The sequence below is a fragment of the Deinococcus humi genome (assembly GCF_014201875.1).
Lineage (GTDB): Bacteria > Deinococcota > Deinococci > Deinococcales > Deinococcaceae > Deinococcus > Deinococcus humi.
On sequence record NZ_JACHFL010000012.1, the window covers coordinates 1 to 56,957 of the forward strand.

The 56,957-nt window shown below is 65.7% G+C and carries 52 protein-coding genes (1 of these 52 running past the window's edge); 23 read left to right on the forward strand and 29 right to left on the reverse strand.

Annotation, left to right across the window (positions count from 1 at the left end; genetic code table 11):
- Positions 1-1,337 (reverse strand): NPCBM/NEW2 domain-containing protein (locus HNQ08_RS27535; RefSeq protein ID WP_244977226.1); only part of this gene is annotated, 1,337 nt, incomplete at its 3' end.
- A gap of 944 nt (positions 1,338-2,281) precedes the next feature.
- Here HNQ08_RS27535 and HNQ08_RS18210 point away from each other — a divergent pair.
- The 4 genes from HNQ08_RS18210 (at position 2,282) to HNQ08_RS18225 (ending at position 8,439) form a co-directional block, all read left to right on the forward strand.
- A complete protein-coding gene (locus HNQ08_RS18210) occupies positions 2,282-4,558 on the forward strand; it encodes a PQQ-dependent sugar dehydrogenase (RefSeq protein ID WP_184135344.1) in 2,277 nt (758 codons plus the stop codon).
- Positions 4,559-4,710: 152 nt separating this feature from the next.
- Positions 4,711-5,760 (forward strand): WD40 repeat domain-containing protein, encoded by a 1,050-nt coding sequence (locus HNQ08_RS18215; RefSeq protein WP_184135347.1) that lies wholly within the window; start codon positions 4,711-4,713, stop codon positions 5,758-5,760.
- 155 nt (positions 5,761-5,915) lie between these two features.
- Complete coding sequence (locus HNQ08_RS18220; protein ID WP_184135350.1) at positions 5,916-7,190, forward strand: NHL repeat-containing protein; 1,275 nt, start codon at positions 5,916-5,918, stop codon at positions 7,188-7,190.
- 211 nt (positions 7,191-7,401) lie between these two features.
- A complete protein-coding gene (locus HNQ08_RS18225) occupies positions 7,402-8,439 on the forward strand; it encodes a hypothetical protein (RefSeq protein ID WP_184135353.1) in 1,038 nt (345 codons plus the stop codon).
- A 67-nt stretch (positions 8,440-8,506) separates the two neighbouring features.
- Here HNQ08_RS18225 and HNQ08_RS18230 read toward each other — a convergent pair whose 3' ends face one another.
- Together HNQ08_RS18230 and HNQ08_RS18235 are read right to left on the reverse strand one after the other, a co-directional pair.
- Positions 8,507-10,111, reverse strand: a complete 1,605-nt coding sequence (locus HNQ08_RS18230; protein ID WP_184135356.1) for a gamma-glutamyltransferase family protein — start codon at positions 10,109-10,111, stop codon at positions 8,507-8,509.
- A gap of 42 nt (positions 10,112-10,153) precedes the next feature.
- Positions 10,154-11,095 carry a LysR family transcriptional regulator gene (locus tag HNQ08_RS18235; protein WP_184135359.1) on the reverse strand — a complete coding sequence of 314 codons (942 nt, stop codon included), beginning with the start codon at positions 11,093-11,095 and terminating at the stop codon, positions 10,154-10,156.
- 136 nt (positions 11,096-11,231) lie between these two features.
- On the opposite strand from HNQ08_RS18235, the gene HNQ08_RS18240 reads away from it, so the two are divergent.
- Positions 11,232-11,534: a hypothetical protein gene (locus tag HNQ08_RS18240; protein ID WP_184135361.1), complete on the forward strand. Its 303-nt coding sequence runs from the start codon at positions 11,232-11,234 to the stop codon at positions 11,532-11,534.
- Between the two features lie 102 nt (positions 11,535-11,636).
- Here HNQ08_RS18240 and HNQ08_RS18245 read toward each other — a convergent pair whose 3' ends face one another.
- Positions 11,637-12,545, reverse strand: coding sequence for a transglutaminase-like domain-containing protein (locus tag HNQ08_RS18245; protein WP_184135363.1), 909 nt, complete (start codon positions 12,543-12,545; stop codon positions 11,637-11,639).
- 96 nt (positions 12,546-12,641) lie between these two features.
- Here HNQ08_RS18245 and HNQ08_RS18250 point away from each other — a divergent pair, with 96 nt between their 5' ends.
- On the forward strand, positions 12,642-14,678 hold the full coding sequence (locus HNQ08_RS18250) for a thioredoxin domain-containing protein (protein ID WP_184135366.1): 2,037 nt from the start codon (positions 12,642-12,644) through the stop codon (positions 14,676-14,678).
- A 136-nt stretch (positions 14,679-14,814) separates the two neighbouring features.
- Here HNQ08_RS18250 and HNQ08_RS18255 read toward each other — a convergent pair whose 3' ends face one another.
- The 4 genes from HNQ08_RS18255 to HNQ08_RS18270 form a co-directional block, all read right to left on the reverse strand.
- On the reverse strand, positions 14,815-15,840 hold the full coding sequence (locus tag HNQ08_RS18255; RefSeq protein WP_229790109.1) for a PIG-L deacetylase family protein: 1,026 nt from the start codon (positions 15,838-15,840) through the stop codon (positions 14,815-14,817).
- Positions 15,841-15,849: 9 nt separating this feature from the next.
- On the reverse strand, positions 15,850-16,533 hold the full coding sequence (rpiA, locus tag HNQ08_RS18260) for a ribose 5-phosphate isomerase A (RefSeq protein ID WP_184135369.1): 684 nt from the start codon (positions 16,531-16,533) through the stop codon (positions 15,850-15,852).
- Complete coding sequence (prxQ, locus tag HNQ08_RS18265; protein ID WP_184135372.1) at positions 16,526-17,017, reverse strand: thioredoxin-dependent peroxiredoxin PrxQ; 492 nt, start codon at positions 17,015-17,017, stop codon at positions 16,526-16,528. The genes rpiA and prxQ overlap by 8 nt, the downstream gene beginning before the upstream one ends.
- Positions 17,018-17,118: 101 nt before the next feature.
- Positions 17,119-17,310: a hypothetical protein gene (locus tag HNQ08_RS18270; protein WP_184135374.1), complete on the reverse strand. Its 192-nt coding sequence runs from the start codon at positions 17,308-17,310 to the stop codon at positions 17,119-17,121.
- Between the two features lie 87 nt (positions 17,311-17,397).
- On the opposite strand from HNQ08_RS18270, the gene pulA reads away from it, so the two are divergent.
- The 7 genes from pulA (at position 17,398) to HNQ08_RS18305 (ending at position 28,590) form a co-directional block, all read left to right on the forward strand.
- Entirely contained in the window at positions 17,398-20,766 is a 3,369-nt protein-coding gene (pulA, locus tag HNQ08_RS18275) for a pullulanase-type alpha-1,6-glucosidase (protein ID WP_184135377.1), read from the forward strand.
- A gap of 698 nt (positions 20,767-21,464) precedes the next feature.
- A complete protein-coding gene (locus HNQ08_RS18280) occupies positions 21,465-22,385 on the forward strand; it encodes a glycine betaine ABC transporter substrate-binding protein (protein WP_184135380.1) in 921 nt (306 codons plus the stop codon).
- Between the two features lie 186 nt (positions 22,386-22,571).
- Positions 22,572-23,753, forward strand: coding sequence for an ABC transporter permease (locus HNQ08_RS18285; protein ID WP_229790110.1), 1,182 nt, complete (start codon positions 22,572-22,574; stop codon positions 23,751-23,753).
- 151 nt (positions 23,754-23,904) lie between these two features.
- The gene (locus tag HNQ08_RS18290) at positions 23,905-24,849 is read left to right on the forward strand and encodes an ABC transporter ATP-binding protein (RefSeq protein ID WP_184135382.1); all 945 of its coding nucleotides are present in this window, start codon (positions 23,905-23,907) and stop codon (positions 24,847-24,849) included.
- Positions 24,850-24,859: 10 nt separating this feature from the next.
- Entirely contained in the window at positions 24,860-25,612 is a 753-nt protein-coding gene (locus HNQ08_RS18295) for an ABC transporter permease (RefSeq protein WP_425321359.1), read from the forward strand.
- A 57-nt stretch (positions 25,613-25,669) separates the two neighbouring features.
- On the forward strand, positions 25,670-26,758 hold the full coding sequence (locus tag HNQ08_RS18300) for a DNA double-strand break repair nuclease NurA (RefSeq protein ID WP_184135385.1): 1,089 nt from the start codon (positions 25,670-25,672) through the stop codon (positions 26,756-26,758).
- Positions 26,755-28,590 (forward strand): ATP-binding protein, encoded by a 1,836-nt coding sequence (locus tag HNQ08_RS18305; RefSeq protein WP_184135387.1) that lies wholly within the window; start codon positions 26,755-26,757, stop codon positions 28,588-28,590. Before HNQ08_RS18300 ends, HNQ08_RS18305 begins: the two co-directional genes overlap by 4 nt.
- Positions 28,591-28,695: 105 nt before the next feature.
- Here HNQ08_RS18305 and HNQ08_RS18310 read toward each other — a convergent pair whose 3' ends face one another.
- The 5 genes from HNQ08_RS18310 to HNQ08_RS18330 form a co-directional block, all read right to left on the reverse strand.
- Positions 28,696-29,385 (reverse strand): anti-sigma factor, encoded by a 690-nt coding sequence (locus tag HNQ08_RS18310; RefSeq protein ID WP_184135390.1) that lies wholly within the window; start codon positions 29,383-29,385, stop codon positions 28,696-28,698.
- Positions 29,386-29,488: 103 nt separating this feature from the next.
- The gene (locus tag HNQ08_RS18315; RefSeq protein WP_229790111.1) at positions 29,489-30,034 is read right to left on the reverse strand and encodes an RNA polymerase sigma factor; all 546 of its coding nucleotides are present in this window, start codon (positions 30,032-30,034) and stop codon (positions 29,489-29,491) included.
- Positions 30,035-30,118: 84 nt separating this feature from the next.
- Positions 30,119-30,382: a Sec-independent protein translocase subunit TatA/TatB gene (locus HNQ08_RS18320; RefSeq protein WP_184135393.1), complete on the reverse strand. Its 264-nt coding sequence runs from the start codon at positions 30,380-30,382 to the stop codon at positions 30,119-30,121.
- A 98-nt stretch (positions 30,383-30,480) separates the two neighbouring features.
- The gene (locus HNQ08_RS18325) at positions 30,481-31,221 is read right to left on the reverse strand and encodes a ferritin-like domain-containing protein (protein ID WP_184135395.1); all 741 of its coding nucleotides are present in this window, start codon (positions 31,219-31,221) and stop codon (positions 30,481-30,483) included.
- A 59-nt stretch (positions 31,222-31,280) separates the two neighbouring features.
- On the reverse strand, positions 31,281-32,186 hold the full coding sequence (locus HNQ08_RS18330; RefSeq protein ID WP_229790112.1) for a ferritin-like domain-containing protein: 906 nt from the start codon (positions 32,184-32,186) through the stop codon (positions 31,281-31,283).
- Between the two features lie 104 nt (positions 32,187-32,290).
- On the opposite strand from HNQ08_RS18330, the gene HNQ08_RS18335 reads away from it, so the two are divergent.
- Positions 32,291-33,262, forward strand: coding sequence for an RluA family pseudouridine synthase (locus HNQ08_RS18335; protein WP_229790113.1), 972 nt, complete (start codon positions 32,291-32,293; stop codon positions 33,260-33,262).
- 1 nt (position 33,263) lies between these two features.
- Here HNQ08_RS18335 and HNQ08_RS18340 read toward each other — a convergent pair whose 3' ends face one another.
- A complete protein-coding gene (locus HNQ08_RS18340) occupies positions 33,264-33,773 on the reverse strand; it encodes a DUF305 domain-containing protein (protein ID WP_221284290.1) in 510 nt (169 codons plus the stop codon).
- Positions 33,774-33,856: 83 nt separating this feature from the next.
- Complete coding sequence (locus tag HNQ08_RS18345) at positions 33,857-34,294, reverse strand: four-helix bundle copper-binding protein (RefSeq protein ID WP_184135398.1); 438 nt, start codon at positions 34,292-34,294, stop codon at positions 33,857-33,859.
- A gap of 201 nt (positions 34,295-34,495) precedes the next feature.
- Between HNQ08_RS18345 and msrB the strand changes: the two genes are divergently transcribed.
- Positions 34,496-34,960, forward strand: coding sequence for a peptide-methionine (R)-S-oxide reductase MsrB (msrB, locus tag HNQ08_RS18350; protein ID WP_184135401.1), 465 nt, complete (start codon positions 34,496-34,498; stop codon positions 34,958-34,960).
- Positions 34,961-35,027: 67 nt separating this feature from the next.
- Here the strand turns inward: msrB and HNQ08_RS18355 are convergent, their stop codons facing one another.
- From HNQ08_RS18355 to HNQ08_RS18400, 10 genes are all read right to left on the reverse strand, one after another.
- Positions 35,028-35,810, reverse strand: a complete 783-nt coding sequence (locus HNQ08_RS18355) for a CAP domain-containing protein (RefSeq protein WP_184135403.1) — start codon at positions 35,808-35,810, stop codon at positions 35,028-35,030.
- Positions 35,811-36,009: 199 nt separating this feature from the next.
- Positions 36,010-36,834 (reverse strand): CAP domain-containing protein, encoded by an 825-nt coding sequence (locus HNQ08_RS18360; RefSeq protein ID WP_184135406.1) that lies wholly within the window; start codon positions 36,832-36,834, stop codon positions 36,010-36,012.
- Between the two features lie 185 nt (positions 36,835-37,019).
- Positions 37,020-37,691, reverse strand: coding sequence for a hypothetical protein (locus HNQ08_RS18365; protein WP_229790114.1), 672 nt, complete (start codon positions 37,689-37,691; stop codon positions 37,020-37,022).
- A 12-nt stretch (positions 37,692-37,703) separates the two neighbouring features.
- On the reverse strand, positions 37,704-37,907 hold the full coding sequence (locus tag HNQ08_RS18370; RefSeq protein ID WP_184135408.1) for a tautomerase family protein: 204 nt from the start codon (positions 37,905-37,907) through the stop codon (positions 37,704-37,706).
- Positions 37,908-37,982: 75 nt separating this feature from the next.
- Complete coding sequence (locus HNQ08_RS18375; RefSeq protein ID WP_184135411.1) at positions 37,983-39,443, reverse strand: magnesium chelatase ATPase subunit I; 1,461 nt, start codon at positions 39,441-39,443, stop codon at positions 37,983-37,985.
- Between the two features lie 91 nt (positions 39,444-39,534).
- Positions 39,535-40,029 (reverse strand): hypothetical protein, encoded by a 495-nt coding sequence (locus HNQ08_RS18380; RefSeq protein ID WP_184135413.1) that lies wholly within the window; start codon positions 40,027-40,029, stop codon positions 39,535-39,537.
- A gap of 411 nt (positions 40,030-40,440) precedes the next feature.
- Positions 40,441-43,293 carry an aminomethyl-transferring glycine dehydrogenase gene (gene gcvP, locus HNQ08_RS18385; protein WP_184135415.1) on the reverse strand — a complete coding sequence of 951 codons (2,853 nt, stop codon included), beginning with the start codon at positions 43,291-43,293 and terminating at the stop codon, positions 40,441-40,443.
- 205 nt (positions 43,294-43,498) lie between these two features.
- Positions 43,499-43,864, reverse strand: a complete 366-nt coding sequence (gene gcvH, locus HNQ08_RS18390; protein ID WP_184135418.1) for a glycine cleavage system protein GcvH — start codon at positions 43,862-43,864, stop codon at positions 43,499-43,501.
- Between the two features lie 60 nt (positions 43,865-43,924).
- Positions 43,925-45,013, reverse strand: a complete 1,089-nt coding sequence (gcvT, locus tag HNQ08_RS18395) for a glycine cleavage system aminomethyltransferase GcvT (RefSeq protein WP_184135421.1) — start codon at positions 45,011-45,013, stop codon at positions 43,925-43,927.
- 90 nt (positions 45,014-45,103) lie between these two features.
- Positions 45,104-45,787 (reverse strand): PIG-L deacetylase family protein, encoded by a 684-nt coding sequence (locus HNQ08_RS18400; RefSeq protein ID WP_184135424.1) that lies wholly within the window; start codon positions 45,785-45,787, stop codon positions 45,104-45,106.
- A 50-nt stretch (positions 45,788-45,837) separates the two neighbouring features.
- Between HNQ08_RS18400 and HNQ08_RS18405 the strand changes: the two genes are divergently transcribed.
- From HNQ08_RS18405 to HNQ08_RS18425, 5 genes are all read left to right on the forward strand, one after another.
- Positions 45,838-46,827, forward strand: coding sequence for a GNAT family N-acetyltransferase (locus HNQ08_RS18405; protein ID WP_184135426.1), 990 nt, complete (start codon positions 45,838-45,840; stop codon positions 46,825-46,827).
- Positions 46,824-47,801: a GNAT family N-acetyltransferase gene (locus HNQ08_RS18410; RefSeq protein ID WP_184135428.1), complete on the forward strand. Its 978-nt coding sequence runs from the start codon at positions 46,824-46,826 to the stop codon at positions 47,799-47,801. Before HNQ08_RS18405 ends, HNQ08_RS18410 begins: the two co-directional genes overlap by 4 nt.
- Positions 47,798-48,769 (forward strand): GNAT family N-acetyltransferase, encoded by a 972-nt coding sequence (locus tag HNQ08_RS18415; protein WP_184135430.1) that lies wholly within the window; start codon positions 47,798-47,800, stop codon positions 48,767-48,769. Before HNQ08_RS18410 ends, HNQ08_RS18415 begins: the two co-directional genes overlap by 4 nt.
- Positions 48,770-48,844: 75 nt before the next feature.
- Positions 48,845-49,522 carry an arginase gene (locus HNQ08_RS18420; protein ID WP_184135433.1) on the forward strand — a complete coding sequence of 226 codons (678 nt, stop codon included), beginning with the start codon at positions 48,845-48,847 and terminating at the stop codon, positions 49,520-49,522.
- A 62-nt stretch (positions 49,523-49,584) separates the two neighbouring features.
- Positions 49,585-50,499: a carbohydrate kinase family protein gene (locus tag HNQ08_RS18425; protein ID WP_184135435.1), complete on the forward strand. Its 915-nt coding sequence runs from the start codon at positions 49,585-49,587 to the stop codon at positions 50,497-50,499.
- Positions 50,500-50,521: 22 nt separating this feature from the next.
- Here the strand turns inward: HNQ08_RS18425 and HNQ08_RS18430 are convergent, their stop codons facing one another.
- Entirely contained in the window at positions 50,522-51,331 is an 810-nt protein-coding gene (locus HNQ08_RS18430; RefSeq protein WP_184135437.1) for a GNAT family N-acetyltransferase, read from the reverse strand.
- A 78-nt stretch (positions 51,332-51,409) separates the two neighbouring features.
- Between HNQ08_RS18430 and HNQ08_RS18435 the strand changes: the two genes are divergently transcribed.
- Positions 51,410-52,132 (forward strand): manganese ABC transporter ATP-binding protein MntA, encoded by a 723-nt coding sequence (locus tag HNQ08_RS18435; RefSeq protein ID WP_184135439.1) that lies wholly within the window; start codon positions 51,410-51,412, stop codon positions 52,130-52,132.
- A gap of 98 nt (positions 52,133-52,230) precedes the next feature.
- Positions 52,231-53,040, forward strand: a complete 810-nt coding sequence (locus HNQ08_RS18440) for a manganese ABC transporter permease MntB (RefSeq protein WP_184135442.1) — start codon at positions 52,231-52,233, stop codon at positions 53,038-53,040.
- A gap of 16 nt (positions 53,041-53,056) precedes the next feature.
- Here HNQ08_RS18440 and HNQ08_RS18445 read toward each other — a convergent pair whose 3' ends face one another.
- On the reverse strand, positions 53,057-53,977 hold the full coding sequence (locus HNQ08_RS18445; protein ID WP_184135444.1) for a DUF2268 domain-containing putative Zn-dependent protease: 921 nt from the start codon (positions 53,975-53,977) through the stop codon (positions 53,057-53,059).
- A 255-nt stretch (positions 53,978-54,232) separates the two neighbouring features.
- On the opposite strand from HNQ08_RS18445, the gene HNQ08_RS18450 reads away from it, so the two are divergent.
- Positions 54,233-55,825 carry an ABC-F family ATP-binding cassette domain-containing protein gene (locus HNQ08_RS18450; RefSeq protein ID WP_229790128.1) on the forward strand — a complete coding sequence of 531 codons (1,593 nt, stop codon included), beginning with the start codon at positions 54,233-54,235 and terminating at the stop codon, positions 55,823-55,825.
- A 21-nt stretch (positions 55,826-55,846) separates the two neighbouring features.
- On the opposite strand, the gene HNQ08_RS18455 is transcribed toward HNQ08_RS18450, so the two are convergent.
- Complete coding sequence (locus HNQ08_RS18455; RefSeq protein WP_184135449.1) at positions 55,847-56,368, reverse strand: hypothetical protein; 522 nt, start codon at positions 56,366-56,368, stop codon at positions 55,847-55,849.
- Positions 56,369-56,425: 57 nt separating this feature from the next.
- Positions 56,426-56,957, reverse strand: partial view of a signal peptidase I gene (gene lepB / locus HNQ08_RS18460; RefSeq protein ID WP_229790115.1) — the 3' portion only. Its footprint extends 59 nt past the window's final position; only the last 532 of its 591 coding nucleotides appear in the window; the start codon falls outside the window, past its right edge — the gene reads right to left on this strand; its stop codon occupies positions 56,426-56,428.

Sequence of the window (56,957 nt, forward strand, 5' to 3'; positions counted from 1 at the left end):
ACGATCAGGTTGGCGGAGGTCCAGGAGGCGTCGATCAGGTGGCCGCGTCCACGCAGGGTGCAGTTTTCGAGGATGACGGGCTCGGCGGTCTTGATTTTGACGGCGGCGACGGTGGGATCGTTGCTCAGGTATTCGCCGGTGTAGGTGCCGCCTTTGGTGATGACCAGCGGTCCACTGACGATCGCAGGCGTGGGGGCTGGTACAGGGGTAGGGGTGGGTGCAGGAATCACAGGCGTGGGAACCGGAGCGGGGACAGGCGCAGGCACAGGGGTGGGCACCACTGGGACGGGTGCAGGAACTACAGGAGTAGGAACTGGAGTGGGGGTAGGGACAGGTTCGGGGACGGGTGCAGGGACCACGGGGGTAGGGACTGGAGTGGGAGTAGGAACAGGTTCGGGGACGGGTGCAGGGACCACGGGGGTAGGGACTGGAGTGGGGGTGGGGACAGGTTCGGGGACGGGTGCAGGAACCACAGGGGTAGGAACCGGAGCGGGGGTGGGGACAGGTTCGGGGACGGGCGCAGGAACCACAGGGGTAGGAACCGGAGCGGGGGTGGGGACAGGTTCGGGGACGGGTGCAGGAACCACAGGGGTAGGAACCGGAGCGGGGGTGGGGGCAGGAGTGGCGGGATTGGCAGCCACATTGCAGTCCACCAAAGTGGTCCCTCCCCAATCGGCGTGGTCCTGATTGTTCTTGTCGCCCGCGTCAGTGACGACCAGCTTGAGTTCCTTGCGGCCCGCAACGCTGATGTCAATGGTCTTGGTTGCGTCTGCGCCCGTCATCTTGCCGCTGTCGAACAACTTGGTACCGTCTGCATAGACCTGAAACACCACACTGCCCTTGTTGGCCACCTCGTCGTCAATACCCACATCGCTGATGAATCTGCTGCATTTGCCGCCGATGGCGAAGGTCATCGTGGAGTTGGCGTGTACCCCGAATCCGCTGGTGTATTTCTGGCCGTTGATGCTCATCGGGCGGCCGTCTTTCGCACTGGTTTCACCGACACTGGTGTTCCGCTCAATGGGTCCCCAGCCGTTGGTCGCCGAGGTCCATGGCGAGTTGCTCAACATGTTGTTGCCCGCCGTCAGCGACTCCTGAGTCAGTCTGGTGTCCGTACCATCGTCTGTCCACAAGTGCTCCGTACCATCGTACGGGTCGTCCTGTTCAACGGTCTTCTCAATCACAGGTGGCGTGGTCTTGGCGATGACCTGCTCCTCAGGCGTACTGGGTCCCGAGCAGGCCGCCAAGATCAGGGGCGCGCACCACACCAGCCAGCGCAGGGGACGGGGGGCTTTGGTGATTGAGGGCTGGGGAGCAGTGGAGGGAGTGAAGGACATTTTGTTTCTCCTGAGGAAGCGCGTTGCTCGCCGCTAATGAGACTCTTCAATGGCAGGTGTGGTACGGGGCCAGACGATCTATAAAAAATGGCGGGGAAGTCGCCAGAGGGGTAAAGCTCTTCTCTGTTGACATCACGCTACAGATTTAACCGAAACTTCATCTATGAAATATCCATAAATGCAAACTTCGATTTGCCGGTTTTCTAACAGAATTTTGGTTTTTTACTTCGAAAAACAGGTGTATAGGGGGAGGGTATTGTCCTTTATCCTTTCGGCAGTGCGATGTTTGTCAGAAATATCGTTCTGAAGGAGCTGCAAGTCGATAGACGAAGCAATAGCCTTTAATTACTCGCGAGTAAGGATTATGTAAGAGCAATACAACAGTTTTTCTTGTAAGATTATCGAAATCTCAAATATTATAAAAATGAAAGACCCTTACAGCAATTACCACCGTACTATAATGTGCAGTTTTATATACTCTAAAATATTGAGCCTATGAATATATCGACTCTTATTCAGAACAAGGCAGAGTGTAATTCAATAATCTGGCAATTGAGATCGATCTGGAATTTGGCGTGGTTGCTATATTTTACTCATGTTACTCTAATATCTTATTATTCTCACGCTCTGTTAAAAAGGCTTACGGGAATCACCGTCATCTGATGGCATAGATTTCGGCGCTGGTTGTTCTGCCCGTAATCAAGAATTTGAAAAAGATTGAGAACTCTCAATTATGGTCAGGGCAATTTGCGATGGTTTAACGTCTGGCGCATTATCCTCGGCCAGATCGCCCCCGCTGTTCTGGTGGCCGTGTGTTCTTGAAACGATGTCGCGCGTGGCACTTCTTAAAGGCCCTTGAGCAGCATCTTGTTCAGCACCGTCCTGCTTCTGTCTGGTTCAGCCTTCTGATAAAGCCATCCCCGAATGAAAGGAAGCCGTCTGTGATGCCAAAATCCAAAGCTGTCTCCACCCTGCTGTCCCCGTCTCGCCTGCCTGTACTGGGTCTTGTCCTGACCGGCTTGCTGGCCGCCTGTAATTCCGATAAGCCACCCATCACCGAGCCTGAGCCCGAGCCTTCCGGTACCATTCTGAAATTCAATTTCCAGCCTGCCGGTTCGACCACGCCCGAGGGCTACACTGCCGAAACTGGTGCGCGGTATGACGATGGGCGCGGGTATGGCTGGGTTACCCAGGACAGCCTGAACTCGGCGAGCCACGTTCCTCTGGATGTCAGCGTCAATGCCCGTGACCGCAAGCTGAACACTGTGGACCCGCGTCTGAACACTTTCATTCACATGCAGTACAACGCCAACTCCAGCGAGCCGGCTGTGCGGACGGCTGCTGCCTGGGAGTACAAGATTGACAACGGCACCTATACCGTCACCGTCAGCACAGGCGACGCCAGTCCTAGTCTGGACAGCAAGCATGGCCTGAACATTGAAGGACAAGAAGCCATTGTGCCTTACGTTCCGGCGGCCAACAACAAATTCAGAACGGTGACCCAGCGTGTTACGGTCAGCGATGGCCGCCTGACTATCGACGCCATTGGCGGGACCAACACCAAGATCAATTACGTGATCATCGCGCCCGGTAACCGACCAAGCGTGCGCGAAACCGATCCGGAGAACGGTGAGACCAATGTGGCCCCTACCGGGGCCGTAACTGCCGACCTCAACTTGCCCTCCCAGGCTATTGACTCAGGTACGTTGACGCAGGCCGTTTCCCTGACAGGTCCAGACGGCAACAAGATTCCGGCGATTGTCAACACTTCGGGTGGCGGTGACGTAGTGGTGCTCAAGCCCAATGCGCCGCTTGAGCCCTTTACAAAGTACACCTTTGAAATTTCCCCAGCCCTCAAGGATGGGGCAGGCAATAACTTTCTGCCATACAGCACCAGCTTCGTGACTGGTGCAGCTGTGGGGGACCCTGGCTTGGCGGCTTTCGAGCAGGTGAAGCAAGCCAATGTTCCTTCCAAAGCCTATACCTCTGTGGAGATCGGCCCGGACGGCAAGCTGTACGCCTCAACCCTGACCGGTGAAATCCTGCGCTTTGACATCCAGAACGACGGCACCCTGACCAACGTAAAGGTCATCGACTCGTTGATCAAAGCCGAAGGTGGCCCCCGGACCATCATCGGGTTGAAGTTCGATCCGTCCAGCACGGCGAGCAATCTGGTGCTGTGGATTACCAACAACGTCGTATACACGGGTCAGGCCGCTCCAGAGTGGACCGGCAAGATCACGCAGCTCAGCGGCGCGAATCTGGAAAAGGTGCAGGATTATGTGGTGGGCCTGCCGAGGTCGGTGCGCGACCACATGACCAACTCGATCTCCTTCAACCCTAAAGAGAAAGGCACGTTGTACGTGCTGCAAGGCAGTGACACCTCCACGGGTGCGCCCGATACCCAGTGGGGCCTGCGCGAGGAGAAATTGTTGACCGGCTCGCTGCTACGTGTGGACCTGAACAAGATTCAGGCCGGATCGCCTGTGAATGTCAAGACGGCCGAGGGGGGCAACTACAACCCCTATGCTCCTGATGCGCCGGTCACGCTGTATGCCACCGGCATCCGCAATGCCTTTGACATGGTGTGGCATACCAACGGCCACCTGTACGTTCCCGCCAACGGCGGCGCGGCGGGCGGCAACACGCCCAGCGTTCCTAGCCCGCTGCCCGCCACCTGTGCCAATCGCCCTGATGGAAGCTACAAGGGTCCAGTCGTTAACGGCAAGAACGGAATGAAAGTGCAGAACGATTTCTTGTTCAAAGTCGAGAAGAACAAGTATTACGGTCACCCCAACCCGACGCGCTGTGAATGGGTGCTCAACGGCGGGAACCCCACGGCAGCGAAGGACCCCGCGGAGGTCATCGATTACCCGGTGGGCACCCAGCCTGACCCCAACTGGGGTGGCGTAGCCTACGACTTCGGCGAGCATGCTTCGCCCAACGGCGTGATTGAGGAATACACCATGCCCGGTAACTCATTGCTCAAGAACCGCCTGATGGTGGTGCGCTATAGCAAGGGCAAAGACATCATCATCCTCAAACCCGGCGTGGATGGAAACATCGTGGCCAGTGAAACGCTGGAAAACGTGCCGGGACTGACCAACTTCAACCCTAGCCCGCTGGACCTGACTGAAGACCGCAGCAACGGTAACCTGTATGTGGCCCAGCTCGACGAGACCACAGGCGCGGGAACCATTCTGCTGGTCAGGCCCAAGTAAGCGGATTCAGACAGAGTTCAGCTCAGATCTCCCTTTCCACAACGCCTCGCAAGGCGGCGCGTGGAGGTCCGGTTCCGTCCGGCCTCCCGCGCTTTTTTGATGCCTCTGAACTTCGCCCGTTACCACTTCCTTTCCTGCCCTGGAGGTCCGACATGCCCCACCTCTCCCTGTTGACCCTGGCCCTGCTATGGGGCCAGAGCCTGCCCATGCCTTTTACGGCCAGTCAGCCGTCCATCCAGGTGACCGCCTTGCAGGCTCAAGCTGGGGCCACTGTGCCCGAATTACGCCCCAGTCGCACTCTGCGGGTCAGTAGCACCTATGTGGGAGCACTGGCCTTCAGCCCAGACGGCAAGTGGCTGTTGACCGGCAGCGGCGAGGGGACCATCCAGTGGTGGGCGGTAGGTGACAGGGCTGTGCGCGGCCCCAGCCTGCGCCAGCCAGGATCGGTCACGGCGCTGGCCTTCAGTCCGGACGGACGCCGTCTGGCGGCCATCAGCGGAGACGGACGTGTGCGGCTCTGGGACGGGCAGAGCCGCGCACTGCTGCTCACGCTGGACCCACAGACCTATTACGTCACAGCGCTGGCCTTCAGTCCCGATTCGACCATGCTGGCGACGGCGGGCGGCGACAACACACAGCAGCCGGGATCGGGGAACAGCGTCAAACTGTGGGACCTGGGGAATGGGCGCGTGCAGGGCAGCCTGCGAGGGCACGCCGATGTGGTGACTTCGCTGGCCTTCACCCCGGATGGCCGGACCCTGGCCAGTGGCAGCCGCGACCGCACCGTGCGGCTGTGGGACGTGGCTGGGCGTCTCCCACTGCGGACGCTGGCCGGCCATGACGACTATGTCAGTTCGGTGGCCTTCAGCCCGGACGGCAGGACGCTGATCAGCGGCAGCTGGGACAGTACAGCGCGGCTATGGACCGTGGAGAACGGAAGGGTGCAGCGCGAGTTGCGTGCCCCTGGCGGTCCTGTGGAGACTGTGGCCTTCTCTTCGGACGGCCAGCGGCTGCTGACAGGCATGCAGGATGGTCGCTCGCGCCTGTGGGACGCGCGCAACGGTGCACTGCTTTCCACCTTGGTCGGGCATGGCGACGCCGTGAATGAGGTGGCCTTCAGTGCGAATGGCAGGATGGCCGCCGCTGCCGGAAGCCGGGATGGCCAGGTGCTGCTGTGGGCGTTGCCAACGATTCCCCGCTGAGCAGGCCGTGTCCCTGATTCGTTAACGTTGCTGTATCGCCCTTCTCGTCACCATCTCCTGACAAGGTCCGATCTTAAGGGCGCGGTGGGACTGGGAGACAAGCCACCCCCGCAATGGCCCAGGCCACCGCAAGTCAGACGATGAGGTTCTCACCAGTGAAGAAACGACATGCCGCCGCCAAACTGACTCTGCTCTGTGCCTTGCTGGCACTGTGTGGCTGCTCATCGCTCCCCCCCGGCGGGGCATTGGCCCTGGCCGAGAAATCCGGCCAGAGTGAGCAGGCTCCCCTGGCCCAACAGTCCATTCGTCCGGCGTTCAGCGCGCGGGATACGGCGGCGCAGGCCGATGGCCGCATCGTGGTCTTTGGCCTCAGCGGCGCGCATTACGTCTTCGCGCGGTACCTGGACAGCGGACAGCCCGATCCCAGCTTCGGCACGGCAGGAGAGGTCCGCGTGCCTCGCACGGCGCCGGGCACCCCTTCTGAGGTTCTGCGCCTGACCGTGCAGGCCGATGGAAAATTGCTGGCGCTGGGCGGCCGGACGCTGCTGCGCCTGCTGCCGGACGGTCAGCCTGACCCGGCTTTCGGTCAGTCGGGGCAGGTCACCGCCGGATTGCCCGCCATGCCTCAGGCGCTGGCCTCACTGCCCGACGGACGTGTGCTGGTGGCGGGGGGCAATCGCGAACTGTCGGCTGCTCCAGCCTCCCCAGCCTCGGCCCTGGTGCTGACGCGGCTGCTGCCGGGCGGTGAGCCAGACCCCAGCTTCGGCACGGGGGGGCAGGCGGTCACGGCGGTCGACGATTCCGCCTCGGCCCACACCCTATGGCCGCTGGCCGACGGTGGTGCGCTGGTTGGCGGTACGGCCCTGTCGCTGGATGGAGGCACGTACAGCCGCTGGGTGGTGGCGCGGTACACCGCTGGCGGCACGCTGGACCCCGCCTTCGGGGAGCGGGGGGTGGCGACGGTGCGCTCAGACCGCTTCGCCGCCACCCGGCCCAGCGCCCTGGCGGTGGACGCCTCGGGCCGGGTGCTCGTAGCTGGTTACCTGAGCAGCGGGGTCTGTACCCTGGCACGGCTGCTGCCCTCCGGGGACCACGATCCGGACTGGGCCTACGAGAACGTCAGTGACCTGCGTGTCCTGCCGGACGGCAATGCTCCTGGGAGCGGCGGTGCGGCAGACAACGCTCCAGGGGTTTCGCTGGCCCTGCTGTCTGATGGTGTGGCCTTGGGAGGATGCGGGCAGTTTGCCGCCGACGCCTCCGGGCAGGAGCAGGCCCGTCCGATTCTGGCCCGACTGGATATGGACGGCGGTGTGAACCTGACGTTCGGCAGTGAGGGCTTTCAGGACGTGCCCGACAGCGCCCAGATCGAGACCACCCCCCAGGGAAAATTGCTGGTGGGCCTCGATTCGGTGACCCAGCTTGAGCCCTGAAGGGTCCCCCGTCATGAACGGTCAGGGTCTCCCTAGGCCTATTGAACACCTTCTCGCAATCCGCCATCCAGGCGGTGGGTCACTGTGCCCCCGCCCCATACATCGCCAGATCCACCGAATCCGCCGCTCCCGTCCACAAGCCCGGCGGTCAGCGAGACGTGCTCTCCCGGTTGGTGATCTCGACACAGCAAAATCGACTCAGGAGTGAGCCATGACTGTATTTTCCCTGCACATCCCCCAAGACCAGCGCCGCCTGCGCCGTAGCCGCTGGGCGCTGACTGCCCTGCTGGTGATGACCACCGGTTGCGCGCAGCCCCAAGGCGGCCTGATCCAGCCTGATCCTGAGCCTGCCATTCAATTAAGTGCCCAGCCAGGCACTCTGGTGTTCAGCGGCACGAGAGCCGGCACCGGAGCCGGGGCCAGCACCGTACAGACGGTCACGCTTCAGAACAGCACTGACGCCCCGGTTCTGCTCACCGGAGTTACCTTCAGCGCGGGGACGGCCTTCGGTCTGGTGTCGCCGCCTACCTTTCCGCTGACGCTGGATGCCGGGGCCAGCTTGAACCTCAGCGTGAAGTTGCTGCCGGGCAACCCGACGGGGGTGCTGCGCGCCACGTTGCGTGCCGTGGGCGAGGGCGCCGTGGGGGAAGTGGAATTGGCCGGCCTGCGCGCTGCTGGACTGGAGGGCGACAACGAACCGCCACTGGCGCAAATCGTGGACGCCCTGGATTACAAGACCAATGTAGGTGGCACTGGCCTGATCCTGGGGACGGGCGCTGGCCCCATTGGCGACGAGGTGATGGCTCCGCTGTTCGAGCGCGCCTCGTCGGCCCCCGTGACCCTGCGCCCGGTGGCCCGCTATTCCCCCGACGGTCTCTCGGCCTACGGCACCTTCGTGCTGGCCGGCGACGCGGCGCGCTTGCAGGTTCTGGGCACCATGGCCCTAGGCAGCCACCAGGCTCTCAATCCGCCGCTTGTCGCGGGCAGCCAGACTACCTTCGACCCGGGCAGCCAGCCGTTCGGGATCTATCTGGCGGCCAACGGCAAATATCCCACGCAGGACACCTATACCCTGGACCGTCTGAATACCGGCTCCACCCGCCACGCCGTCCGCACCTATCCGCTGAAGGACCGCGCCGGCAAGGTTGTCCCGAACAGCTACCTGCTGGCCTTCGAGCCGTCGGCGAACGGCGATTATCAGGACGCCGTGTTCGTGCTGGAAAACGTTCGTCCAGTGGCCGCGAAATAGTCGGTAAGGGCAGAAGAGAGGGGCCAGAGCGTTCGCCGCGACTGGCCCCTCTCTCTTGTTCTGCGTCTTACCAGGCGGCGATATGGCCGTCGGTGCGGCTTTCGGTGCCGCCTTCCAGCACGCCCGTCTCGGGATTGCGCCAGATGATCTGGCCGCGTCCGAAGGCGCTGGGTTCCAGTTGCACGCTGACGCGGTGGCCGCGGCGCGCCAGTTCGCGGGCCAGCGTCGCGCCCAGACCAGCCTCTACCTCCACCCCCAGCCCGGCCAGCCACTGCCAGCGAGGAGCATCCAGTGCCTGTTGCGGATTCATGCCGTAGCGCACGGTGTTCAGGACCACCTGCAGGTGGCCCTGCGGCTGCATGAAGCCGCCCATGACGCCGAAGGGGCCGACAGGAGTGCCGTCGTTCCGCGTCAGGAAGCCGGGAATGATGGTGTGGTATGGGCGTTTTCCGGGCGCCAGGACATTGGGATGGCCGGGCTCCAGGTTGAAGTTGTGGCCCCGGTTGTGCAGGCCGATGCCCGTGCCCGGCACCACCACGCCGCTGCCAAAACCCATGTAGTTGCTCTGGATCAGGCTGACCATGTTGCCCTCGTCATCGGCCGTCGCCAGGTACACTGTGCCCCCGCTGCTGGGCGGGGCGGTGGCCGGGTCATGCGCCTTGTCCGAGAGCCGCTCCCGGTGGGCATGCGTGTTCGCCTGCGAGAGCAGATGCTCCACGTCCACCGGGCTGTGGCGCATGTCCGCGACGAACTGATGCGCGTCGTGAAAGCCGCGCTTCATGGCCTCGATCTGGAGGTGCAGGCCGTCCGGGTCATCGCGCCGGTCGGGCAGCCCTTGCCCTTCCAGAATGTTCAGCGCGATCAGCGCGGCGATGCCCTGGCCGTTCGGCGGAATCTCGTGGACACGGTGGCCGCCATATTCGGCGGAAATCGGCGTCACCCATTCGCTCTGGTGCGCTGCCAGATCCTCGGCCCGCAGCAGGCCGCCGGTGGCCCGAGCATGGGCGTCGATCTGGGCGGCCAGCTCACCCGTGTAGAACGATTCGCTGTAGCTGGAGGCAATGGCTTCCAGCGTGCGGGCGTGGCCCTCGCTGCGCCACAGCGCGCCGGGCTCGGGCGCAAAGCCGTCCGGGGCGAAGGTGCGGAACCACTCCTCCATGATGTCCATCTTCAGGCCCTGAAAGATCTGGATGGTCCGTGACCAGCCCGCCGACGCCACGGGCGACAGCGGAAAACCGTCACGGGCGTAGCGGATGGCGGGGGCTAGCACCTGCGCGAAGTCCAGTCGTCCGTGCGCGCGGTGCAGGTCGGCCCAGCCGCGTACAGCGCCGGGCACGGTTACGGGCGTCCAGCCATGTCGGGGCATCTCGCCGCCGTGCCGTTCCTGCAAGGCGTTCAGCGTCAGGGCGGCGGGCGCCGCGCCGCTGGCATTCAGACCGTGCAGCTTGCCCCCCGCCCACACCAGCGCGAACAGATCGCCCCCAATGCCGTTGGCGGTGGGCTCCACCACCGTCAGCGCGGCGGCGGTGGCAATCGCGGCGTCCACGGCATTGCCGCCCGCCTGCAGGACGCCCAGTCCCGCCTGGGCGGCCAGCGGCTGTCCTGTGGCGACCATGCCCCGCGAGGCGTAGACGGGACGGCGCACCACCGGATATTCAGTTTGATAGGCCATAGGCCACAAGGTTAGCAAGGGGAGGACGTGTTCCTGCAACGGTCAGTCTGGCAGTGCCGAACGGTCTGAGAGGCCCCACGGCCAGGCCCCCAGCGAGTCCACCAGCGCCGCCGTGAAGGCCCGGATGGGGGGGAGGCCCGCGCGGTGAGGCAGGGCGGCGACGGCCAGCGGGCGGGTCAGTGGCTGGGGCAGCGGCAGTGTGACCAGCCCGTCCGGTACCGGCAGCAAGGCCAAGCGGGGCATCAGCGTGATGCCCAGGCCGTGCCTCACCATCCCCAGCGTCACGCTGTCCTGATCGAAGGTGGTGGCACTGGAGGCATCGATACCCAGCCGACCCAGGTACGTCTCGATGCGCTGAAAACAGGCGTCGCCCCGAGGAGACAGCAACAGGGTCGAATCCGCCAGCTCCTGCACCGTGACCGGCTGTGTGCCGCGCGACTGCGGGGCAATGAACAGATACTCGTCTCGCAGCAGCGGTGTCAGGCGCAGATCCGCCGCCGAGGTGCCCTCAATCAGCGCCAGGTCGGCCTGTCCGCTGCGGACCAACTGCTCCCCGGCTCCGGCGCGGTCCCCGTCCAACAACCGCACGACGACGCCTGGATGCTGCCGCCCGAAGGCCACCAGCACAGGGGGCAGCAGGTGCGTGGCCGCCGAGCGGAACGACGACACCCGCAGCACGCCCGACAGCGCGCCGTCGTCCTGTGCCGCCAGCAGCACGTCCCCAGCGGCCTGGACAGCGGCGCGGGCGTGGGCCACCGCGCGCAACCCGGCGGGCGTGGCCACCGTGCCCCTAGCGCTGCGGCGCAGCAATGGGCGCCCGGTCAGGTCTTCCAATTTGCCTACCGCCTCGCTCAATGAGGACTGCGAAACATTCAGTTCAGCCGCCGCCTCACCGAACCCACCCGCGTCCACCACGGCGATCAAGGCCCGCAACTGCGCCAGCGTCGGCTGGGTGTGGGCGGTCAGGGACTTGGAGGAGGCCATGTGGCATTGTAGAACTTTGCCCCAGGTTCAGCCTCTTCCTGTGATCGGGAAAACCGATGGTTGTGACGTGCCGTGTGGCCCGCAGCCGATGTCCAGAATGACGCCTGAAGCGCAAGCTGGGTCCAGGAGGTTTCCCATGACCCTGAAGACTCGCTCCGAACCCGCCTTCATCCCACTTTCGCTGCACGTGCCCCAGGGTGTGTCCCCCGCCGATGGGCGATTCGGCGCTCTCGTGCTGGAGGCGGTGATGCCGGCGGGTGAACAGAATCCCCCCAACATGCCGGACTGGGACCTGCTGCTGTGGCCGGTGGCCCGGCTGGGCGACGTGACGCTGGAAGCCCGGCCCCTGCGGCCGGACCTCGGCCCAGACGATCTGCGCGCCGCCCTGCGGGACGAAGGTTGGACGCCGCTGGGACCGGTACGGGCGCGGCGGGACTGAGCCCTCTGCCCGCCGCTCGGCTGGAAGCCACGCCCGGCAGCGGCGTCCCGGCGAAACAGCAAGGACCCCCCTCCAATGGGGGGTGAGTCAGCCCGCTCCGGCCTAGAAGATCCGGGGCTTCGGCTCGATGTCCAATGTGTTCTCGAGGTCCGTCTCGTCGGCCCAGACCTTCATGTGGGTCAGCCGCGCGCTGCCGAACGTGGTGCTGAAGGCCACGTCGCTGGCGTCGCGCCCCTGCGCGATCAGCACCCGGCCCACGCGCGGCTTGTTGTGGCGGGCGTCGAAGGTGCGCCATTGGCCGTCCAGAAATGCCTCGAACCACGCGTGGAAATCCATGGGCACCGGGTCCGGCACAATGTCGATGTCGGGCATGTAGCCGCAGACGTAGCGGGCGGGGATGTTCAGTGCCCGGCAGAAGGCGATGCCCATGTGCGCGAAGTCCCGGCACACGGCGCGGCGGCTGTCCAGCGCCTGCTTGGCCGACGTGGAGCTGTTGGAGCCGTAACCGTAGGTGCACTCGTCGAACAGGAAATCGTTGATGGCCTGGACCTGCGCCCAGCCTCCTGAGATGTGCCCGAAACGGTCCCATGCCTCAGCGCTGATCAGATCGCTGTCCACGTAACGGCTGGGCAGCAGGTACTGGATGGTCTCGTCCGGCAGGTGTTCCACCATGGTCTTTTTCAGATGGGACAGCACCGGATCGGGGTTGCGGGTGACCTCTGCAATCAGGTCATGCCCGATGGTGAAACTGCCCGGTTGCGCCACCGTGCGCCAGACCACGTTGCCGTGCCCGTCGGTGTAGGTGTGGATGTTCTCGGCGGCGCCCAGCGCCCGCGCGTCGATGATGCGCTGGCGGGTGCCGGTGGGCTGAAGGCGGTCTCCCGGCTGAACCACGAACAGCATCGGGGTGGGGTAAGGCACTTCGAAAGTTAATGAGAAGCCGGCCCGCACCCGCACTGGACGTTCGATGGGGGAATCCTCTGCTCTGGAAGCGCTGCCTTGCTGGGTCATTCACCGTAGTTTGAGGCTTTTGGCGCGACTGATTGTGTGAAGTCTACTCAGTACGGTGCAAATCCCGCTGTTAGGGGGGGGCGTTACGCTGGGGCCATGAACCGCCTTGCCACCGAAACCAGCCCGTATCTGCGCCAGCACGCCGACAATCCGGTCGACTGGCAGCCCTGGGGAGAGGCCGCCTTCGCCGAGGCGCGGGACCGGGGGGTGCCGCTGCTGCTGTCGGTGGGTTATTCCACCTGTCACTGGTGCCACGTGATGGCCCACGAGAGTTTCGAGGACGCCGCCACTGCCGAGTACATGAACCGGCATTTTGTCAACGTGAAGGTGGACCGCGAGGAGCGCCCCGATGTGGACGCCGTGTACATGGCCGCCACCCAGGCCATGACCGGGCAGGGCGGCTGGCCCATGACCGTGTTCCTGACCCCCGATGCCCAGCCGTTCTACGCCGGGACGTACTTTCCGCCGCGCGACGGCCAGGGCATGCCCAGCTTCATGCGCGTGATGACCAGCGTGGTCACGGCCTGGACGGGCGACCGCGAGAAGATCGTTGCCAATGCCCAGGCCCTCAGCGACCATGTTCGTGAGGCCAGCCAACCGCGCCCGGGGGAGGGGGCCTTGCCGGAAGACTTTCTGGAGCGCGGCGTTGCCAACCTGAGCCGCGTGTACGACGCCGCGCAGGGTGGGTTTGGCAGCGAACCCAAGTTCCCCGCGCCCACCACCCTCGATTTCCTACTCACGCGTCCGGAGGGCCGCAGCATGGCCCTGCACACGCTGCGCCAGATGGGCCACGGCGGCGTCTACGATCAACTGGGCGGCGGCTTTCACCGCTACAGCGTGGACGCCGCGTGGCGCGTGCCGCATTTCGAGAAGATGCTGTACGACAACGCCCAGCTGGTTCGCACCTTGCTGCGCGCCTATCAGCTGAGCGGCGACAGCGAATTTGCACGGCTGGCCCGCGAGACCCTGACCTATCTGGAGCGCGAAATGCTGCACCCGGATGGCGGCTTTTACAGCGCCCAGGACGCCGACACGAACGGGGTGGAGGGGCTGACCTTCACCTGGGCCCCCGATGAGGTCCGCGCGGTGCTGGGCGAGGGCGAGGACGCCGCGCTGCTGATGGCCCATCTGGGCATCACCGACCAGGGGAACTTCCTCGATCCCCACCGGCCCGAATACGGGCGGCGATCAGTGCCGTTCCAGGCGACGTCGGTGGCAGAGCTGGCCGCCCTGCAAGGTGACAGCGAGGAGCGCATCGGGATGCGCCTGGAGGGCTTGAAGAACCGCCTGCACGCTGCCCGCCAGAACCGCGATCAGCCCGGCACCGACGACAAGATCCTGACTTCATGGAATGGGCTGGCGCTGGCGGCCTTCGCGGACGCGGCCCGCATCCTGCGCGAGCCCCAGTATCTGGACATTGCCCGCCGCAACGCCGACTTCATCCGCGCCGAACTGCGGCGGTCGGACGGCACGCTCCACCATGTCTGGGGCGCGGGTGGGGCGAAGGTGGAAGGGCTGCTCGAGGACCACGCCCTGTATGGCCTGGGGCTGGTGGCGTTGTTCCAGGCGGGCGGCGATCTGGCCCATCTGGAATGGGCGCGCGAACTGTGGACCACCGTGGAGCGCGACTTCTGGAACGAAGAGGCCGGAGTGTTTATGGCTTCTGGCGGGCGGGCCGAAACATTGCTGACCCGTCAGGCTCCCGGCTTCGACAGCGCCGTGCTGAGCGACAACGCAGCGGCAGCATTGCTGGCCCTGTGGATGGACCGGTACTACGCGCAGCCTGAAGCCGAGGCCCTGGCCCGCCGCACGGTCCAGAGTTTCAGCGCCGACATGCTGGCCGCCAGTGGCGGTTTCGGCGGCCTGTGGCAAGCGGCGGCATTTCTGGCCGCGCCGCATTCCGAAGTCGCCATCATCGGCACCCCGGACGAGCGCGGGGAACTGGAGGCAGTGGCGGCGGGTGTCCTGCTGCCCTTCACGGCACTGGCCTTCACGCAGGCAGGCGGCGAATTGTCGGTCCTGCAAGACCGTCCGGGCGGCGGACTGGCCTATGTGTGCCGCAACCGGAGCTGTGATCTGCCCACGCGGGACGCCACGCAGTTCTGGCGGCAACTGAAACAACTGGCGAACTGACCCGGCCTCCGACTCCGCTGGCAAGGTGCGACGAGCAGCGGGCCATTTGGCGGAGGGCGCTGGAGAAGGATGCAGTCCTGGTTTGGAGCTGTGCAGATCTGAACCCGGACGAGCGCCGTTTCTTCTCCGGCCTAGCTCAGAAGCCCCTGTCCTCCTGCTCGCTCCTGGTGCCGTCGGCAGGGTTACCGGTTTCCTGCACGGTGATCAGCTCGTTCTCGCGCACGAAGGCTTCCATAAAGCGGCGCATCACCATCATCTGGCTGCGGTGGGCTTTGAGGGCCGCCAGTTTCCTCTCCTCGTCATGCAGGTCCAGATCGGCCCGCTGCCAGTTCAGGTGGACACCGCGCGGCGGAATCAGCAGCGGAAAACCCTCATGCAGTCCCTTGGGGACCGGCCATTCCACGCCGCCGTGCACGATCCAATAGCGTGCGCGCGCGGTCCAGCCGCGTTCTTTCAGCAGTTTCTGCGTGAACAGGCTGGTGGCGACGTGGTCTGGATGGGCGTCACTGGTGGAGGGCAGCAGCACCAGGGCGGGCTGAACGCGGTCCAGGACCCGGCCCAGGTCCGCCTCCAGATCGTTCGCCGTGTACGCCGCGCCGGGCGACTGCGCGCGGGCATACGGCACCTGGGTTGCGCCGGTGTGGGGTGAGCGCACCACCGCCGCGCCCCCGGCCCGCCATAGCTTCAGCGTGGCCCCATCCGGGTAGCCCAGGAAAGTCAAGTGCGTGGCTGGCACACCCAGCGCGGCGGCGGCGGCGCTGGCCTCGCCCATGCGCCGCTGTCCCAGGTGTTCGGTGGCCCCCAGGCGCGGGCGCAGTGTGCGGCCCAGTAGAGCGCTGTCCAACTCGAAACCGTCGCCGCTGGTGACCCACACGATATCCACCCGCGCCCCCGCCCGCACCGCCCCGGCGATCAGGCCGCCGCAGCACAGGCTCTCGTCGTCCGGATGCGGGCTGATCACCAACACACTTTGCCCGGCGCGGATGGCGGGCAGTTGTGGCAGGGCCTGGACAGTGGCAACGGCACGCGGGTAGAGCAATGTCAGGGCCGAGCCTGCATTGATGGCGTAGGCCAGCGCCAGCGCGACCAGCAGCGCGGCGCCCAGCGCCCAGTCCCGCCGCCGGCTGCCGAACCGCGTCCCCCTGAGCCTTCGCCTTCGCACGGTTCCAGCTTAGCGGGTCAGTTCCTGCACCCCGTCCGGCGAGGCCACGAACGCCCGCTCGGCCATGCCCAGAAACAGCCCGGTTTCCACGACGCCCAGTGTGCCCTTCAGCTCGCGTTCCAGCGCAGCAATGTCGCTGCCGGGACGCAACTGCGCGTCGTAGATGTAGTTGCCGTTGTCGGTCACGTAGGGCTGTGCGCCGGGCTGCCGCAGCCGTCCGCCCGGCACGATCTGCCGCAGCCGCTCGATGGTGCTCAGGAACCCGAAGCGCGCGATCTCTATGGGCAACGGGGCCTTCTCGCCGATCTGCCCCACGATCTTGCTGTGGTCCGCGATGATGATCAGCCGACGCGCCTGCACCTCGGTCAGCTTCTCGCGCAGCAGCGCGCCGCCCAGGCCCTTGATCAGGTCGAGGTTGGGGGCGATCTCGTCTGCACCGTCGATGGCGATGTCCAGCGGGCGGGGGTCCAGAGGCTCCACCGTCAGGCCCACCTCACGGGCCAGGGCGTCGCTGGCCTCGCTGGTGGCGACGCCCACGATGCCGCTCAGTTCGCCGCTCCGCACCCTGCGCCCAATTTCCTCGATGGCGTATTTGGCAGTGCTGCCCGTGCCCAGCCCCACCCGCATCCCGCTTTCGATGAGGGCGGCGGCGCGCAGGGCCGCCTCCTTCTTCAGGGGTTCCAGGTCAAGCACGCTTAGCCTGATCCTTTTCTATCGCTGCCGCCACCGCGTCCGCGTGACCCTCCACCGATACGGCCAGCCAGCTCTTGACCAGTTTGCCGTCTGGGCCGATCAGAAAGGTCTGACGCTTGATGCCCTCGGTGACCTTGCCGTACATGTTCTTGGGGCCGTACGAGCCGATTGCTTTCAGGAAAGCGGCGTCCGGGTCACTCAGCAGCGGAAAGGGCAGGCTGTACTTCTCGGCAAACTGGGCGTGGCTGCTCGCGTCGTCGGCACTGATGCCCACGACCGCCGCGCCGAGCGCCTTCAGCGGCGCGCTATCGCGAAAGTCACAGGCCTCCTTGGTGCAGCCAGGCGTGTCGTCTTTGGGGTACACGTACAGCACCAGGTACTTGCCCGCGTAATCGTTCAGGCTGTGTGCCCTGCCGGAGGCGTCTTGCAGGGTAAAGGCCGGAAACGTTTCGCCGGTCTGGGGGACGGGAGTGGGATCTGTCATGCGCCCAGGGTAACGCGGCTCAAGGCTACGGCGAAACTGAGACACGAAAAAGCCCCTCCGCCGGGGAGGGGACTGAAGGGTCGGCTTTGTGCTGATGTTCGTTAGATCGATACCCGGCCCGGCAGCTGCGTCGTGTCTTCCGGTTCCTCGAAACCGATGTCGGGATTGCCGGGGCCATCCTGAACCACGGCCGGGTCCTTGTCGTAACGGTCGGGAATCTTCCGCAGGCTCTCGGCGTCGCTGTGGTGTTCGGGCTTCTCGTCGAAGTGCTCATCGCTGGTGTGTCCGGTCATGTTTTCAGGCTAGGTGGCGAGCGGCGGGGGTGGGTGTGTGAGAGGCCAAGAAGTGTTGACCCTGAGCGGTTTACACTGGTTTCCAACATGAAACCACTGGCGACGCTTCTGACGCTCGCGCTGGCTGCTTCGGCCTCTGCGCAGACCTTTCCTTCCGTTTCCGTCCCGCTGGCCGCGCTGACCCAGACCGCGCCGGTGGCCCAGGCGGCTCCCCAGGCCGCTCAGCCCATTCCCAGCAATGTCCTGCGCGTGCGCTACCTGCGCCCGGACGGCAAGTATGACGGCTGGGGCCTGCACATCTGGGAGGACGCCGCCAAACCCACCGAGTGGGCCGCGCCGCTCCAGCAGACGGGCGTGGACGCGGGCGGCGCGTACTGGGACGTGCCCCTGAAGGACGGCGCGGCCAAGGTGGGCTTCATCGTCCACAAGGGGGATGAGAAAGACCCCGGCGCGGACATGTTTGCCGATCCCACCAAAGGCCGTGAGGTGCTGGTTCGCAGCGGCCAGGCCGAGTTCGCCTACGTCGCGCAGGAGCCCCCCGTCCCTGCCAACACCGCCCGCATCAACTATTACCGCCCGGACGGCAAGTATGAGGGCTGGGGTCTGCATGTCTGGGAGGACACCACCAAACCCACCGAATGGACCGCGCCGCTGAACCAGACGGGCAAGAACGACTTCGGCGTCTACTGGGACGTGCCGTTAAAAACAGACTGGAAGAAGCTGAATTTCATCATTCACAAGGGCGACGAGAAGGACCCCGGTCCGGACATGACGTTGGCTGCCGAGAAGGGCAATCAGGCGTGGGTCGTCAGCGGAAATACGGCCGTCAATACGGCGAAACCCGATACCAGCGTGCGGCAGGTGGGGGACTTGATGAAACAACAGGCGATCATGCTGGGGCGTGACACGGTGGCGGTCAAGCCGGGAGTCGTGCAGCCGGGCGCGCTCCTGACGCTGCACAGCGCGCCGGATGCCTCGTTGAAGCTGACCCCGGCAGGGGTGGACGGTGGGACCACCCTCACACTGGAACCGGTAGAGGGCGGCCTGACCCCTGCCATGAAGGCCAGGGTGCCGTATCTGGCGAACTACACGCTGCTGCGCGTGCGCGAGGAAGACCGGGGCAAGATTGACGCGGCGCTCAGAGGCCAGCTGGCGGTGTCCTCGGTCATGCCGGACGGCACGGTGCTGGACGCGACGGGGATGCAGACGGCGTGGGCGCTGGATGATCTGTACGCCTACAGCGGACCGCTGGGCGTGACGTGGGCGGCGGGTCAGCCCACCGTGCGCGTCTGGGCACCGACGGCGCAGGACGTGAAACTGCACGTCAGCGATGCGGACGGCAGGAACGAGAAGACGGTCGCCATGACCCGGGATGCCGGTGGCGTGTGGACGGCGGTGGGTGATACGGCCTGGAAGGGCCGCGCCTATCTGTTTGAGACCAGGGTGTTCTCGCCCGCCACCGGCAAGATCGAGACCAATCTCGTCACCGATCCCTACTCTGTAGGACTAACGCTGAACAGCACGAGGAGCCTCCTGATTGATCTGAACGATGCGGCGCAGAAGCCCGCCGGGTGGGAGGCCCTCAAGAAGCCTGCGCTGCGCTCGGTGGAGGACCTGAGCTTCTACGAACTGCATCTGCGGGATTTCAGCGCCGCCGATTCCAGCGTCCCAGCAGCCCAGCGCGGCACCTATCTGGCCTTTACCCAGAGCGGAAGCAACGGCATGAAGCACCTCAAGGCGCTGGCCGACGCGGGCCTGAAAGCCATTCACCTGCTGCCCACCTTCGACATCGCCACCATCAACGAGGACAAGGCGGCCTGGAAGTCGGTGGGCAGTGACCTGAGCAAACTCCCGCCCAACAGCGAGGAGCAGCAGAAGGCGGTCGGCGCCGTCAAGGACGCCGATCCCTACAACTGGGGGTATGACCCGTACCACTACATGGTGCCGGAGGGCAGCTACGCCGTGAAGGCCGACGAGCGCACGAAGGAGTACCGCCAGATGGTCATGGCCATCAATGCCGCGGGCCTGCGGGTGGTTCAGGACGTGGTGTTCAACCACACCAACGCGGCGGGGCAGGCCGAGCGCAGCGTGCTGGATAAAATTGTTCCCGGCTATTACCACCGCCTGAATGTGGATGGTGCCGTGGAGAACTCGACGTGCTGCTCGAACACCGCCACCGAGCACACCATGATGCGGCGCCTGATGATCGACACGCTGGTGCTGATGGCGCGGCAGTACAAGGTGGACGGCTTCCGCTTTGACCTGATGGGCCACCACATGGTGGAGGACATGAAGGCGGCGCGAGCTGCCCTGGATGCCCTGACCGTCCAGAAAGACGGTGTCGACGGCAAAAAGATCTACCTCTACGGTGAAGGCTGGGACTTCGGCGAGGTGCAGGGGGGCAAGCGCGGCGTGAATGCCACGCAACTCAACCTGTACGGCTCCGGGATAGGAACCTTCAATGACCGCATCCGCGACGCGGTGCGCGGCGGCAACCCTTTCGGGGGCTTGCAGGAACAGGGCTTTGCTACCGGACTGGTCGGGTTGCCCAACGGCCAGAAGGGCAACACCGACACCGCCAAACTGTTGCAGCTCTCTGACCTGCTGCGGGTGGGCTTGGCTGGCAATCTGCGCGACTACACCTTCACCAACGCGGCGGGGCAGAGTGTGACGGGCGCCGGCATCAAGTACGGCGACGCGCCCGCCGGGTACGCGGCCAGCCCACGCGAAACCATCAACTACGCCAGCGCGCACGACAACCAGACCCTCTTTGACGCCGTGTTGCTCAAAGCCCCGCAGAACGCGACCTCGGCCCAGCGCACCCGGATGCAGAACCTCGCCAACAGCCTGATTCTGCTGGGGCAGGGGCTGCCGTTCAGCACGTCGGGCGATGATCTGCTGCGCTCCAAGAGCTTCGATACCGACAGCTACAACAGCGGCGACTGGTTCAACGTGATCGACTGGACGGGCCAGACCAACGGTTTTGGCCGGGGCCTGCCGCTGGCGGAAAAGAACGCGGACAACTGGAACCTGTACCGCCCCCTGCTGGGCAATCCGGCGCTGAAACCCAGCCCGGCCGACATTCAACGGGCCTTCGACTCCTACCGCGAGTTCCTGCGCGTGCGCTATTCCTCTGACCTGTTCCGGCTGGAGACGGCGGCGAAGGTGCAGCAGAATCTGACCTTCCTGAACACTGGCCCCAAGCAGATCCCTGGCGTGATTGCCATGAAACTCAGCGGTGCGGTGGGTGCGAACAACCCCTACAAAAATATTGTGGTGGTCTTTAACGGCAGCGGCAAGAACGTGACTGTGAAGGACGCCCGACTGGCGGGCCTGAACCTCAGCCTGCACCCCGTGCTGGCGGCCAGCACCGATCCCGTGGTCAAGACCAGTAACTATGTGGGCAATGGTGTGACCGTACCCGGCCTGACGACGGCGGTGTTCGTCGGCAAATGAGCGCCAAACGCTGAATTCTAGACCGCTGCTCGTGCTGGCAACAGGCGTGACGGGCAGCGGCAAGACGCCATCGACCCGCCTTATAGCAAGGGAATGGGGTTTTCTCTGCTGACACGCGATGATCTCAAAGAGCGGTTGTGGGACGCCTGAAGGCAAGAGCCAGACTGCCCAGCGGAAGTCCAGCGACCCACTTTGCTGTCTATGTGGCCGCCGCTCGGGTCTTTCACGGTGAGATGGCGCGGGGCATCAGCCCCAAGCGCCTTCGCCTCTGGGCTGAAGCTGAGCGCCCTGCGACTCACCGCGATGCATAGATTCTGTGCGAACTGCAGGACAACCCCAGCTGTTGAAAACACTCCGAGCGATGCGTGCTGCCGGATCTGCCTAAACTGAACGTGAAGATTAAGAGCGCGTATCAACCTGACCCAAAAAGCACGTTGCAGCTTGTTTGCGCTTGGACACTCCATAGCCTCGGAGCTTGCGCCTGCCGCGTCTATGACAGGCGTCCTTCAATTTTATGAAGGTTGGCTCAGGAAAGGCAAAATCTCCCATCAGCCCCCACTGATCAATCTGAGAGATATGAGAATCGGATGCACAAAGTGACGCTGCCGTCTAGCATTAGCCTTTCTTTTAGGGCGAGGGCACCAAAATACACTCGGTGACACTCCTACATTCTATTGGTCTCCCGCTGGAGGTTTTGCATGAAAGTATCAACTCTGACCCGTTCAACATTTGCTCTCCTTGCCGCATCGCTGCTGGCTGCCGCCTCTGCCAAGCCCATTGTGGTGGGCAGCAAACTCGATCCCGAAGCGCAGATTCTGGGACAGATGATTCTGTTGACCCTCAAGAACGCGGGTCTGGAGACCACCGACAAGACCAATCTGGGTGACACCGGCGTGAACCGCAAGGCGATCCTGGCCGGAGAAATCGACGTGTACCCCGAGTACACCGGTAACGCGGTCTACCTGTTCCCGGCAGCCAAGATCACGCCCAAGCAGGCGGGCAATCCCGGAACCATCTACGGTCTGGCACGGCAACTGGACAGCAAGAACGGCATCACGTGGCTCAAGCCCGCCAACGTGAACAACACCTGGGTGATCTCGGTGCCGCAGAAGCTGGCGACGGCCCAGAAACTCAAGAGCGTGGCCGATCTGGCCAAGTACATTGGCGCCGGCGGCAAGTTCAAGATCGCGGGCAGTCCCGAGTACTTCAGCCGCCCCGACACCTTCCCTGCCTTTGAGGCCGCCTACGGCTTCAAGCTCAAGCCCGATCAGAAGCTGGTGCTGGCCGGCGCAACGCCTCCGCAGGCGCAGCAGGCTGCCTCCAACGGCACCAATGGTGTCAATGCGGCAATGGCTTACGGCACCGACGGCACCCTCGCGGCCCTGAGCATGGTGGCACTGACCGATCCCAAGGGCGCGCAGTTCGTGTACCAGCCTGCGCCGATCATCCGCACCAGCACGCTGAAGGAAAATCCGCAGATCGAGGCGGCCCTCAACAAGGTGTTTGCCAGCCTGAACGCCAGCACCCTGCAGGGGCTGAACGCCAAGGTGGCGCTGGAAGGTCGCACCCCGCAGGCGGTGGCTCAGGAATACCTGAAGTCCAAGAACCTGATCAAATAAACCCAACCGGTTCTCGGGGCAGTGGGAAGGCCGGTCAATGCCGCCACCCGCTGCCTCTTCCCGTTTCGGTACGATGTTGAACAAAAATAAAGTGAATTGGACGGTGAGGGGCCTCTCCCTCCTGAATGATGAGCCTGGTTTTCCCTTTCGCCCCTGGAGAAGATTGCCCTTGACCCTTCCGAATTCATGACCGTTGCTCCCGTAGTGCCCGAGGTCAAGCCGCGCCGTCTGTCTGCCTCGCCGGACGTGCAGCTGATCTTCTGGCTGGCCGGCGCGTTGATGCTGGCGGCCTGTGTCCTGCCGTGGGCACTGTTGCGGCCTAACCGACTGGCATCGGGCGTGTATATGAACTTGCCTGCCGTGTGGGTGGGGGTATGCGCGGTCCTGGCGCTGGCCCTTCCCCTGTCGGCCCGCTTCCTGGTGCGGATGGCGCCGTTGCTGAGCGGTCTGGCACTGGCCCTGGGCTTCTACCTGCTGGGGGCCCGCATGAGCGCCGCCATGCTGGACCAATCTGACATCGCGCGGGCCAGCGCCAGCAGCGGGGTGTGGGTGTGGTTGCTGGGAGCGGGGACCGCGGTGTACGGCGCGGGCCAGATCAGGGTGCCGGGGCGCTTGTGGGCCTGGCTGTCCTGGCTGTGGCTGCCCGTGCTGATCGTGCTGGCGTTGACCGGGCAGCTGGCCGCATGGTCCGTGTTGCGCGAACTGGATGCCCAGCAGGCCCGCTTCCTGCAGGAGGTGGGGCAACACCTGAAGCTGGTGCTGACCGGGCTCGGCCTGGCCGTGCTGATCGGCGCTCCGCTGGCGGTGTGGGCCTCGCGTCGGCCCCGCGCGGCAGACGCCGTGCTGGGTTTTGCCAACGGCGTCCAGACCATTCCCAGTCTGGCGCTGCTGGGCCTGCTGATTGCGCCGCTGGGGGCGTTGGCCACCGCGCTGCCGTTTCTGCGGCAAGTCGGTGTCAGCGGGATCGGCACGGCTCCGGCGCTGACCGCCCTGACGCTGTACGCGCTGCTGCCCGTCCTGAGAAACGGGCTGGTGGCCCTGCGCGGCGTGTCGCCCGGAGCGCTGGACGCCGCACGCGGCATGGGCATGACTGACAATCAGCGCTTCTGGCGGGTGCAGTTGCCGCTGGCGCTGCCGGTGTGGCTCTCGGGCATCCGGCAGGCCGCGGTGCTGCTCGTGGGCGTCGCCAGCATCGCGCAGCTGATCGGTGCGGGCGGGCTGGGCTATTTCATCTTCAGCGGCCTGCAGACGGCGGCCAGCGATCTGATCCTGCTGGGCGCGATTCCCGCCGCGCTGCTGGCCATTGGGGTGGACGCCCTGCTGCGCGGCCTGGAAGTGCTGCTGGCGCGGCAGTGGGGGAGAGGGTGAAAGACTTTCTATTTCCCTTGCCGGGTCTGGGCCCCGCGAAGCCGCGGATTGAGGAGACCGCCAGACAGGCGACAGAAACAAATGAGGCGTCGGGGCTTGTTCCCTTCCACCGTGACCCCGCAACCATGAATCCCCGCCTCCGGAGTCAACCATGATTGAACTTCAACACCTTGAGAAGAAGTACGTCAACGAGGCCTCCGGCGAGACGTTCTACGCCGTCAAGGACCTCAGCCTCACCTTTCCTGACGGCAAGATCACCGCGCTGCTGGGGCCTTCAGGCTGCGGCAAGACCACCACCCTGCGGATGATCAACCGCCTGACCGAGCCGACCGGGGGCAAGATTCTGCTGGACGGCCAGGACATCATGGCCCAGCGCCCCGAAGACCTGCGGCGGCAGATCGGCTACGTGATCCAGCAGATCGGGCTGTTTCCGCACCTGAGCGTGCTGCAGAACGTCGCCACCGTGCCCGATCTACTGGGCCGTCCCAGGGCGCAGACGCGCGAGCGGGCGCGTGCGCTGCTGGAACTGGTCGGTCTGGAGCCGGGGCAATTTGCCGACAAACACCCGCACGAGCTGTCCGGCGGGCAGGCGCAGCGGGTGGGGGTGGCCAGGGCGCTGGCCGCCGATCCTCCGGTGCTGCTGATGGACGAACCCTTCGGTGCCCTGGATCCTCTGGCCCGCGACAAGTTGCAGGAGGCGTTCCTGGACATCCAGCGCCGCTTGCAGAAAACCATCGTGCTGGTGACGCACGACATTGATGAGGCGTTGCGCCTGGGGGACCGTGTGGCGCTGTTGTCGGCCGGAGAACTGGCGCAGTTTGGCACGCCCAACGCGCTGGTGCGCCACCCCGAGAGCGAATTCGTGCGGCAGTTTCTGGGCGAGGACGCGCTGCTGCGCCAGCTGGCAGGCTTGACCGCCTCTCAACTGGCCCGGCCCGGCGACGCCACCGGCCTGCCGCAGATCAGCGGATCACTGAATGTCCGCAGTGCCCTGAGCGTCATGCTGGGCCAGCGCTCTGACGCCCTGGCGGTGCTGGACGAGGGCGGGCAGGTGCAGGGCGTATTGACGTGGCAGGCGCTGGAAGAGGCGGGATGAGGGTGTCCCGGTGACGGTGGCCCGCGCCGCCAGGACGCGCCGGGGCGGCTCCGCACGGCTGCTGGCCTTGGTGTGGCCCGCACTCCTGCTGATCTGCCTGATTCCGGGGGTGCTGTCCAGTCTGTTCGCGCCGCTCTCGGCAGGGATTCCGCCGGACACCGGGGGACGGCCCCTGTGGCGGCTAACCCTGATTCATCTGGAACTGGTTCTGGGCGCGGAACTGATCGTGCTGCTGATCGGCGTGCCGCTGGCCGTGTTCGTGACCCGTCCGGGCCGCGCCGCCCTGATGCGCCTGACCGAGACGGTCACCGGATTGGGGCAGACGGTGCCCACCATCGCCATTCTGGCTCTGGCCGTGCCCACCCTGGGGCTGGGCCTGCCGCCCACCGTCCTGGGGCTGGTCCTGTACGGGCTGGTGCCGGTGGTGTCCAATGGGATTGCGGGGCTGCTGGCGGTGGACGCGGGGGTGCTGGACGCGGCGCGCGGCGTGGGCATGACGCCCCGGCAGCGCCTGCTGCGGGTGGAACTGCCCCTCAGCCTCCCGGTGCTGATGGCTGGAATCCGCACCAGCACGGTCTACAACGTCGGCACGGCGACGATTGGCGCGGCGCTGGGCGCGAGCGGCTTGGGCAGCCTGATCATCAACGGGTTGTCGCAGCAGAACACAGGGCTGGTGTTGATCGGCGCGGTGCTGGCCGGCTTGCTGGCCCTGAGCCTGGACGCATTGCTGGAACTGCTGTCGCCGTCGCCGGGCGAGCGGTAGCCGACCTTGGGGCAGGTTGACCGGTCAGCCGCCCCGCCCCGCCCTAGAATGCCCAGCATGCGGATTCGTCTCGACCCCTGGCCGGTGGATACCCAGGATGGCCAACTGACCCTCAAGCCCTTTGCCGGGCTGGTCTTCAATGCGGAAACAGAGGTGTGGGCCGCCATCGCGCCACGTGACCTGCCGGCGCGGCTCCGGCGGGTGCTGGTCGTGGACGGCAAACCGCGCATGGAGGCCCGTCTGCTGCTCGACGACGAGGTGGGCGGTCTGAGCCTGGCGGGCTTCGGCGCTTTTGTGGCGGGCGCGGTGGACCTGTGCCCGCACGGCACGCGGCAGGCCGAACTGCTGGAGGTGGCCGCCCAGCGCGTTCTGGCCCACAGCAGCGAGAGCGGCGCGGCGGTGAAAGCAGAGCGGCTCAGCCCGCGCAATCCGCACACCGGACGGCTGGAGTACACGCCGCATGTCTTTTCGGGCAGCGGGCTGGAGGGGGCGAAAAGCAAGGTCCAGCGCCTGATGCTCGATGCCGAGGCCGAACTCAGCCACCGGCTGGCCTCCGCCCTGCCATTGGACACATCAGACCCCAACGCCCTGCCCGACACGCTGGTCCTGCAAGACGGTCCGGTGCGCATCGGTGGCGCGGGCCGCGCGGTGCTGGGCTACGTGAAGACGCTGCACACGGATTACCTGGGTGCGGACCGGATTGGCCTGCTGGGCACGCTGAAACCAGGCGAGCGGACCCCGGTCCTGCGCTTCCGGGTGGGCGATCAGGGGGGCGGTCACGACAGCGCCGGTCAGGGTAGTGAGGGCCGCGAGCAGCGCTTCACATGGTACGTGCGCCTGTGCGATCCGCCGTTCTACCAGCACCCTTTGGCAGGGGTGATGCGGCTGGAAATGCACGCCCCTGAAGACAGCGATTTCGTGCCGCGCGGTGTGCTGGACATTGCCAACCTGTCGGGGCGGCTGCTGTGCAAACTGGCCAGCATGCCGCACAAGGACGCCCGGGCGCCGCAGAACCTGATCCCCACCGCCGCGCTGGAACAGGCGATGGGCCGCGCGATGGGCAGCGCCGAACTGGTCACGCGCCGCATCCGCTCGCACCTGGCCCGCGAGCTGGGCCGGGTTGAAATCGAGGGGGCCGTGGCATGACCGGAACCTCGGCCAGCCGCATTGGCATGGTGCTGGGCACCGAGGACGTGACGCCTACCGTCTTCTGGTTTGCCGTGAGCAGCGGCGCAAGCGTGCAACTCGACGATCTGGTCGTGGTCGAAACCTTGAAGCCCGATGGCCGCCCGGTGCGCTTCTACGGTCTGGTGGACAACGTCCGCAAGCGGCACGAGGGTGTGACCTTCGAGTCCGACGTGGAGGATGTGGTGGCCGGCATCCTGCCCGCCAGCGTCAGCTATGCGGCGCGGGTGCTGGTCACGCGGGTGGACCCCGAGAACTTCATTCCGCCGCAACCTGGTGACGCGGTGCGGCACGCGCGCGGGGACGACCTGAAGATGGCCCTCAGCGCCGACAAGATGGGCCAGGCGGGTTTTCCCGGCGGACTGCTGGCAGACGGTCAGCCCTTGCCGCTCAATTTCCGCTTCGTCAACGGCGAGAGCGGCGGGCACATCAACATTTCCGGCATCTCGGGCGTGGCGACCAAGACCAGTTACGCGCTGTTCCTGCTGCACAGCATCTTCCGTAGCGGCGTGATGGACCGCGTGGCCCAGGAGAGTGGCGGGCGCATGGCGGGCAGTTCCGGCGGACGGGCGATCATCTTCAACGTCAAGGGCGAGGACCTGCTGTTTCTGGACAAACCCAACAGCAAGGTGGTGAAGAAGGAGGCCGAGGCCAGCGCTAACAAGGGCTTCGCCGGGGACCGTTACGCCCTGCTGGGCCTGCCGATGACCCCCTTCCGCGACACCCAGTTCCTGGCCCCGCCCCGCGCGGGCACGGCGGGCAGCGCGATTGTTCCCCACACCGATCAGCGCTCAGAGGGGGTCACGCCGTTCGTCTTTACCCTGCGCGAGTTCTGTGCCAACCGCCTGTTGCAGTACGTCTTCTCGGATGCGGGCAGCAGCCTGAACCTGGGCTTCGTGATCGGCAACATCGAGGAAAAGCTGTTTCGACTGGCCGGGGCGCAGAGCGACCGGGGCACCGGGCTCAAGGTGGACGACTGGCAGGTGGACGTGAGCGAGACCCCGCCCGAGGATCTCGAATTCGGTGATCTGGGCGGCGTCAATCTCCGCACCTTCGAGCAGTTGATCTCGTACATCGAGTTCAAACTGCTGGATGACCGCGACGGTGAGGGCGATCCCAAATGGGTGCTTAAGCAGGCACCGGGCACCCTGCGCGCCTTCACGCGGCGGCTGCGCGGCGTGCAGAAGCACCTGACGCCCCTGATTCGCGGCGATCTGACGGAAGCCGAGGCCAATCGCTACCGCCCCAATCTGCTGAGCGGCGCGCAGTTGAGCGTGGTGGACATTCACAACCTGTCCGGCCCGGCACAGATGTTTGTGGTGGGCGTGCTGCTGCGGCAGGTCTTTGACCACAAGGAAAGGTACGGGCGGCAGGACACCGTGTTCGTGGTGCTGGACGAGCTGAACAAGTACGCCCCGCGCGACGACGGCAGCCCGATCAAGGACATCCTGCTGGAGATCGCCGAGCGGGGCCGCTCGCTGGGCATTATCCTGATCGGCGCGCAGCAGACCGCCAGCGAAGTGGAGCGGCGGATCGTGTCCAACGCGGCCATCCGTGTGGTGGGCCGTCTGGATCTGGCCGAGGCCGAGCGCCCCGAATACCGTTTCCTGCCCCAGAGCTTCCGCGCCCGCGCGGGCATTCTGCAACCTGGCACCATGCTGGTGTCTCAGCCGGACGTGCCGAACCCCGTGCTGGTCAATTACCCCTTCCCCGCCTGGGCCACCCGCGGCGACGAGGTGGACGATCTGGCAGGCCGCGATGTGGTGGAGGTGGGCGACGAATGGCTGCGCTGAGCAGGGAGAGGCGGGCACCAAAAAACGCCCATCCAGGCGTCGGCTTCAACAATTGAGGCTTCAGGGGACGGTGAACAGGGATGAAACATCACCCCTTCCCACCTACTACAGCTGCTGTACCAGGATCGGCGTCGTGGTGGGCTGCTCGCTGCCGCCCGGCGGCTCTACGCTGACGGCCAGCGTCAGGCCGTCGGGAGCGTCCTGCACCAGCTTGCCCTGACCGTCGATCACGCCCAGCGAAACCGGTGTGCCCCCTTCGATCTTCCACAGCTGGTACACACGGTCGCTCGGCGGTGCGGCGCTCAGGTACAGGAAGGCGCTGCCGTTTTCCAGGCGCACCACCTGGCCGATCTGCGTCTGATCCGCGCCGGTCAGGGGCTGGCTCACCGCGCCGGGCATTGCCGCGTAACGGGTGAGCGGATCGGCGGGGGGACGCAGCGCAAAGAACAGGGCCAGGGCGGCGGCCAGCCCCAGGGCACCCAGACCCAGCCCCCAGTTCTTGCGGCCCGACTGCGCCTTCGTTGGGGCCTCCTGCGCTTGAGCAGGCGTCAAAGGCAGGGGGGGAGGGGCGGCCTGACGCTCAGCGCGCACCCTGGCCATCAGTCGGTCGGCGGCCCCCTCTGGCACCTGGGCGGGAGGCAGGTGGTCGGCCAGGGCGTGCAGGGCGGCCAGGTCGCTGCTGTACTCAGCCTGCAATTCAGGGTCAGCCTCAAGCGCCGCCTGGACACGCGCCTCATCCTGTGGGGACAGGGTGCCCAGGGCCAGGGCGATCAGATCGTCTCGTTGGATGGACATGCGTGTTCACCTGCCTTTTGCTCAGTAAGGTCAGAGCGGATCATAACCTTTCCATCTTGAGCGTATGGAATGAGGATTGGGAACTTCTGGCGCGGGGCCGGGCTCAGAGGGTGCCGGAGGGGCCGAGCAGGGCCTTCATGCGCCCCAGGGCCGAACGGAGTCGTGATTTGACGGTGCCTACCGGCAGTCCCAGCAACACAGCCAGTTCACTGTGGGTATAACCCCGGTAATAGGCCAGTTCGATCAGTTTTCGCTGATCCGTTTCCAGGCCCTGCACTGCCTGCTCTGCCAGCAACCGATCGGTGGGATCGGCGGCAGCGGTGGGCGCGTCCCAGTCCTCGATTTCCAGCGGGGTCTGGGGGCGGTCACGCAATTCCTGCAAAAAGCGGTGGTGCGCGATGCTGACCAGCCAAGTCTTCACGCTGGCCCGCGAGGCATCAAAGCGCCCGGCATGTTTCCAGGCATTCATGAAGGCGTCCTGAACACAGCTTTCTACATCGTCGGTTTGGTGGAGCATCCGGTGACCCAGGGCGTACAGCAACCGGGCATAACGGTCATGCAACTCGCGCAGGGCGTCTTCCTGCCCGTCCGCCATGGCCTGGATCAGTGCCACATCTGGAGCATCGGGGGGAAGAGTGGGTAGGCTCATAAGGTGAAGATCACCCTATCAAGTGTGGGAACCCCGGCAGCTTCATGAGTATTGGGACAACTTTATTGATCGGGTCTGGGTGCCTCAGGCTTCTGCGTTGCGCTGCGGTGTCACAGCGGCAGCGGCCATGGGGGCTGCAGGCTGGGCTACCGTGATGGGCTGATCCACGACAGGGCTGGCGACGATATTTGCGCCGTCAAACTCGGCCTTGAGACCCTGGGTGCTCTTGCGGAATTCGCGCAGGCCGTGGCCCAGGCTCTTGCCCAGTTCGGGCAGCTTGCGGGGGCCAAAGACCACCAGGGCGACAAGGAGAATCACGATCAGTTCTGCGGGGCCAATGTTGGGCATGGTACTTACCTCCAAGGCGAAAGATGAGGGAACAGATCAGGGGACGGGCTGCCCAAAGGCCAGCCTGCGTCCCCTGAGGACGGGTCAAGCGTGTGCTCTCAGCTGGGCAAGAGGGGGGTGACAATTTTTGTGACAGTGGCCATATCCAGCGGCGTCCAGAAATCCGTCGGCGTGGGCGAGTAGTCGAGGTTGAACTGGCCGGTGCTGGTCACGGTGTCGCCACCCTTGGGTTGCGGCGCAATCGACGTCTGCTGGTCAGCTTTGGTGTAACCCAGCTCACGGCGCAGTTCCTGAATGCCGCTGGCATGGTTGGCTTCTACGGCCAGAATGCTGGCGGCGGCGGTCAGAAGGCCAGCTGCCTGGATCTTGTCAGCCTGCCCCAGGTAGGCCCGGACGCCAATCGGCTCGAAGGTGGCGGCCAGCGCCAGGAAAAGCTCATCGTTGACGGTTTTAGCGCTTCCGTCTGGATTCTTCAGCAACGGACCAAAGTCGATCTTGGGCTTCTGAATTGGAGTGCCCTTCAGATCTGTAATGGTTTTCTGAAGCACCGTGACGTGGGCGTTTTCGTGGGCCGCTATCTGGTCAGCGTAGGTCTTGACGCGGGCGTTGGTCAGTTTGCTCCGCAGGGCGCCGGTTGCGGAAAAGGTGTTGTAGAACTCGGCTTCCAGATACTCCAGTAGAAGAGCGTAATTCAGGATCTCAATGTCTTGCTGCGGGCTCTTGGTGGCCACGCTAGTTGCAGCCAGGGCGGTCATGTTCAGGCCGCCGAGCATTACTGCGCCCGCGCCAGCTCCGGCGAATTTCAGGAACGAACGGCGGTTGGGGGTAGGGGTGGTCATGTGGGCATCTCCTCTGGGATCACGGGAACGAGTTTCGGGCAGCCTGTGGAAGCGCCGATCTACGACGCAGGCGTGACGATGACCGGCTTGACGATCTCCAGAACTTGATCCATCGTCAACTCTTTCCAGAGCGCCGTCGGCGTCGGGGAATAGTCCGCATTGAACTTGGAGGCGTCGGTGATCTTGGCATTGTTCTCGTCAGTGTCCAGGCCGGGCTGTGGGGCAATGCTGGTCTGGCGCTCCGGGTCCTTGTTGTAACCAAGCGACACACGCAGTTCCTGTACGGCGGACACATGGTTGGCTTCAACAGCGTGGATCGCTCCAGCGGTGGCCACCAGTTTGGGGTTGGTCAGGCGGGCCACCTGGCCCAGGTAGGCGCGGACGCCGATCGGCTCGAAGGTGGCGGCCAGCGCCAGGAACATCTCGTCGTTGACGGTTTTGCCACCAATCAGCGGCTTAAAATCGAAAGTGGGCTTGGCCACAGGCGTACCACCCAGCTCAGTAATAGTTGCCTTCAGCGCCGCGACGTGGGAGTTCTCATGCGCCGCAATCTCCTTGGCGTACTCCCTGACCTGCGGGTTGCTCAACTTGGAGGCATTAACGCCGTTGCCCGTGAACTGATTGTAGAAGTCGGCTTCCAGGTATTCCAGCGTCAGGGCGTAGTTCAGGATCCCGATATCCCGCTTCTCAGCATCCGTCATCTGACCGGGTTGAGGCGTGGGGGTGGGGTTACAGGCCACCAGCGCTGCGCCTGCACCAGCCAGACCCAGGTAGCCCATGAACTGGCGGCGAGAAGTCCCCTGGCCCTGCGTGATCTCTGCGCTCGTCATTTCTACGTTCTCCGGCATGAAAATCCTCCCTTGAGCGGCGTTGGTCGCCTTTTCATCCCGCCAGACCTTGGCAATCTGGGCGGGGTCCTGCTTGCGCAGGTGGCCGCTGGGGCCGCCCGCAGAAACATCGCTCAATCGGGTATATGCACGCGGCGCAGGATCGGATCAGACAGCAGGAAAGCCTAAAGGCCGGGTGAAGGTTGGACCGTTGGTGGCGGTCAACGCCTAAACTGTCCGGCGTGAGCACCGAGTCGCCGCCCTCCCTGCTGACCGTCGAGGCCACACCGGGCCGTCTGGACGCCGTGCTGGCCACCCTGACTGGCCACAGTCGTTCGCAAGTGGCGGGCTGGATTGCGGGCGGTCTGGTCCAAGTGGACGGCGAAGCGCATGCCAGAGTCAGCTTTAAACTGCGTGGAGGTGAGGTCCTGACAGTGCAGGTGCCGCCTCTGCCCGAAGCGTCCGTGGAGGCCGAGCAGGTCCCGCTGGACGTGCTGTTTGAGGACGAATCCCTGATTGCCGTGAACAAGCCAGCCGGGATGATCACCCATCCCGCGCCGGGTGTTCGCAGCGGCACGTTGGTCAATGCCCTGCTGGGGCGTATGGACCTGCCCCAGCAGACGGATTTCGACAGCGAGGGTGGTTACCGTCCCGGCATCGTTCACCGACTGGACAAGGACACCAGCGGTGTGATCGTGGTCGCCAAGACGGTGGAGGCCCACGCCCGGCTGGCCGCCGCCTTCAAGGACAGAGAGACCCGCAAGAGCTACCTGGCGATTGCCGCCGGCGGTTGGAAGGCTGCCCAGCCGGTTCGGGTCGACGCGCCGGTGGGCCGTCATCCGGTGCAGCGTCAACGCATGACCGTGGGCGGTGCGAACGCGCGGGAAGCGCAGACCCTGTTCACGCCGTTGGCCGCCCATCCGGATGGATATGGGCGCACGCTGACGCTGGTTCGGGCCCAGCCGCGTACAGGCCGGACCCACCAGCTGCGCGTGCATCTGTCGCACCTGGGCAGCCCGATTCTGGGCGACACGGTGTATGGCCGCGCCAGCGACGTGATGCCCCGACAGGCCCTGCACGCCCAGTTTCTGGAATTGCCCCATCCCCTGACTGGCGACACCCTGCACCTGCACGCCCCCGCGCCGGATGACCTGCTGAGCGCATGGGTGGCGCTGGGCGGAGCGTTACCAGGCAATCTGGAGAGGCTGGATTGAGTCAGCGGCTCTCCAGATCCGCAATCAGCGCCTTCATCTCGGCGATCTCGCGGCGCTGGGTCTCAATAATGCCGTCGGCCAGTTCGCGCACGCGGGGATCACTGATCTGGGCGCGCGAACTGGTCAGGATGGCGATCGAGTGGTGCGGAATCATGGCTTTCATGTACGCCACGTCGCTCACGGTGGCCTGCGAGCGCAGCAGCCACAGCGCTCCGGCGAACACGGCGACGCTGCCCAGAAAGATTCCCAGATTGACCCGCCGGTTCTTGTACATGTTCAGCATGTAACCCAGCATGATCACGGCCATCGTCGCGCCCATGTACAGCGCCATCCACAGGCGCGTCTGGCTGAAGTACACGTGGTCCAGCTGATAGGTGTTCAGGTACATCAGCCCGTACATGATGACTGTGGATGTGGCGATCATGGCCGCGAAACGACCGTAGCTGCCGCCCATCTTGCCCATCGGTTTGTCGCTGCTGGTCTGGGACGGCCGGGGGGTAGGTTGGTTCATGCGATCCTCCTGCGCCCGCAAAAGCCGTCTGCCAGCATGGTGGCTGGGGCAGACGGCGCGGGCGGGAAGTGACGGTGGAAAGGTCAGGCGCTTAGGCCGCCGAGCATCTGCTGACAGGCTTGTTCGCAGCGGCGGCAGGCTTCAGCACAGACCGCGCAGTGCTTCATGTCCATCTTCTCAGCATGCTGCTGGCATTCGTCGCCACAGGCTTTGCAAGCTGTCAGGCAGGCCTGGAGCTGAGCCCGGATCACGTTCATCTCAGGCTGGGTCTGGCGGATCAGCGCGCGCCCGGTGGTGGTGCAGATGTCGGCGCAGTCCAGGTTGATCCGGATGCAGTGGGTCAGGTGTCCGGCGTGTTCAGTCTCGCCCAGACAGGCGTCGGCGCACGAAGTGCAGACCTGCGCGCACTCGAAACAGGCGTCAATGCATTCGGTCAGGGCGTTCAGATCGAATGGGGACTGGCCGATCTGCGGATGGGTCTGCAACATACGCGAAAGGGTGGAGCTGGCGTGCTGGGTCATGCGGGAACCTCCAGAAGAGAGGGGCGAATGTCTTTCCCGCATCCTATGGACTGTGCGCCGGGGGTGGGTGAATCGGCCCTTTCTCTGAAGACTGCCTCAAGCGCGGGTCAAGTTGCGGCCAAGAAGTCCCAAGAACGGCTCAAGCCCCCAGCGTTTGGCCCACCACGGTTACGGGCGGTCCGCGCTCCTACACTTCTGAGCATGACCGAGACGACCAAGGCTCCCCAGTACAGCAAGCCCAGCGACGCCGAATTGCGCGAGCGCCTGACGCCCGAGCAGTACCGCGTGACCCAGCATGAGGGCACCGAGCGGGCCTTCACGGGCGAATACTGGGATACTGATGGTGACGGTATCTACGTGGATGTGGTTTCCGGTGAGCCGCTGTTCTCCAGCGCCGACAAGTACGATGCGGGCTGCGGCTGGCCCAGTTTCACCCGCCCCCTCCAGAACACCCGGTTGACCGAGAACACCGATTATAAGATCGGCTACGCCCGGACCGAGGTCCGTTCCGGCGGTGCAGATTCGCACCTGGGCCACGTCTTCCCCGACGGGCCGCAGGATCAGGGGGGGCTGCGCTACTGCATCAACTCCGCGTCCTTGCGCTTTATTCCAGCCGACAGGCTGGAGACCGAGGGTTACGGCGAGTTCCGTCAGCTGTTCAGCTGAGGCTGGAAGACCCGGAAGGGGCGAGCCGCACTGGACTCGCCCCTTCTGATACCTGCCCTCAACCCACTCAGCGCGTTCCGAAATCCTGCACCCAGTACCGTTTGCCGCCCGCGTTCTGGGCCAGGCCGAGGCCGAGCTCGGTGTAGGCAGCGTTCATCAGGTTGCGGCAGTGGCCCTCACTGTTCAGCCAGCCAGTCACGACCTCCTGCGCGTCCGTCTGCCCGGCGGCGATGTTCTCGGCAATCAGACGCCAGCTGTAGCCGGTGGCGTCGATCCGGTCCTTCAGCGCCCGTCCGTCCTGGCTGACGTGGCTGAAGTAGTTGCGGGCGGCCATGTCGGCGGCGTGGCCCTGGGCCGCGGCTCCCAGCCGGGCCTCGGGTTGCAGCGGCGGCGCTGGCGGATAGGTGGCGCGGCCGCAGGTCTGGCCCCTGGCCCGCGCGGCGTTGGTCAGTTCCAGCACCTGCCGGGTCAGTGAGTCCAGGCGCTGCGGGGTGGCGGGCGGCGGGGCCGTGACCTGCATGCGGAACTCGGCCAGGGTGCGGCCCGGCCCCGTCTGGGTTGCCCGCACCAACGCCTGGCCTGCCCCGGCGGCCTGCACCAGCCCACCCGCCGATACCGACACGATGCGCGGGTCGCTGCTGGTCCAGTTCAGCTCGTCTGGCGGCACCCTGCGCCCGTTCAGTGTGACCTCCAGCTGCATGCTCTGGCCCACCGTCAGTTTTTGTTGACTGGCCGCGGGAAGCACCTGTGGGCTGCTCAGCTCCAGCTGGGCCGCACGGCGCGACACGGTACAGGCACCCAGCGCGGGGACCAGGCAGACGAGCAGCAGCAGGAATGGACGACGGCGCACCGGCCCATTAGAGCATCCACCGAATGGAACAGCGTAAGCAGATTCACCCTGAAACACCGCGAACGATGGGGCAGGGAGACCGGACAAGCCCCTCGAATCCAGAGCACTGGTCCGGCCATTGATCTCCGGAGGTGCAAAAGAAAACGGTGCCCGGGAAGCTCCCGGCACCGCTTTTCATGCTGTGATGGAGACCGCGTGGTCAGCGCGCGCCGAAGTCCTGGACCCAGTAGTGGCCGTAGCTGCCGCCCTTGGCGTAACCCACGCCCAGTTCACGGAAGCTGGGGTTCATGATGTTGCGGCAGTGGCCCTCGCTCTGGAGCCAGCCCGCGACGACCTGCTGCGGGGTGGACTGCCCAGCGGCGATGTTCTCGCCGATGGTGCGGAAGGCGTAGCCCGTCGCGGTGATGCGCTGCACAAAGGTCCGGCCATCCTTGCTGGTGTGGCTGAAGTAGTTCTGCGCGGCCATGTCGCTGGCGTGGCCCTGTGCTGCCTGTCCCAGCTGTGTGTTCAGGGTCAGTGCCGGGGCCGCCGCGAAGCTGGTGCTGCCGCAACTGCGGGCCTGCGCGCGGGCCGCATTCACCAATTGCAGCACCTGCTGTCCCACTGTGGTGTCGGGGGTGGGCGCTGGTGTCGGCGCTGGGGCGGGCGTGCCGGCGGTCACGGTCACGCTGAAGTCTAGATAGGCGCCCGGGTTGCTGACCAGTGCAGTTCGGACTACAGCATTCCCGGCAGCGACGGCGGTGACCAGTCCGTTTTGCGACACCGTGGCGACGGCTGCGTTGCTGGTAGTCCACCGGAGCTGTCCAGGCTGGGCCGGCTGCCCGCCGACAGAGATGTTGATCTGCTGGGTCTGGCCCACATTGAGCTGTAGGGAAGCGGCGGCCTGCGCACTCAGGGTGGTGCCAGCACCAGCGGCGAGATCACCCGGCACGGTGGCCGTCGGCGGTGTGGTTCCACAGGCACTCAGGATCACGGTCAGGGTCACGGCAGCGAGGCCAGCGGATCGTCTCAGGGAAAAAGGCACGTCCGGCATTAAACGCCTCTGAATCCTCTTTACCGTGAGGAAAGATTTCTCATCTCTCATTAAAGGCTGATCCGTTTCTGGGTGCATGGGAACCATTGTTTAATACCTTTCCTCACAATCGTCTTTTCTCACTCAGTCTAAATAGAAGAACCCTTGAGGTCCTCTTCGATGACGGAAAAGACACTTTACGGACGATTCATTAAGCTAAATTTCACAGTTTCCGAATAGACCAGTGCGCTGTTCGTCTTAAGCATTGGCGTTGTGGATAGAGAAACACATAAATCCCGTCCCAGTGCAGCTGCAGTTGCGAGCAGCGCCTCGGCGGCGGGTTCGCTCAGTGCTCCCCAGAGATGCGCCGCACTCCTGCCATTGATGCCCTGCCACAGCAGAGCCCCCACGGCCTCGCCCGCGCCGCTGTAGGCCAGCAGCGGCAGGTAATCACGCTGCCTCTCCAGACGTGCAGCCAGATGCCGGGCCAGCGGCGTTGCCCACTCGGGCGTCCCGTGCGCGGCTGTCAGGACATCGGCCCACTTTTGCAGGTGTAGGCGGCTGACCTGCTCCACCACAAGGTCTGTGGCTTGCGGTTCGATGGGCTTGAATGTCCCCACCTCCAGCGCGGCCACCTCACGCGCTCCCACAACAGTCTTCAGAGAGGCCAGCAGAGGCGGCACGCTCTGCGCCTCATGCCATGCCAGGGGAGAGCGCAGGTCCGGCACGTCTTCCGGCAGATACGTCGCGTTCAATCCCAGCACGTTCACGCCCGGCGTCAGCAACGTGACGGCGCCATTCTCCTCTCTTTGTAGGGTGGAGAGCGGCGCAAAATACTCGGTCAGTTCGGTCAGGATAGGGGGGAGCACCGTGCCGCCCATTTAAGGCTGGCGCTTGCGGTGCTCGGAGGTCAGCTCGCCTGCGTAGCCCCAGTTGTCCGGGTCGATCTCGTCAATCACGACATGCACACTCTCGGGCCGCTTACCCAACACGCTCTGCATGGTGGCGGTGATTTCCCGGACAATCCGAGCTTTTTGCTCTGTGGTGATGTCCTTGCGGGTCAGCCGGACGTTGATGTAGGGCATGGGGGCAATTCTAAGCTCGCAAAGAAAATGGAGCCACCGGATTTTTCCAGTGACCCCATTGGCTGCTTGCGCCAATCAGTTCCAGCGACCGCCGCGCTGCTGACGGGTTTCGGGCTCGGGGGCGGCGTACAGTTCCTCTGCACGCGAGAGCTTCTTGCGGCCATACAACCCCTCCAGCACGAACTCAGCGGCGCTGACCCGCACGGCGTCGCTGTTGCTGTCCGCCACCTCGGCAGCGATGTCGCTGAGGCCGGGCACTTCCCTAGTGGCCTTGATGGCCGCGCCCGCATTGCCGGACTGCGGGAAGCGGAAGACGTTGCCGTCCTCGAACCACTTCTCCAATTTCTGGGTGTCCATGCTGCCGCACAGGCGTCCGTAGACCGCGCCCGCCGCTTTGCGAATGACTTCCTTCGCCACGTTGTCCGCGCCTTTGAGCTCGCCCTCGTATTCCAGCTCCATCTTGCCCGTGATGGCCGGCAGGCCCGCGTACACGTCGCTGACGCGCACCACCGCGTCGTCGTCACCCATCAGGCTGCGGCGCTCGGCGTTGGCGGCAGCAACCTCCAGCAGGCTGATCGGGAGGCGCTGCGACACGCCGCTCATCTTGTCTACGCGGCCGTCCTCGCGGGCCTGGAAGGCGATTTCCTCGATCAGTTCGGCCATGAAGGGGGGGACGGTCACACGCTCATCCTTGACCGCTTCCTGCGCGGTGATGTCCATGCCCAGTTTCACGTCGGTGGGGTAATGGGTGCGGATCTCACTGCCAATCCGGTCCTTGAGCGGCGTGACGATCTTGCCGCGCGCGGTGTAGTCCTCGGGGTTGGCGCTGAAGACCAGCATCACATCCAATTCCAGGCGGATCGGGTAGCCCTTGATCTGCACGTCGCCTTCCTGAAGGATGTTGAACAGCGCCACCTGCACCTTGGGCGCAAGGTCCGCCAGCTCGTTGACCGCGAAGATGCCCCGATTGGCGCGCGGCAGCAGACCGAAGTGCATGGAGCGGGTGTCACCCAGGCTGGTGCCCAGGCGGGCGGCCTTGATCGGGTCCACATCGCCGATCAGGTCCGCCACCGTCACGTCGGGCGTGGCCAGCTTCTCCACGTAGCGGTCCGCACGGGGCAGCCAGCGAATCGGCAGGTGCATGCCGTGCGCTTCAAGCATGTGCTTGCCCTCTGCGCCCACTGGGTTCAGAGGATCGTCGGGCATGTCCACACCGTCGATCACAGGGACCACGTCATCCAGCAGTTCGGTGATCGCGCGCAGGATGCGGCTCTTGGCCTGACCGCGCAGCCCCAGCAGGATGAAATTCTGCCGTGCCAGCAGAGCGTTGACCAGTTGTGGAATCACGGTGTCGTCGTAGCCCACCACGCCGGGGAACAATTCCTCGCCGCTGCGGAGCTTGCGGGTCAGGTTCTCGCGGACCTCGTCCTGCACCAGTCTGATCTTTCCGTCGAAAGGGGTGCGTCCGGCATAACCGGGAGTTTCCAGCAATTCACCCAGCGTCCTGGCTCTGGCGGTCATGTTTGCAGCGGTCATATGCGAAAAAACGTAGCACGGGGCCTGAACGGCGAATGTGCGGGTTGCTGGAGAACGGGGGCAGCGAACAGCGGGGGCGGGGCTCAGGGGTTCACGATGAACTGGAACTGGCCGCCGCGTCGTTCTGCTCGTCTTCCAGCGCCTTGAAGGCGCACACCGCCGCCAGTGCCGCCAGGGCCGGTGGAATCTGGCCGAAGTCCAGGTCCACGTCCTTGCCGTCTACTCGTCCGCCGATGCGTCCGCGCAGGCTGGGACCATCCCGGCGCAGATTGACGTCCTTGCCATCAATGCGGCCCGAAAAACGGCCCGTGATGGTGTCGGCGCTGACCTGCAATTCCACGTTGTCGCCGTCGATGCGTCCGCCTAGGCGGACCTGGACCCGCTGACCGTCCATCTCGCCGTGGGCATCGAAGCCGCCGAACACGCCGCCGATGCGACCGTCTACCCTGCCACCCTTCAGGGTCAGGTCAATGTCCTTGCCCTGAAAGTGCCCGCCGACGCGCCCGCGCAGGCGTTCGCCGTCCCATTTGGCCTTGATGTCGTAGCCTGCCGTGAGGCCGCCCATGCGTCCGTCGAGATCGCTCATGGGGACATGATGGCAGAGGGGAAGTGGGACTGGCTTTGTGCGGGCGGCCCCACCCCCCAGCCCCCTACCCCAGAGGGGCAGGGGGAGCGGCGCTGCGCTAGGCAGGAGTTCTTTGGCGTTGTAGGCAGGCGAGAGAATCTGCGTTTCTACTTACATGCCCTGCTCCGTCCAGCTGCGGAAGGCCCGTCCGCTTCGCGCCCGATGGCCTTCGGGGACGGCCTTGGTGGTTGTTTGCCTGTTGGCAGGCTACCTTGCCCGTATACCTTCTGCCCCAACACTGGCGAGAGAGTGCTATCTAGCCTCGCCCCAAACAAGGTTGCGCGTGCCCCAGCTTCAGCTCAGGCACGCGTAAAGGTAGGTTGAGATTGGTTCTAGTCTCTCAGACCGCCGAACATCTCCTCTTTTGAGGTCTTAAGCCCCCACCCATTCTTCCATCGGCGGGCAGCTACACACGAAGTTTCTGTCGCCGTACACGTTGTCCACGCGGTTGACGGCGGGCCAATATTTCCACGCCTTCTGTGAGGCTGTGGGGAAAGCCCCCACTTCGCGGCTGTAGGCCCGGTTCCAGTCGGCAGAAATCAGGTCTTCCTGCGTGTGCGGCGCGTGCTTCAGCGGGCTGTCCTCCGCCTTAATCAGGCCGTCCTGCACTTCCTGAATCTCGCGGCGGATGCCCAGCATGGCAGTGATAAAGCGGTCCAGTTCCGCCTTCGGCTCGCTCTCGGTGGGCTCGATCATCAGCGTGCCGGGCACCGGGAAGCTCATGGTGGGGGCGTGAAAGCCGTAGTCCATCAGGCGCTTGGCGATGTCCTCCTCGCTGATGCCGCTGTCGGCCTTCAGGGGCCGGATGTCGATGATGCACTCGTGCGCGATCCGCCCGTTGCGCCCGCTGTACAGAATCGGGTACGCGCCCGACAGCTGCTGCGCGATGTAGTTGGCGTTCAGCAGAGCCACGCTGGTGCTCTCGCGCAGGCCCCGCGCGCCCAGCAGCCGGATGTACAGGTAGGAGATGGGCAGAATGCTGGCGCTGCCGTACGGCGCGGCGCTCACGGCCCCGGTGGGGCTGTCGCTCGTGGGAACAACGGCGTGGTTGGGCAGGAACGGGGCGAGGTGTGCCTTGACTCCAATCGGCCCCATGCCCGGCCCCCCGCCGCCGTGCGGAATGGCGAAGGTCTTGTGCAGGTTCAGGTGCGAGACGTCGCTGCCGATCAGCCCCGGTTTGGCGACGCCCACCATCGCGTTCATGTTCGCGCCGTCCAGGTAGACCTGCCCGCCGTGCTGGTGGATCAGATCACAGACCTCGGTCACGTTGGCCTCGTAGACGCCGTGCGTGCTGGGGTAGGTGATCATCAGTGCGCCCAGGTTCTCGCTGTGCTGCTCGGCCTTGGCCTTCAGGTCATCAAAGTCGATGTTGCCCTCGGCGTCGGTCTTGACCACCACCACGCTCATGCCCATCATGGCCGCGCTGGCCGGGTTGGTGCCGTGCGCGCTGGCCGGAATCAGGCAGACGTTGCGGTGGCTCTCGCCGCGGCTCTCGTGGTACTTGCGAATGGTCAGCAGGCCCGCGTACTCGCCCTGCGCGCCGCTGTTGGGTTGCAGGGACACGGCGTCGTAGCCGGTAATGTCGGCCAGCCAGCCTTCCAGCTCGGTCAGCATCTGCGCGTAGCCCTCGGTCTGGTCCGTGGGCGCGAAGGGGTGCAGCGCGCCGAATTCGGGCCATGTCACCGGGATCATCTCAGCGGTGGCGTTCAGCTTCATGGTGCAGCTGCCCAGCGGGATCATGCCGTGGGTCAGGCTGTAATCCTTGTTCTCCAGGCTTTTCAGGTAGCGCAGCATGGCGTGTTCGCTGTGGTGCGTGTTGAAGGTGGGATGCGTCAGGTATTCGGAGGTCCGCTTGAGGTCGGCGGGAATGCCGTCCACCGCCCCCGAATCCAGCGTCACCACGTCCATCGCGCTTCCGGTGATCGCCTCAATCACGTCGGAGAGGTCAGCGGGCGTGACCGTCTCGTCCAGCGTCACGCCGACGCGTTCGCCTTCATAACGGAAGTTGATGCCCTTCGCCTCGGCCCGCTCACGGATGGCCGCCGCGTCGCCGCCGAAGGTCAGCGTGTCGAAGAAGGTGTCGTTGACGCTCAACCCCGCGTCCGTCAGCGCCCGCGCCAGGATACCGGCCATGCGGTGGGTGCGCTCGGCGATGGTGCGGATCCCTTCCTGACCGTGGTACACGGCATAGGCGGCGGCCATGTTCGCCAGCAGCGCCTGCGCCGTGCAGATGTTGGAGGTGGCCTTCTCGCGGCGGATGTGCTGCTCACGGGTCTGCATCGCCATCCGCAGGGCATTCCTGCCCCGGCTGTCCTTGCTGACGCCGATCACGCGGCCCGGCATGGAGCGCTGGTACTCGCTGCGGCACGCCAGGAACGCCGCGTGCGGCCCGCCGAAACCCATTGGCACGCCGAATCGCTGGGCACTGCCCACGACGATATCCGCGCCCTGTTCACCGGGCGGCGTTACCAGCGCGCAGGCCAGCAGATCGACGGCCACGATCAGCGCCGCGCCCGCTGCATGCGTCTTCTCGGCAATGGGGGAGAGGTCCCGCAGGTCGCCGTAAGTGCCGGGGTACTGGGCCAGCACGCCGAACACGCCGTCGGGCAATTCGCCGGACGGATCGCCCGTGACCACCTCATAGCCGAAATATTCTGCCCGCGTCTGGATCACGCCCAGCGTCTGCGGGTGAACGTCGTCGGCCACGAAGAACACGTTGCCCTTGCTCTTGCCCTGGCGCTTGGCGAGGGTCATGGCTTCTGCCGCCGCCGTCGCCTCGTCCAGCAGAGAAGCGTTGGATACGGGCATGCCAGTCAGGTCCATGACCATCTGCTGGAAGTTCAGCAGCATCTCCAGGCGTCCCTGCGAGATCTCGGCCTGATACGGCGTGTAGGCCGTGTACCACCCTGGATTCTCCAGCATGTTGCGCCCGATCACCCCGGGCGTGTGCGTCCCCGCGTACCCCATCCCGATGTAGCTGCGGAACACCTTGTTCTTCCGGGCCACCGCCTTTAGGTCCGCCAGCGCCTGCGCCTCGGTGACCCCTGGCCCCGCCGTCAGCTCGCCGTGAAACTGGATGGCTTCGGGCAGCGTGGTCTCGATCAGCTCGTCCAGGCTGGCGACACCCAGGCTTTGCAGCATCTCGGCCTGTTCCTGCTCGCTGGGGCCGATATGACGACGGGTGAAATCGTTGGTGTTCAGTAGTTCGGAGAGGGGACGGGTCATGGGGAGACTCCTTAAAGAGAAGGGGAGAGTACGGTGGGTGATTTCGGCTCACCCCCTCCCAACCTCCCCTTGCGGGGAGGGATTAACAGCAGAAGATCAGCATCTTTTTTCTCCCCTGTGAGGAGAGATTTCGTAGCGACAGAGGGGGCAGGCAGGGACCGCATTCAGAAGCCGGTCACCCGTTGGCAGCCTCCAGTCCAGCGGGTTACCCTTCTGCGGTTTCGGTGTACGTCGCCGCGTCCATCAGGTCCGAGCGCTCCTCGGTCACGTCCAGCTTGAACAGCCAGCCGCTTTCGTAGGGCGAGGAGTTGACCAGTTCGGGGCTGCCGCTCAGCTCGTCGTTGACGGCGGTAATGGTGCCGCTGGCGGGGGCGTAGATGTCGGAAGCAGTCTTGACCGATTCCACCACGGCCACCGTGTCGCCCGCCATGACCTCGCGGCCCACCTCGGGCAACTCCACGTACACCACGTCGCCCAGTTGATCCTGCGCAAAATCGGAGATCCCGACGGTGCCGTCTTCGGAAAGCCACTCGTGCGAGGCGGCGTACTTCAGTTCAGAGGGGGTATTCATGCTTGATTCTCCTGTGCAAAGGGGGGGAGGGATTGTAGGCGGGGGAACGTGCGGGGCAGGTTACGCGCCCCGGTAGAACGGCAAGCCCACGCGCACCGCCGGATGCCGCTTGCCGCGCACCTCGACTTCAAAGGTATCCGCTCCAGCGTGGGCAGCGTCTATCAGCGCCATCGCGATGGGATGGCCCAGCGTGGGGCTGCTGCTGCCGCTGGTGATGGTACCCACCTGCACGCCGCCGTCGGCATACACCGGGTAACCCTCGCGTACCGGCACGCGCTCCAGCTTCAGCCCGATCAATCGCTGCGGCGGCGCGGCGGTGATGTGGGCGCGGCCCAGGTGTTCCTTGTCCTTGACCACCCAGCTGTAAGAACTGCTCAGCGGATGGATGGTGTCGGAGAACTCGTGGCCGTACAGCGGGAAGCCGGCTTCCAGCCGCAGCGTGTCGCGCGCGCCCAGACCCGCGGGCGTGATGCCGATGGCCAGCAGTTTGTCCCACAGCGTCTCGGCCTCGCTGGCGTCCACGAAGACCTCGAAGCCGTCCTCTCCCGTGTAGCCGGTGCGGGCCAGCATCACGTCAAAGCCGAACAGCCTGGCGGCGAAGTACGCGTTCTTCTTTTTGGCCGCCAGATCGGTGTCGCTAAAAGGTTGCAGCAGTTCCGCCGTCTTCGGCCCCTGCACGGCCAGCAGGGCCCATTTCTCCGACTCGTTGGACAGCGTCACGTCGTGGCCTGCCGCGTGCCGTTCCAAGTGCGCCCAGTCCTTGTCGATGTTCCCGGCGTTGACCACCAGCAGGTACTCGCCTTCGGCCACCATGTAGATGTAGATGTCGTCAATCAGGCCGCCCGCCTCGCCCGGCAGCCAGTTGTAGTGGGCGCGTCCGGGGCGCAGTTTGCTGACGTCGTTGGTGGTGACGCCCTGCAGGAAGGCCAGCGCGCCGGGGCCGGTCACGCGGAACTCGCCCATGTGCGAGACGTCGAACACGCCTGCCGACGTTCTCACGGCGTCGTGTTCGGCTTTCAGGCCCGCGTACTGCACGGGCATGTCCCAGCCGCCGAAGGGCACCATCCGCGCCCCGGCCCGCAGGTGGGCGGCGTGAAGCGGCGTGCGCTTGAGCGTCGGCTCTGGCGGGCTTGAGGGGGTCTGGGTCACCCCAAAATGGTAGCCGAGCGGGGGGGCGTGTGTCCGGGCGTGCCGGACGCGCAGAGCCTGCTGGACGCACAGGGCCTGATCAGCGCCCCCTCACTCCAGCGCGTAAAACGTTTCCAGCGTGACGCGCTCGGGGAACTTGCGGATAAAGTCCACGGTGCTCAGCGCCTGGGTGCGGTGGCAGGCGATGGCCTGGAGCTTGCGGGTAATGTGGGCGGTCACGTCATGCCGGGTGTTGGGCGGCAGCCACTCGGCACGCAACGCCTCGTTCTCGGGGGGCGTGTCGCTGGCGTAGTACCACAGCTGTGGGCGTTCCCCCTCCGGCAGGCTGTCCCAGGCGGCCTTGACGGCGCGGTGGGTGGTGACGTGGTCCGGGTGGCCGTTGCTGCCGTTGGGCGGGAAGGTCAGCACCGTCTCCGGGCGGTGGCGGACCATCGCCTCGCGGGCCACCTCCACCAGGTTTTCCAGTGGCTGATCCTTCAGATATTTGTCGGGGAAGGTGTGCTGTTCGTGGACGCTGCCGGGGGTGGTGGTCAGACCGATCACCTCCAGGCAGGCGGCCAGTTCGGCGGCGCGCATGCGGGCCAGTTCCTCCGGCCCCTCGGCCAGCCCCAGGGTGCGGCCCGCCTCGCCGCGCGTCAGGGTGACCAGCCCGCAGCGGTGGCCTTGCGCGAGCAGCTCCATCAGCGTGCCGGACGCGCCGTAGACCTCGTCGTCAGGGTGGGGAACGATCAGCAGGAGTTTCATTTTCTGGGCAGCGGACATGCCCGTCAGCATAAGCGTGCTGGCGGATGCGCGGCGGAATCGGGCGAGGCCACAATGCCGGCATGACTTCCTTTTCGCTGCGGGACTTCCGCAAACCACAGGACTACGCCGCCGTGGCGGAGGTGCTGAACGCCAGCAATCCGGCCTGGCCGCTTACCCCTGACCTTCTTCAGTCTTGGGAAGAGGCGCGCGACCCTGCCCTGTTCAACACCCAGCTGGTGGCCGAGCAGGGGGGGCGCATCGTGGGGGTGGGCGGCATCGGCCATGACGATTTCGCCTTCGAGGACTGGCGCTATTCCGGCAATCTGGCCGTTCACCCGGACGCGAGGGGACAGGGCATCGGCTCGGCGCTGTACGACGAACTGCTGCGGCGGGTGCGTGAACGCGGGGCGCGCGAGATCCGGACCATGTCCAGCGACGAGGCCACCGACGCGCCGGGCCGGGCTTTTCTGGAGACACGCGGGTTCAGGGTGACCTGGGAACGTTACGAGTCGCGGCTGGACACGGCGGGTGTGGACCTCTCCCGTTTTGACGACCTGATGGCCTCGGTGGCCCAGGAGGGCATTGAGTTGCGCTCGCTGACCGATCTGAGGGCCGAGCCAGAGCGCAACCGCTGGCTGTGGGAGCTGGACTGGGAACTGTTTCAGGACGTGCCGATGGGCATGACACTCACCAAGCGCCCGCTGGACGCCTGGGTCCGGCAGGAGCTGGACGACCCCACGCTGGCCTCCGATCTTTCCTTCGTGGCGATCCGGCCCGGCGTCAATGATCCGCTGACCGGCCCCTGCGTCGGCTACAGCACGCTGGGCAGCAATCCTTCTGGCTTCTACTACATCGGCATGACCGGCGTGAAGCGCGGGGAGCGGGGCAAGGGTCTGGCCAAGGCCCTCAAGGTGGCGGCCATGCGCGCCCTGGCCGCCTCGGGCGGCGGCGAGATCCGCACCTTCAACGATCCGCCCAACGTCGCCATGATCGGCATGAACGAGGTGCTGGGGTTCAAGCGCACCTCCACCCGCTACCGCTACGAACTGAACCTGAAGGACACGCCATGACCACCACCACCCTGACCGTCCGCCCCGCCACCGACGCCGACATCCTTGCCCTGGCCCAGCTGATGAGCGAGGCTAATCCACGCCACCCGGTCACGCCGCAGACCTGGGCACACGAGATTGCCGAGCTGCGCGGGCACTCGCTGGGGCTGCATGTGGCGCAGTGGCTGGCCGAGGAGGAAGGCGTGGCGCGCGGCATGGCGCTGACCCTGCAATCCCCTGGCATGTACCATCCGGACCGCTACTGGGCCGAGGTGCTGGTGCCTGCGCAACACGGACGGCGGGGGGTGGGCGCACAGCTGGCCGCCACGCTGGGAACGCACCTGCGGGCACGTGGGGCGCGTGAAATCCTCTCCGGCGCGTATGAGGAGGAGCCGTGGGCCGTCAAGTTCCTGACCCGGCGCGGCTTTTCTGAGACGCTACGGTATTTCGACAACGTGCTGGAGATGAGCGGGTTCGAAGCCTCCGCCTGGGCCGGGGAATCGAAACTGCCCGGTGGCGTGCGGGCCGTCTCCCTGGCCGAGCTGACGGCAGAGATTGGCCTGGACGCCGCCATCGCCGCCTACTATGCCGCCTTCGCCGAGGTGCGCGAGGACGTGCCGCGCTCCTCGCCGCCCACGCCACACACCCTGGAGGACTTCCGCACCCGCCTGCTGAACGCTCCCCAGTACTTCCCTGAAGGCACGCTGCTGGCTGTCACGGAAGCGGGCGAGGTGGTGGCCCTGTCCGAATTGCGTCTGAATGACACCGATCCGGGACGGCTTGACACTGGCCTGACGGGCACGCGCCGGGCCTGGCGGCGGCATGGACTGGCGCTGGCGCTGAAGATCGCGGCCCTCCAGCTGGCAAAACGGCGCGGCGTCCGCGAGATCTGGACCGGCAACGCCACCACCAACCGTCCCATGCTGGCGCTGAACGAACGCCTGGGGTTCCGCCCGCGTCCCGCCTACATCGAGATGCGCTGGGGCGGCGTATGAGCGTGACCGTCCGCCCGATCGGGGACGGGGAGTGGGCCGCTGCGGAATGGGACGCTGCCGCCCACCTGCTATCCCTGGCCCAGCCCCACGAGCCCTGGGGTGCCAGGGAACTGCGCAAGCGCCAGCAGGAACAGACCGACTGGGGCTACCGGGCGGGTGTGCTGGTGGCCCTTCAGGACGGCGAGGTGCGCGGCATGGCCGCCTATTCACAGAATCCCGGTGCCTACCACCCGCAACGCTATGTGCTGGAGCTGGCCGTCCACCCCGCGTCTGGCGGCAGGGGTGTGGGCGGTGCCCTCTGGGACGCGCTGGAAGGAATATTGCGCGAACACGACGCGCAGCAGGCCCGTATCCTGGCCCGCGAGGACCATCCTGTCGCGCCGGGTTTCCTGGCGCGGCGCGGCTTCACGGCAGGCAAGCGCTACTTCACCAGTTCGCTGGACGTGACCGCCTTCGACGACGCGCCGTTTCGCACACTGCTCGCTGCGCTGGCCGCGCAGGGCGTCCGCATTCGCAGCCTCGCGGAGTTGCAGGCCGGGCACATGCCGGACCTACACACCCGCTTGCACGCCCTGATGTCCGATGTGCGCGGGGACGTGCCACGCGCCGATCCGGTCACGCCGCTGAGCTTTCAGGTGTTCAAGGACGCTGTGCTTGGCGATCCTGGCCTGTTGCCGCAAGCGTATCTGGTGGCAGAGGCCGGGGGCGAATGGATCGGGCAGACGACTCTCTTCCGCAGCGAGGCGAGCCGCGAACTATTTACCGGCCTGACCGGCGTGACCCGCGAGTGGCGTGGCCGGGGGGTGGCCACGGCCCTGAAAGTCGCGGCCATCGGCGTGGTGCGTGCGCTGGGTGCGCCCACCATCCGCACCGACAACGCCAGCGACAACGCGCCCATGCTGCGCGTCAATGACCGCCTGGGCTTCGTGCGCGATCCGGCGACGGTCAGCTATCTGCGGCAGTTCTGACGCCTGGCAGGACGGTGAGGGAAGATGGGGCATGACCTTGTCCCCGTCACTGCCCCGTCTCCCTGACTCCCTGCCGTGCTGCTGAGCATTGACTGGGACGCCTATTCCGGCACGCGTGAACTGATCTTTGACGCGCCGATCTGGGGCACGCGTGATCTTGAGCATGACCGGCTGGCCGCCTGGCGGGAGCGGGTTCGGAAACGGGGCGGGCAGGACTGGAATGTGCTGGCCGCCGATTTCCCGCTGTTCTCCGGCTGGCAGGCTCTGGCGCAGTACGTCGGGATGCCCGCGTTCGTGGCCCTCAGCCATGCGGACGCTTGGGGATGGCTGGAGCGGTTTCCAGGCCGGGACGTGCTGAACATCGACTCGCACCATGACCTCGCCAGCTTCAGCGGGGACGCCCTGCGCGTGCGCCCCGGTAACTGGGCGGGTCTGGGCCTGCGGGCCGGATTGATCCAGCGGTACACCTGCCTGTATCCGGAGTGGCACGCAGACCTCCCGGTGGCCGAGGGTTTCGATCTGGGGCGCACCCGCGCGGAGGTGCTGCCCCTGCTCGCGCCCGGAGTGCTGGAACGCGTCACCCTGACCCGAGCCCTGCCCCTGCCGCCTCCCGGCCAAGTGGAGACGCTACTGCTCGTTCAATCTCCGGCGTGGACGAATCCGGCGCACGACAAGGAATTTCTGGCCCTCGCCCAGCAGCTGAACTGCGAAACGCTGACGAGCCCTCTGAGCCGTTTGCGATTTGACGGTTGAACCCAGCCCTTTAGACGTTCAGGCCCCCAGCCCGTCTCCCCGCGCTAGCCTCGCCCTCACCTATGTCACCCTCACCCCTGCCGCTGATCGTAAGTGCCGGAGAAGCCCTGACCGACCTCGTGACCGCCGGGGGTGCAGCCTGGACAGCGCATCCCGGCGGAGCGGGCTGGAACGTGGCGCGGGCCTGCGCCGCCCTGGGGGTGCCCAGCGCTTTTGCCGGAGCGGTGGGCCAGGACAACTTCGGGGATGACCTGCTGAGCGCCTCCGCCGAGGCGGGGCTGGACCTGCGCTTCCTGCAACGGGTGACTGCCCCCACCCTGATGGCCGTGGTCTACAGCGCCAACCCGCCCTCCTACCGCTTTCTGGGTGAGAACAGCGCCGATCTGCACTTTGACCCGTCCGGGTTGCCGGAGGGCTGGCTGGAGGCGGTCAAATGGCTGCACGTGGGCGGGATCAGCCTGAGCCGCTGGCCGCTGGCCGACACGCTGCTGTCGCTGGTCAGACAGGCCCGCGCGGCGGGCGTGAAGATCAGTTTCGATCCCAACGCCCGCATCACCCACCGCCACCGCGCCTACCCGGCGGTCATGGAGCGCGTGGCCCGCCAGGCCGACCTGCTGAAGTTCAGCGATGAGGATCTGACCTTCTTCTTCCCCGGCACCCCGGAGGCGGGGGCGCTGCAAACCCTGCGCGGCTGGAATCCGCGTGCGCCGATTGTGATCACGCGTGGGGCGCAGGGGGCCAGCCTGTACCACGCGGCGGGGCGGGCCGACGTGCCGGCCTTCCCAGTGGAGGTGGTCGACACGGTGGGTGCGGGCGACGCGCTGTGCGCCGGACTGCTGGTTTCGGCCACCGAGCGCCCGCAGGCGCGGTGGACCGAGCATCTGGCGCTGGGCCTGAAAGCTGCCGCCGCCGCCTGCGCCCACGCCGGGGCCTACGCGCCCACACGGGCGGACCTGGAGGCGATGGGGGAGCGCTGAGCAGAAGGCTAAGGCAGACGTTTCAGCGCTGCCAGACATACGGGGTGGTCGTCGTGACGGCCAGCAGCCCGCTGCGCTCCAGAATCGGGCGGGAGAATTCGGTGGAGTCGCTGTGCAGGTAGCGCACGCCGCGTTCCAGGGCAGACCGGGCTCGGGCGGCGGTCAGGGCACGGTAAATGCCTTTACCACGCCAGCCGGGGACGGTGCCGCCCCCCCACAATCCGGCGAACTCGGTGTCTGGGATGACCTCCAGGCGGCCCACACAGATCATCTCCTGCGCGGTTTCGGCCACCCACAGTTCCACGCGGCCTGCGCCCTGCTCGATGTGACGCACGAAGCGGTCCACGTCGAAGGCCTGCCCGAAAGCCTGTTCCTGAGCGCGGGCCGCCCGCACCATGTCCGGGTACGGGTCCGCCAGGGTGTCGATGCGGCGCAGCGTGACGCCCTCCGGCAGGGGCACAGGCTGGTTCAGCAGGCGGGCCTCGCCCAGCATGACGGTCTCGGTGTCCTCGGCGTGAAAGCCATGCGTGCTCAGGCGCTGGGGCAGATCGGCGGGCGCGTCGTGCCCACGCGTCTTCCACTCGAAGCTGAGAATCTGCGGGTCAGCGGCGTAATGCGCGACCGTTTGCGCGATCAGGTCGTTCAGTGCCTGCCCCGTGAGGCCGTCCAGCGAGCGATACGACACGAAGCCCCGGTTTCCGAACGTGCCGCGCCACAGCGGTCCCGCGCGGTCCACGCTGTCCGCGCCGACCATCTCCGCCCCCTCGCGCAACTGGGCGTCGTATGCCGCCAGCAGAACGGACTGGGAAGGGGCAAGCGGGGTGTCGCACATTCCTCAGTTTAGCCCAGCGCTTGGTCCCCTCTTGATAAACCTCTCGCAATAACTCCGGATCAGGCGTACACTGCCCCGGTGCTGGGCGTGGAACATCTCACCGTGAAATACGGCTCTCAAGTCGCGCTGGAGGACGCCAGCGTGCGCTTTGAGGCCGGCAGCTTCTCGGCCATCATCGGGCCCAACGGTGCGGGCAAATCCACGCTGCTGCGGACACTGGTGGGCCTGCTGCCCGCTCACCACGACGCCGTGCGTTTCGATCCGGGCCACACCGCGCAGAACTGCATCTCCTACGTGCCGCAGCAGCAGACGCTGGACTGGGGCTTTCCGGTCACGGTCTGGGACGTGGCGATGATGGGCCGCACCGGCCGCCTGGGCTGGTTGCGCTGGCCGGGGCGCACAGACCGCGAGCGGGTGGCGGCGGCGCTGCGGGAAACGGGCGTGTTTGACCTACGCCACCGCCACATCGGTGCCCTGAGTGGCGGCCAGCGCCAGCGTGTCCTGCTGGCCCGCATGCTCGTCCGCGACGGCCACCTACTGCTGCTGGACGAGCCCCTGACCGGCGTGGACGCCACGACGCAGGAGCAACTGATGGCCCTGCTGCGCGCCCAGGCCGACAAGGGCCGCGCCGTGGTGATGGTCACCCACGACCTGGAACAGGCCCGGCGCTGGTGCGATCACCTGATCCTGATCAACAGGCGCGTGGTGGCCGACGGCACGCCCGAAGAGGTCTACACGACGCAGAACATCGAGGCCACCTTCAGTACGTCGTTTCTGGGACACACGCATGCCGAGGCTTAGGGGAGGGCCGGATTTGAACCTGCTGATTTTGCTGGCCTGCCCGGCAGCCTCCTCCTCACTAGGTGCGGCAGAAGGGAAGAAAACCCCTGGACGGATTGATGCACTTCCTCACTGACCCCCTGCAGTTTGATTTCTTCGTGCGTGCGCTGCTGGCGGTGGGGCTGGTCAGCGTGCTGTGCGCCCTGGTGGGCGCGTGGGTGGTGCTGCGCGGCCTGAGTTACATCGGCGACGCCATGAGCCACGCGGTGCTGCCGGGCATCGTGGGGGCCTTCCTGTCGGGCGGCAGCCTGCTGCTGGGGGCGCTGGTGGCCGCCGTGCTGACCGCGCTGGGTATCGGCGTGGTGGGGCAGCGCAGCGGTCTCAAGCAGGACAGCGCCATCGGCATCGTGTTCGTGGGCATGTTCGCGCTGGGCATCGTGATGCTCTCGCGGGTGCCCACCTTTACCTCGGACCTCAGCCACTTTCTGATCGGCAACCCGCTGGGCGTCACCGCCGCGGACCTGTGGGGAGCGCTGGCAGTGACGCTGGTGGTGGGCGCGGTGCTGGGCGCAGTCCAGAAGGAACTGCTGCTGGCTTCTTTCGATCCCACCGAGGCGCGGGCGGTGGGTCTGCCGGTCCGCAGGCTCGAAAGCCTGCTGCTGATCCTGATCGGGCTGGTGGTGGTGCTGACCGTGCAACTGGTGGGAACCACCCTGAGCGTCAGCCTGCTGATCACTTCCAGCGCCGCTGCCCGCCTGCTGGCCCGCAGCCTGCCGCGCATGATCGCGCTAGCCGCCGCATTGGGCATCCTGGGCGGCGTGGTCGGGCTGTACCTCAGCTATTACCTGGACACCGCCACAGGCGCGACTATTGTGCTGGTGAACACGGCCGTCTTCCTGCTGGTGCTGCTGTTCCGGCGCAGGGAATAAGGGCCTGTGCCAGGGGTTAGACCGTGAACCAGCCCGACTGCGCCGCAATCACGCGCCAGGGGTCATACGTCGCTTCGGCAGGCGTGCGCCCCGTGCGGGCCAGATAGTCCTGCACCACGCGGTAGCCCAGCGCGTACCCGGCGTGATCGGGAATGCCCAGACCGGAACTGCCCAGCCCCGGCGTCGCGCGTCCGCCAGCAAAGGCCGCCATCACCCCGTCGCCGAAGATGTAGCCGCGCACCACCCCGAAGTCCTGCTCATTGAGCGCGGCCTGATAGCGCGGCTGAAGGCTTCGCAATTCGTCCAGGCCCAGCGTCGTCGTCCACGGCCCCAGACTCCCTGGGCCATGCAGGGCCGCCGCAAAGGACTCGGCCAGCCCCTCGGCCACCAGATACGCGCCCAGCGACATGGGAAAGGTCCAGTCGGGCAGGCCGAAGCGGACGTTGTGATTGAATTCGTGCGCCGTGACGGCGGGCAATTTGCACAGGTTGTGCGGCCCTGGCCACACCGAAAGCGTGACCCAGCCAGGGGTGTTGCCCGCCCCGGTGTAGCCCGCCTCGCCCAGTCCATCCGGTGAGGCCAGAAGCACGGCGAGACGGACTTCGGGCAGGGTCAGGCCATGCTCGGTGGGGCGCAACTCGTCAATGGCCTGTTGCAAGGCGGCACGATTATCTTGCTGAACGTTCGCCCGCTCCAGCATGTCCAGCGCGGCCAGGCCCTGTTCGCGGCCCATGTCGGGCAGATACAGCCGCATGGTGTGGGCTGCCGCCAGCGCCGGATCATGGCCCGCGCCGCCGGGCAGGTAGCGCAGCATGTTCTCCCAGACAGGGCGCAGCGGTTCCATCACGCTCTGGCGGAAGAGGGAGAGTTGCTGGTCTTCCGGGCGCCTGAGCACCTCGCGCAGGGCGCCCAGGGTGTCGATTTCAGTGATGTGCATGTGCGTGACCTCCTGCCCCGCACCGTAAGACCTCACGCCGCGTCAGGGTCAAGTCCGCGCCGCTATGACATCTGGCCTAGTGTGGGCAGGCCGCGTTAAACTCGTGTCAACGCTTCCGGGCTGCCCGGCGTTCGGCCTTCCCCCACTCAAAGGATGTTTCCAGTTGCGCCCCAACCACCTGTAATCACGGTTTGAATCGTCCTCCCAGCAGGTCTGGGATGGCCTTCGCCCGCAGGGGGTTGTGTGTTGTTGCGTATGACAGAGGTCGCCCGTGTTTACGGCGACGAGATGGTTTTTGAAGGTGTGAATCTGGAGATCAGTGCTGACGAGCGTCTGGCGCTGATCGGGGAAAATGGCAGCGGCAAGAGCACGCTGCTGCGCGTGCTGGCCGGTCTGGACATGCCGGACGCGGGTGTGGTGACGCGGGCAGGGCGAGTGGCCCTGCTGGCCCAACACACCGAAATCGGGGCGGGCACGCTGCTGGACGCCGTGACTCCCCCCGAATTGCAGCGGGCACGGCGGGCGTTCGAGGTGGCCTCCGCTGGGCTGGAATACGCCGATGACGCTGCCGTGCACACCTTCGCGGAGGCCGAGGAGGCGTACCGGCTGGCCGGAGGCTACGACTTCGGGGCGCGGGCGGCGGGCGTACTGGGCGGCCTGGGGCTGGAGGCTGACCTGGACAGCACGCAACTTTCCGGCGGCCAGACCCGCCGCATGATGCTGGCGCGGCTGCTGCTCTCGCCCGCCGACGTGTACCTGCTGGACGAACCCACCAACCACCTGGATGCGGACGGCGCGGCGTGGCTGGAGGGCTGGATTCGTGACTCGGCAGCCGCTTTTGTGCTGGCGAGCCATGACCGTGCTTTTCTGGACGCGGTGGCGGGGCGCACGGCAGAACTGGAGCGCGGCACGCTGACTGTCTATCCGGGCGCTTACACGGTGGCAATGGAACTCAAGGCGACGCTGCGCGAGGCGCAGGAGCGTGATTACGCGGCCTTCAAGCGCAAGCGGGCGGCGCTGGAGGAAGAGCAGCGCCGTCAGGCCAGCAAGGGTGGGGTGGAGGAGAACCGGCGCCGTGCAAAAGACAATGACAAGTTCCGGTCCACCCACAAGGCAGAACGGGGGCAGCAGATTTTCTCGGCCAGGGCGAAAGCGATGCAGAAACAGATCGAGCGCCTGGACGCCGAGGCCACCGCCAAACCTTTTCAGGATCGCCGCGCCGTGCGCCTGGATTTACCTGCGGCCCCGCACGGTCCTTGCGAGGTGCTAAGCGTGCGGGAACTGGGCGTCTGTCGCGGGGGACAGGCCATTCTGCGCGGCGTTGATCTGGAGGTGCGCCGGGGAGACCGCATCGCCCTGACGGGGCCGAACGGCGGCGGCAAGAGCACGTTGCTGGGCGCATTGCTGGGGACACTGCCCCACCGGGGAGAGGTGCGGTGGGGACCAGGACTGACCCTCTACACGGCGGGGCAGCACGGCGAGGAACTGTCCGGGCTGGAGACGGTGGGGGACGCCCTGCTGGACGCCAACGCAGAACTCACCCCGCACCAGTTGTACGAGGTGGCGGCGGGGCTGGGCCTGCCGGGCGGACCATCCTTTCCTCTGGCCGGTCTGTCTGGCGGGCAGCGCACCCGCCTGAGCCTGGCCCGCCTGAGCGTCACGCGGGCGCAGGTGCTGGTGCTGGACGAACCGACAAATCACCTGGACATCCGCGCCATTGAGGCGTTGGAGGCGCTCCTGCTGGACTTTCCCGGCACCGTCCTCCTCGCCAGCCATGACCGCGCCCTGATCGGGCGGGTGGCGACGCGGGTGTGGACCGTGGACGGCGGCGAGGTCAGGGAGGACTAGGGGGCCGTGCCCGTTCCCGGCCTACTGGAAACGCACGGTCGCCAGCACCTTGCTGAACAAGGCGTTGGCCGCCGCGTAACGTTCGGGCGAGTCGGTCAGCTGGAACGAATACAGGTTGCGTGCGCCGTTGCCGTACCACACGCGAATCCGGAGCTGGCCCTGCGGATGGGTCACGCTGTATTCGCGCTCGGTGCCGCCCACACCGCCGTAACGGGCGGCCTTGCTGGACAGCTGCTTGATGGTCACGCCGCTGGATTTCAGGCCGGTCTCGAACTTGCTGAATTCGGTGTTCAGGTCCACCGCCGCGCCGTTCTTGGGCATGAACAGCAGCCGGATCAGTGTGGCGGGCGGGGCCTTGGCCGACACCAGACTGACGCCAGAAGTGCCGTCGGCAAAATCGGCCCCCAGCCAGCCCTGCGGCAGGCTGACCTTGAAGGGCAGTTTGGGGTCGCTGAAGGGCACCAGCGTCTGCGCGCCCGCCATGCCGAGGCTGGCGGCCCCCAGGGTCAGCGCGGCGGCGGTCAACAGGGAAGAAGCGTTCATACACGGACGGTAGCAATTCCCGGTGAGGACTCCCCCCGGCTTGCGATCAGGGGAGCGTCAGCGCGGGACCAGCCCTGGCCGGGGCCACAAGCGCAGGTTGGCCGGTCCCGCCACGTCGCGCAGGTCCACCGGGCCGTACACACGGCTGTCCAGGCTGGCCCCCAGGCGGCGGTTGTCGCCCAGCACCCAGACCTTGCCCGGCGGCACGGTCAGCGCGGGCTGGTCCCGCGAAAAACCGTCGCTGGCGTAACTCTCCGCCAGCGGTTTGCCGTTCAGGACGACGCGCCCCTCCTGAATAGCCACCGTGTCACCCTCCAGCGCCACAGCGCGCTTGACGTTGTAGGGGCGGTGGCGCACGCCCCAGACCGTTTCATAACTGTATGGGCTGTCTGCCGGAGCCTTGAAGATCAGCAGGTCGCCGCGGCGTGGATACGACGTGGGCAGATGGGCGGCCCGCAACCAGCGCGGGTATTTCAGCAACAGCAGCAGGTCCCCGGTGTGCAGGGTGTCATTCATGGAGTCGCCGTCCACGCGGGCCAGGGTGCCCACGAAGGTGGTCAGCAGGTACACCGGCAACAGCGCCCCCAGA

Excerpts from the sequence above, each read along its gene's own strand:
- HNQ08_RS18210 (WP_184135344.1), top strand. The coding sequence starts at position 2,282 with ATGCCAAAATCCAAAGCTGTCTCCACCCTGCTGTCCCCGTCTCGCCTG.
- HNQ08_RS18215 (WP_184135347.1), top strand. The coding sequence starts at position 4,711 with ATGCCCCACCTCTCCCTGTTGACCCTGGCCCTGCTATGGGGCCAGAGC.
- HNQ08_RS18225 (WP_184135353.1), top strand. The coding sequence starts at position 7,402 with ATGACTGTATTTTCCCTGCACATCCCCCAAGACCAGCGCCGCCTGCGC.
- HNQ08_RS18230 (WP_184135356.1), bottom strand. The coding sequence starts at position 10,111 with ATGGCCTATCAAACTGAATATCCGGTGGTGCGCCGTCCCGTCTACGCC.
- HNQ08_RS18235 (WP_184135359.1), bottom strand. The coding sequence starts at position 11,095 with ATGGCCTCCTCCAAGTCCCTGACCGCCCACACCCAGCCGACGCTGGCG.
- HNQ08_RS18240 (WP_184135361.1), top strand. The coding sequence starts at position 11,232 with ATGACCCTGAAGACTCGCTCCGAACCCGCCTTCATCCCACTTTCGCTG.
- HNQ08_RS18245 (WP_184135363.1), bottom strand. The coding sequence starts at position 12,545 with ATGACCCAGCAAGGCAGCGCTTCCAGAGCAGAGGATTCCCCCATCGAA.
- HNQ08_RS18250 (WP_184135366.1), top strand. The coding sequence starts at position 12,642 with ATGAACCGCCTTGCCACCGAAACCAGCCCGTATCTGCGCCAGCACGCC.
- prxQ (WP_184135372.1), bottom strand. The coding sequence starts at position 17,017 with ATGACAGATCCCACTCCCGTCCCCCAGACCGGCGAAACGTTTCCGGCC.
- HNQ08_RS18270 (WP_184135374.1), bottom strand. The coding sequence starts at position 17,310 with ATGACCGGACACACCAGCGATGAGCACTTCGACGAGAAGCCCGAACAC.
- pulA (WP_184135377.1), top strand. The coding sequence starts at position 17,398 with ATGAAACCACTGGCGACGCTTCTGACGCTCGCGCTGGCTGCTTCGGCC.
- HNQ08_RS18280 (WP_184135380.1), top strand. The coding sequence starts at position 21,465 with ATGAAAGTATCAACTCTGACCCGTTCAACATTTGCTCTCCTTGCCGCA.
- HNQ08_RS18285 (WP_229790110.1), top strand. The coding sequence starts at position 22,572 with ATGACCGTTGCTCCCGTAGTGCCCGAGGTCAAGCCGCGCCGTCTGTCT.
- HNQ08_RS18290 (WP_184135382.1), top strand. The coding sequence starts at position 23,905 with ATGATTGAACTTCAACACCTTGAGAAGAAGTACGTCAACGAGGCCTCC.
- HNQ08_RS18300 (WP_184135385.1), top strand. The coding sequence starts at position 25,670 with ATGCGGATTCGTCTCGACCCCTGGCCGGTGGATACCCAGGATGGCCAA.
- HNQ08_RS18305 (WP_184135387.1), top strand. The coding sequence starts at position 26,755 with ATGACCGGAACCTCGGCCAGCCGCATTGGCATGGTGCTGGGCACCGAG.
- HNQ08_RS18310 (WP_184135390.1), bottom strand. The coding sequence starts at position 29,385 with ATGTCCATCCAACGAGACGATCTGATCGCCCTGGCCCTGGGCACCCTG.
- HNQ08_RS18315 (WP_229790111.1), bottom strand. The coding sequence starts at position 30,034 with ATGAGCCTACCCACTCTTCCCCCCGATGCTCCAGATGTGGCACTGATC.
- HNQ08_RS18320 (WP_184135393.1), bottom strand. The coding sequence starts at position 30,382 with ATGCCCAACATTGGCCCCGCAGAACTGATCGTGATTCTCCTTGTCGCC.
- HNQ08_RS18325 (WP_184135395.1), bottom strand. The coding sequence starts at position 31,221 with ATGACCACCCCTACCCCCAACCGCCGTTCGTTCCTGAAATTCGCCGGA.
- HNQ08_RS18340 (WP_221284290.1), bottom strand. The coding sequence starts at position 33,773 with ATGAACCAACCTACCCCCCGGCCGTCCCAGACCAGCAGCGACAAACCG.
- HNQ08_RS18345 (WP_184135398.1), bottom strand. The coding sequence starts at position 34,294 with ATGACCCAGCACGCCAGCTCCACCCTTTCGCGTATGTTGCAGACCCAT.
- msrB (WP_184135401.1), top strand. The coding sequence starts at position 34,496 with ATGACCGAGACGACCAAGGCTCCCCAGTACAGCAAGCCCAGCGACGCC.
- HNQ08_RS18370 (WP_184135408.1), bottom strand. The coding sequence starts at position 37,907 with ATGCCCTACATCAACGTCCGGCTGACCCGCAAGGACATCACCACAGAG.
- HNQ08_RS18375 (WP_184135411.1), bottom strand. The coding sequence starts at position 39,443 with ATGACCGCTGCAAACATGACCGCCAGAGCCAGGACGCTGGGTGAATTG.
- HNQ08_RS18380 (WP_184135413.1), bottom strand. The coding sequence starts at position 40,029 with ATGAGCGATCTCGACGGACGCATGGGCGGCCTCACGGCAGGCTACGAC.
- gcvP (WP_184135415.1), bottom strand. The coding sequence starts at position 43,293 with ATGACCCGTCCCCTCTCCGAACTACTGAACACCAACGATTTCACCCGT.
- gcvH (WP_184135418.1), bottom strand. The coding sequence starts at position 43,864 with ATGAATACCCCCTCTGAACTGAAGTACGCCGCCTCGCACGAGTGGCTT.
- HNQ08_RS18400 (WP_184135424.1), bottom strand. The coding sequence starts at position 45,787 with ATGCTGACGGGCATGTCCGCTGCCCAGAAAATGAAACTCCTGCTGATC.
- HNQ08_RS18405 (WP_184135426.1), top strand. The coding sequence starts at position 45,838 with ATGACTTCCTTTTCGCTGCGGGACTTCCGCAAACCACAGGACTACGCC.
- HNQ08_RS18410 (WP_184135428.1), top strand. The coding sequence starts at position 46,824 with ATGACCACCACCACCCTGACCGTCCGCCCCGCCACCGACGCCGACATC.
- HNQ08_RS18415 (WP_184135430.1), top strand. The coding sequence starts at position 47,798 with ATGAGCGTGACCGTCCGCCCGATCGGGGACGGGGAGTGGGCCGCTGCG.
- HNQ08_RS18425 (WP_184135435.1), top strand. The coding sequence starts at position 49,585 with ATGTCACCCTCACCCCTGCCGCTGATCGTAAGTGCCGGAGAAGCCCTG.
- HNQ08_RS18430 (WP_184135437.1), bottom strand. The coding sequence starts at position 51,331 with ATGTGCGACACCCCGCTTGCCCCTTCCCAGTCCGTTCTGCTGGCGGCA.
- HNQ08_RS18440 (WP_184135442.1), top strand. The coding sequence starts at position 52,231 with ATGCACTTCCTCACTGACCCCCTGCAGTTTGATTTCTTCGTGCGTGCG.
- HNQ08_RS18445 (WP_184135444.1), bottom strand. The coding sequence starts at position 53,977 with ATGCACATCACTGAAATCGACACCCTGGGCGCCCTGCGCGAGGTGCTC.
- HNQ08_RS18450 (WP_229790128.1), top strand. The coding sequence starts at position 54,233 with ATGACAGAGGTCGCCCGTGTTTACGGCGACGAGATGGTTTTTGAAGGT.
- HNQ08_RS18455 (WP_184135449.1), bottom strand. The coding sequence starts at position 56,368 with ATGAACGCTTCTTCCCTGTTGACCGCCGCCGCGCTGACCCTGGGGGCC.